This is a genomic window from Leptospira licerasiae serovar Varillal str. VAR 010, from assembly GCF_000244755.1.
In the GTDB taxonomy this organism is placed as follows: domain Bacteria; phylum Spirochaetota; class Leptospiria; order Leptospirales; family Leptospiraceae; genus Leptospira_B; species Leptospira_B licerasiae.
Map to the genome: position 1 here is coordinate 434,150 of NZ_AHOO02000011.1, position 57,671 is coordinate 491,820.

Annotated in this window: 50 protein-coding genes and 2 tRNA genes (2 of these 52 running past the window's edge); 26 read left to right on the forward strand and 26 right to left on the reverse strand. The window is 41.3% G+C overall.

The genetic code is table 11. The annotated features are described in order from the left end of the window. Nucleotides 1-706, reverse strand: the 5' portion of a protein-coding gene (locus tag LEP1GSC185_RS14545) for an LptF/LptG family permease (protein ID WP_008595049.1). The gene continues 1,064 nt to the left of window position 1, outside the view; 706 of the gene's 1,770 nt are visible here — the first part of the coding sequence; it begins with the start codon at nucleotides 704-706; its stop codon lies beyond the left edge, outside the window. Continuing rightward, on the reverse strand, nucleotides 703-2,052 hold the full coding sequence (miaB, locus tag LEP1GSC185_RS14550; protein ID WP_008596963.1) for a tRNA (N6-isopentenyl adenosine(37)-C2)-methylthiotransferase MiaB: 1,350 nt from the start codon (nucleotides 2,050-2,052) through the stop codon (nucleotides 703-705). The genes LEP1GSC185_RS14545 and miaB overlap by 4 nt, the downstream gene beginning before the upstream one ends. Nucleotides 2,053-2,165: 113 nt before the next feature. Here miaB and LEP1GSC185_RS14555 point away from each other — a divergent pair, with 113 nt between their 5' ends. Together LEP1GSC185_RS14555 and LEP1GSC185_RS14560 are read left to right on the forward strand one after the other, a co-directional pair. Further along, on the forward strand, nucleotides 2,166-2,810 hold the full coding sequence (locus tag LEP1GSC185_RS14555; RefSeq protein WP_008594915.1) for a J domain-containing protein: 645 nt from the start codon (nucleotides 2,166-2,168) through the stop codon (nucleotides 2,808-2,810). Next, on the forward strand, nucleotides 2,782-3,423 hold the full coding sequence (locus LEP1GSC185_RS14560; protein ID WP_008595750.1) for a hypothetical protein: 642 nt from the start codon (nucleotides 2,782-2,784) through the stop codon (nucleotides 3,421-3,423). The genes LEP1GSC185_RS14555 and LEP1GSC185_RS14560 overlap by 29 nt, the downstream gene beginning before the upstream one ends. A gap of 162 nt (nucleotides 3,424-3,585) precedes the next feature. Here the strand turns inward: LEP1GSC185_RS14560 and LEP1GSC185_RS14565 are convergent, their stop codons facing one another. The 5 genes from LEP1GSC185_RS14565 to ribH form a co-directional block, all read right to left on the reverse strand. Then, nucleotides 3,586-4,224 carry a hypothetical protein gene (locus tag LEP1GSC185_RS14565; RefSeq protein WP_008594632.1) on the reverse strand — a complete coding sequence of 213 codons (639 nt, stop codon included), beginning with the start codon at nucleotides 4,222-4,224 and terminating at the stop codon, nucleotides 3,586-3,588. A 69-nt stretch (nucleotides 4,225-4,293) separates the two neighbouring features. After that, a complete protein-coding gene (locus LEP1GSC185_RS14570) occupies nucleotides 4,294-5,589 on the reverse strand; it encodes a HEAT repeat domain-containing protein (protein WP_029607990.1) in 1,296 nt (431 codons plus the stop codon). Between the two features lie 41 nt (nucleotides 5,590-5,630). Continuing rightward, complete coding sequence (locus tag LEP1GSC185_RS14575) at nucleotides 5,631-7,703, reverse strand: tetratricopeptide repeat protein (protein WP_010515892.1); 2,073 nt, start codon at nucleotides 7,701-7,703, stop codon at nucleotides 5,631-5,633. Beyond that, nucleotides 7,651-8,115, reverse strand: a complete 465-nt coding sequence (nusB, locus tag LEP1GSC185_RS14580) for a transcription antitermination factor NusB (protein ID WP_008596907.1) — start codon at nucleotides 8,113-8,115, stop codon at nucleotides 7,651-7,653. Before nusB ends, LEP1GSC185_RS14575 begins: the two co-directional genes overlap by 53 nt. A 2-nt stretch (nucleotides 8,116-8,117) precedes the next feature. Next, nucleotides 8,118-8,579 carry a 6,7-dimethyl-8-ribityllumazine synthase gene (gene ribH, locus LEP1GSC185_RS14585; RefSeq protein WP_008593527.1) on the reverse strand — a complete coding sequence of 154 codons (462 nt, stop codon included), beginning with the start codon at nucleotides 8,577-8,579 and terminating at the stop codon, nucleotides 8,118-8,120. Nucleotides 8,580-8,626: 47 nt separating this feature from the next. Here ribH and LEP1GSC185_RS14590 point away from each other — a divergent pair, with 47 nt between their 5' ends. Together LEP1GSC185_RS14590 and LEP1GSC185_RS14595 are read left to right on the forward strand one after the other, a co-directional pair. Then, a complete protein-coding gene (locus LEP1GSC185_RS14590; RefSeq protein ID WP_008595748.1) occupies nucleotides 8,627-9,430 on the forward strand; it encodes a tetratricopeptide repeat protein in 804 nt (267 codons plus the stop codon). 104 nt (nucleotides 9,431-9,534) lie between these two features. Then, entirely contained in the window at nucleotides 9,535-9,921 is a 387-nt protein-coding gene (locus tag LEP1GSC185_RS14595) for a GxxExxY protein (RefSeq protein ID WP_008594749.1), read from the forward strand. Between the two features lie 78 nt (nucleotides 9,922-9,999). Here the strand turns inward: LEP1GSC185_RS14595 and LEP1GSC185_RS19950 are convergent, their stop codons facing one another. Continuing rightward, nucleotides 10,000-10,170: a hypothetical protein gene (locus tag LEP1GSC185_RS19950; protein WP_155832439.1), complete on the reverse strand. Its 171-nt coding sequence runs from the start codon at nucleotides 10,168-10,170 to the stop codon at nucleotides 10,000-10,002. 73 nt (nucleotides 10,171-10,243) lie between these two features. Between LEP1GSC185_RS19950 and LEP1GSC185_RS14600 the strand changes: the two genes are divergently transcribed. Together LEP1GSC185_RS14600 and LEP1GSC185_RS14605 are read left to right on the forward strand one after the other, a co-directional pair. Continuing rightward, on the forward strand, nucleotides 10,244-10,822 hold the full coding sequence (locus LEP1GSC185_RS14600) for a hypothetical protein (RefSeq protein ID WP_008595083.1): 579 nt from the start codon (nucleotides 10,244-10,246) through the stop codon (nucleotides 10,820-10,822). Next, nucleotides 10,816-12,150 (forward strand): peptidoglycan recognition protein family protein, encoded by a 1,335-nt coding sequence (locus LEP1GSC185_RS14605; RefSeq protein WP_008594146.1) that lies wholly within the window; start codon nucleotides 10,816-10,818, stop codon nucleotides 12,148-12,150. The genes LEP1GSC185_RS14600 and LEP1GSC185_RS14605 overlap by 7 nt, the downstream gene beginning before the upstream one ends. Here the strand turns inward: LEP1GSC185_RS14605 and LEP1GSC185_RS14610 are convergent. Continuing rightward, entirely contained in the window at nucleotides 12,131-13,351 is a 1,221-nt protein-coding gene (locus LEP1GSC185_RS14610) for a helix-turn-helix domain-containing protein (RefSeq protein WP_008594028.1), read from the reverse strand. The two genes, LEP1GSC185_RS14605 and LEP1GSC185_RS14610, sit on opposite strands and share 20 nt — an antisense overlap. A gap of 324 nt (nucleotides 13,352-13,675) precedes the next feature. On the opposite strand from LEP1GSC185_RS14610, the gene LEP1GSC185_RS14615 reads away from it, so the two are divergent. Then, nucleotides 13,676-15,979, forward strand: coding sequence for a hypothetical protein (locus LEP1GSC185_RS14615; protein WP_008594346.1), 2,304 nt, complete (start codon nucleotides 13,676-13,678; stop codon nucleotides 15,977-15,979). Between the two features lie 106 nt (nucleotides 15,980-16,085). On the opposite strand, the gene LEP1GSC185_RS14620 is transcribed toward LEP1GSC185_RS14615, so the two are convergent. The 3 genes from LEP1GSC185_RS14620 to lon form a co-directional block, all read right to left on the reverse strand. Then, a complete protein-coding gene (locus LEP1GSC185_RS14620) occupies nucleotides 16,086-16,553 on the reverse strand; it encodes a Dps family protein (RefSeq protein ID WP_008595738.1) in 468 nt (155 codons plus the stop codon). 180 nt (nucleotides 16,554-16,733) lie between these two features. After that, nucleotides 16,734-17,849 (reverse strand): DegT/DnrJ/EryC1/StrS aminotransferase family protein, encoded by a 1,116-nt coding sequence (locus LEP1GSC185_RS14625; protein ID WP_008593761.1) that lies wholly within the window; start codon nucleotides 17,847-17,849, stop codon nucleotides 16,734-16,736. 96 nt (nucleotides 17,850-17,945) lie between these two features. Continuing rightward, entirely contained in the window at nucleotides 17,946-20,387 is a 2,442-nt protein-coding gene (lon, locus tag LEP1GSC185_RS14630) for an endopeptidase La (RefSeq protein WP_050806129.1), read from the reverse strand. Between the two features lie 275 nt (nucleotides 20,388-20,662). On the opposite strand from lon, the gene LEP1GSC185_RS14635 reads away from it, so the two are divergent. Together LEP1GSC185_RS14635 and LEP1GSC185_RS14640 are read left to right on the forward strand one after the other, a co-directional pair. Beyond that, on the forward strand, nucleotides 20,663-22,096 hold the full coding sequence (locus LEP1GSC185_RS14635; protein WP_008595133.1) for a pectin acetylesterase-family hydrolase: 1,434 nt from the start codon (nucleotides 20,663-20,665) through the stop codon (nucleotides 22,094-22,096). Nucleotides 22,097-22,160: 64 nt separating this feature from the next. After that, nucleotides 22,161-23,678 carry a pectin acetylesterase-family hydrolase gene (locus tag LEP1GSC185_RS14640; RefSeq protein WP_008593722.1) on the forward strand — a complete coding sequence of 506 codons (1,518 nt, stop codon included), beginning with the start codon at nucleotides 22,161-22,163 and terminating at the stop codon, nucleotides 23,676-23,678. Nucleotides 23,679-23,681: 3 nt separating this feature from the next. On the opposite strand, the gene LEP1GSC185_RS14645 is transcribed toward LEP1GSC185_RS14640, so the two are convergent. Continuing rightward, complete coding sequence (locus LEP1GSC185_RS14645) at nucleotides 23,682-24,239, reverse strand: O-acetyl-ADP-ribose deacetylase (RefSeq protein WP_008595396.1); 558 nt, start codon at nucleotides 24,237-24,239, stop codon at nucleotides 23,682-23,684. Nucleotides 24,240-24,594: 355 nt separating this feature from the next. Between LEP1GSC185_RS14645 and tmpT the strand changes: the two genes are divergently transcribed. Beyond that, nucleotides 24,595-25,224, forward strand: a complete 630-nt coding sequence (gene tmpT, locus LEP1GSC185_RS14650; protein ID WP_008594365.1) for a thiopurine S-methyltransferase — start codon at nucleotides 24,595-24,597, stop codon at nucleotides 25,222-25,224. A gap of 99 nt (nucleotides 25,225-25,323) precedes the next feature. Here tmpT and LEP1GSC185_RS14655 read toward each other — a convergent pair whose 3' ends face one another. Further along, a complete protein-coding gene (locus LEP1GSC185_RS14655; protein WP_008595184.1) occupies nucleotides 25,324-26,823 on the reverse strand; it encodes a hypothetical protein in 1,500 nt (499 codons plus the stop codon). A gap of 331 nt (nucleotides 26,824-27,154) precedes the next feature. Here LEP1GSC185_RS14655 and LEP1GSC185_RS14660 point away from each other — a divergent pair, with 331 nt between their 5' ends. After that, a complete protein-coding gene (locus LEP1GSC185_RS14660; protein ID WP_008594600.1) occupies nucleotides 27,155-28,867 on the forward strand; it encodes a methyl-accepting chemotaxis protein in 1,713 nt (570 codons plus the stop codon). Here LEP1GSC185_RS14660 and LEP1GSC185_RS14665 read toward each other — a convergent pair. Continuing rightward, entirely contained in the window at nucleotides 28,864-29,601 is a 738-nt protein-coding gene (locus LEP1GSC185_RS14665) for a hypothetical protein (protein WP_008594077.1), read from the reverse strand. The genes LEP1GSC185_RS14660 and LEP1GSC185_RS14665 overlap by 4 nt on opposite strands. Nucleotides 29,602-29,667: 66 nt before the next feature. Next, nucleotides 29,668-30,702, reverse strand: a complete 1,035-nt coding sequence (locus LEP1GSC185_RS14670; RefSeq protein WP_008593519.1) for a zinc-binding dehydrogenase — start codon at nucleotides 30,700-30,702, stop codon at nucleotides 29,668-29,670. 278 nt (nucleotides 30,703-30,980) lie between these two features. Here LEP1GSC185_RS14670 and LEP1GSC185_RS14675 point away from each other — a divergent pair, with 278 nt between their 5' ends. The 3 genes from LEP1GSC185_RS14675 (at nucleotide 30,981) to LEP1GSC185_RS14685 (ending at nucleotide 32,766) form a co-directional block, all read left to right on the forward strand. Further along, nucleotides 30,981-31,559 (forward strand): PaaI family thioesterase, encoded by a 579-nt coding sequence (locus LEP1GSC185_RS14675; protein WP_008594296.1) that lies wholly within the window; start codon nucleotides 30,981-30,983, stop codon nucleotides 31,557-31,559. A 76-nt stretch (nucleotides 31,560-31,635) separates the two neighbouring features. Beyond that, nucleotides 31,636-32,067, forward strand: coding sequence for an MAPEG family protein (locus tag LEP1GSC185_RS14680; RefSeq protein WP_008595670.1), 432 nt, complete (start codon nucleotides 31,636-31,638; stop codon nucleotides 32,065-32,067). Nucleotides 32,068-32,148: 81 nt separating this feature from the next. Next, a complete protein-coding gene (locus LEP1GSC185_RS14685) occupies nucleotides 32,149-32,766 on the forward strand; it encodes a glutathione S-transferase family protein (protein WP_008594238.1) in 618 nt (205 codons plus the stop codon). Between the two features lie 57 nt (nucleotides 32,767-32,823). Here LEP1GSC185_RS14685 and LEP1GSC185_RS14690 read toward each other — a convergent pair whose 3' ends face one another. The 7 genes from LEP1GSC185_RS14690 to LEP1GSC185_RS14720 all read right to left on the reverse strand — a co-directional run bounded on the left by LEP1GSC185_RS14690 (nucleotide 32,824) and on the right by LEP1GSC185_RS14720 (nucleotide 41,596). Continuing rightward, the gene (locus LEP1GSC185_RS14690; RefSeq protein WP_008593799.1) at nucleotides 32,824-34,761 is read right to left on the reverse strand and encodes a sensor histidine kinase; all 1,938 of its coding nucleotides are present in this window, start codon (nucleotides 34,759-34,761) and stop codon (nucleotides 32,824-32,826) included. A gap of 69 nt (nucleotides 34,762-34,830) precedes the next feature. After that, nucleotides 34,831-36,942 (reverse strand): sensor histidine kinase, encoded by a 2,112-nt coding sequence (locus LEP1GSC185_RS20265; protein ID WP_008594604.1) that lies wholly within the window; start codon nucleotides 36,940-36,942, stop codon nucleotides 34,831-34,833. Between the two features lie 53 nt (nucleotides 36,943-36,995). Next, nucleotides 36,996-37,724 carry a histidine phosphatase family protein gene (locus LEP1GSC185_RS14700; protein ID WP_008595410.1) on the reverse strand — a complete coding sequence of 243 codons (729 nt, stop codon included), beginning with the start codon at nucleotides 37,722-37,724 and terminating at the stop codon, nucleotides 36,996-36,998. A 2-nt stretch (nucleotides 37,725-37,726) separates the two neighbouring features. Continuing rightward, nucleotides 37,727-38,122 (reverse strand): DUF6285 domain-containing protein, encoded by a 396-nt coding sequence (locus LEP1GSC185_RS14705; protein WP_008594451.1) that lies wholly within the window; start codon nucleotides 38,120-38,122, stop codon nucleotides 37,727-37,729. Between the two features lie 10 nt (nucleotides 38,123-38,132). After that, nucleotides 38,133-39,176 carry a phosphotransferase family protein gene (locus tag LEP1GSC185_RS14710; protein ID WP_008594928.1) on the reverse strand — a complete coding sequence of 348 codons (1,044 nt, stop codon included), beginning with the start codon at nucleotides 39,174-39,176 and terminating at the stop codon, nucleotides 38,133-38,135. A gap of 2 nt (nucleotides 39,177-39,178) precedes the next feature. Continuing rightward, entirely contained in the window at nucleotides 39,179-40,354 is a 1,176-nt protein-coding gene (locus LEP1GSC185_RS14715) for an acyl-CoA dehydrogenase family protein (protein WP_008593628.1), read from the reverse strand. A 21-nt stretch (nucleotides 40,355-40,375) separates the two neighbouring features. Next, entirely contained in the window at nucleotides 40,376-41,596 is a 1,221-nt protein-coding gene (locus tag LEP1GSC185_RS14720; protein WP_008595237.1) for an SMP-30/gluconolactonase/LRE family protein, read from the reverse strand. Nucleotides 41,597-41,628: 32 nt separating this feature from the next. On the opposite strand from LEP1GSC185_RS14720, the gene LEP1GSC185_RS14725 reads away from it, so the two are divergent. The 4 genes from LEP1GSC185_RS14725 to LEP1GSC185_RS14740 all read left to right on the forward strand — a co-directional run bounded on the left by LEP1GSC185_RS14725 (nucleotide 41,629) and on the right by LEP1GSC185_RS14740 (nucleotide 45,321). Further along, nucleotides 41,629-42,261 (forward strand): Crp/Fnr family transcriptional regulator, encoded by a 633-nt coding sequence (locus LEP1GSC185_RS14725; RefSeq protein ID WP_008593875.1) that lies wholly within the window; start codon nucleotides 41,629-41,631, stop codon nucleotides 42,259-42,261. A 3-nt stretch (nucleotides 42,262-42,264) separates the two neighbouring features. Continuing rightward, complete coding sequence (locus tag LEP1GSC185_RS14730; RefSeq protein WP_008597020.1) at nucleotides 42,265-43,470, forward strand: acyltransferase family protein; 1,206 nt, start codon at nucleotides 42,265-42,267, stop codon at nucleotides 43,468-43,470. 119 nt (nucleotides 43,471-43,589) lie between these two features. Next, nucleotides 43,590-44,576, forward strand: coding sequence for a hypothetical protein (locus LEP1GSC185_RS14735; protein ID WP_008593472.1), 987 nt, complete (start codon nucleotides 43,590-43,592; stop codon nucleotides 44,574-44,576). A 64-nt stretch (nucleotides 44,577-44,640) separates the two neighbouring features. Beyond that, complete coding sequence (locus LEP1GSC185_RS14740; protein ID WP_008596895.1) at nucleotides 44,641-45,321, forward strand: response regulator; 681 nt, start codon at nucleotides 44,641-44,643, stop codon at nucleotides 45,319-45,321. On the opposite strand, the gene LEP1GSC185_RS14745 is transcribed toward LEP1GSC185_RS14740, so the two are convergent. Next, nucleotides 45,318-47,570 carry a sensor histidine kinase gene (locus LEP1GSC185_RS14745; RefSeq protein ID WP_232298505.1) on the reverse strand — a complete coding sequence of 751 codons (2,253 nt, stop codon included), beginning with the start codon at nucleotides 47,568-47,570 and terminating at the stop codon, nucleotides 45,318-45,320. The genes LEP1GSC185_RS14740 and LEP1GSC185_RS14745 overlap by 4 nt on opposite strands. 182 nt (nucleotides 47,571-47,752) lie before the next feature. Here LEP1GSC185_RS14745 and LEP1GSC185_RS14750 point away from each other — a divergent pair. Together LEP1GSC185_RS14750 and LEP1GSC185_RS14755 are read left to right on the forward strand one after the other, a co-directional pair. After that, a tRNA-Ile gene (locus LEP1GSC185_RS14750) sits at nucleotides 47,753-47,826 on the forward strand. An 80-nt stretch (nucleotides 47,827-47,906) separates the two neighbouring features. After that, nucleotides 47,907-47,979 (forward strand) — tRNA-Ala (locus LEP1GSC185_RS14755). Nucleotides 47,980-47,986: 7 nt separating this feature from the next. On the opposite strand, the gene LEP1GSC185_RS14760 is transcribed toward LEP1GSC185_RS14755, so the two are convergent. Then, a complete protein-coding gene (locus LEP1GSC185_RS14760; protein WP_008597028.1) occupies nucleotides 47,987-49,612 on the reverse strand; it encodes a hypothetical protein in 1,626 nt (541 codons plus the stop codon). A gap of 93 nt (nucleotides 49,613-49,705) precedes the next feature. Here LEP1GSC185_RS14760 and LEP1GSC185_RS14765 point away from each other — a divergent pair, with 93 nt between their 5' ends. Next, entirely contained in the window at nucleotides 49,706-50,962 is a 1,257-nt protein-coding gene (locus LEP1GSC185_RS14765) for a PQQ-dependent sugar dehydrogenase (RefSeq protein ID WP_010515899.1), read from the forward strand. Continuing rightward, nucleotides 50,962-51,573: an FMN-binding negative transcriptional regulator gene (locus LEP1GSC185_RS14770; protein WP_008594544.1), complete on the forward strand. Its 612-nt coding sequence runs from the start codon at nucleotides 50,962-50,964 to the stop codon at nucleotides 51,571-51,573. Before LEP1GSC185_RS14765 ends, LEP1GSC185_RS14770 begins: the two co-directional genes overlap by 1 nt. On the opposite strand, the gene LEP1GSC185_RS14775 is transcribed toward LEP1GSC185_RS14770, so the two are convergent. Then, on the reverse strand, nucleotides 51,570-53,210 hold the full coding sequence (locus LEP1GSC185_RS14775) for a hypothetical protein (RefSeq protein ID WP_008593781.1): 1,641 nt from the start codon (nucleotides 53,208-53,210) through the stop codon (nucleotides 51,570-51,572). The genes LEP1GSC185_RS14770 and LEP1GSC185_RS14775 overlap by 4 nt on opposite strands. 64 nt (nucleotides 53,211-53,274) lie before the next feature. On the opposite strand from LEP1GSC185_RS14775, the gene LEP1GSC185_RS14780 reads away from it, so the two are divergent. The 4 genes from LEP1GSC185_RS14780 to LEP1GSC185_RS14795 all read left to right on the forward strand — a co-directional run. Further along, on the forward strand, nucleotides 53,275-55,542 hold the full coding sequence (locus tag LEP1GSC185_RS14780; RefSeq protein WP_008595843.1) for an NAD(P)-binding domain-containing protein: 2,268 nt from the start codon (nucleotides 53,275-53,277) through the stop codon (nucleotides 55,540-55,542). 55 nt (nucleotides 55,543-55,597) lie between these two features. Continuing rightward, nucleotides 55,598-56,095, forward strand: coding sequence for a TfoX/Sxy family protein (locus LEP1GSC185_RS14785; RefSeq protein ID WP_008594367.1), 498 nt, complete (start codon nucleotides 55,598-55,600; stop codon nucleotides 56,093-56,095). A 95-nt stretch (nucleotides 56,096-56,190) separates the two neighbouring features. Beyond that, nucleotides 56,191-56,550 (forward strand): hypothetical protein, encoded by a 360-nt coding sequence (locus LEP1GSC185_RS14790; protein WP_010515901.1) that lies wholly within the window; start codon nucleotides 56,191-56,193, stop codon nucleotides 56,548-56,550. 13 nt (nucleotides 56,551-56,563) lie between these two features. Further along, nucleotides 56,564-57,671, forward strand: the 5' portion of a protein-coding gene (locus LEP1GSC185_RS14795) for a TolC family protein (RefSeq protein ID WP_415857744.1). The gene runs 212 nt beyond the window's last position; 1,108 of the gene's 1,320 nt are visible here — the first part of the coding sequence; its start codon is at nucleotides 56,564-56,566; the stop codon falls past the right edge of the window.

Below are 57,671 nucleotides of genomic sequence, written 5' to 3' on the forward strand. Positions count from 1 at the left end.
CGATAGCTTTCTCGGAGCCTGCATTTTGCACTTGGTCTCCTGCAAACTGTCCTGGAGTTAGTGCAAGAAGAGGATTATAAGCCAAAACCCATTTATTGAACTCGGTCATTTTTCGAGTATTGATTGGAGAAAGATAGAAGCAAAAATATGCAACGACGGCAGCCAAGAATACACCGAAGCCGACAAAAACTACATAAATCCTGGAAAATCCTATACCTGCGGAACGTATCGCGGTGATCTCCGAATCACCGGAGAGCCTTCCCGCTGCCATCACGCCACTCATCAAACAAGCGAGAGGTGCAGTCGTGGGAAGAATATTTCCCAACAAATAGCCGAAATAGTCTAGAAGGCGGAAAGGATCCACACCCTTCCCGACAAAAAGACCAATCATACTCTTGAGTGCGATGGCCATATAGATACTAGTAAAAAATAAAAGTGCTACTAAAAAGGAAGGGATAATTTCCGAGAGAATATAGCGGTCCAAGATGGGTATCCATCGCCAAAACTTCTCTCGATCTGTATGAACAAAAAATCCGGGAGGAAGGTCAGAAACGTTATGCACCCTTACAGAACGTAGGTCTTTTCCTTCGGCCACTTTTCCTGCGGCTTCCGTTCCAAAACCTGTGGTATCAGTCCGATGCACTGCTTCGGACTTTTTTTTCTTAGGAGAGGAATCGCCTCCCGAAGTACGGGAGTTCTTCTTCACTCTATCACCTCTCCTTTAAGAGTGGCGCTGGTAGCAAAATTGATCTTTACAGATACGGTTTTTCCGATCAGAGAATCAACATTAACATTCTCGGGCAATTTAAAAACGGTCATTCTTCCGCAAGGAGTACGGCCGCAAGCTTCCTTAGAGGACTTTTTAGAGGCGCCCTCTACCAAGATCGGAAAAGTTTTACCGATCCTTGCTTTATTCTGCTCTGCAGAAATAGAAGTTTGAAGATCCACCAATTTGGTAAGACGCTCTCCCTTAACCTCTTCAGGCACATCGTCCGGATATCTTTTTTGAGCGATTGTACCTTCTCTCTCGGAATACTTGAACATAAATGCCATGTCGAAGCCAACTTTTCGGACCATGTCCAAAGTATCTTCGAATTGTTCATCAGTTTCACCGGGAAAACCTACAATAATATCTGTTGTAAGTCCGACATTCGGAACGATTGTTTTGATTTGATCTACTACTTCCAAAAATTCTTCTTTGGAATAGGTTCTTTTCATATTCTCCAATACATCCGTATTTCCGGACTGCAATGGAAGATGAATATTAGGACAGAATCTCGGATTTTCCGCCATAAGTTCCAAAAGGTGCATTGGAAAATCTTTGGGATGAGGAGAAGTGAAACGAATTCTTTCTATATCAGTTTCTTCTAATAGAAGTCGAACAAGTCCTGCAAAATCAAAACCTTCTGACTTATATGAGTTCACATTTTGCCCAAGCAGAGTAAGTTGTTTTACCCCTTGTGCCACAAGATCCCGAGTTTCCCTTACGATAGAATGAGGATCTCTACTTCTTTCTCTTCCTCTTGTGTAAGGTACCACGCAGAATGTACAAAAATTATTGCATCCCCTCATGATAGTGACGAAAGCCTGGATGCCGTTTACAACTCTTGGCTCTATCTCATCATAAGTTTCGATCTTAGAAAGACGCGTCAAAGACACAGGTTGTTTATCAGAACGAATTGTTTGTATCAACTCAGGAAGAGTTCTGTAATTGTCGGGACCGACAACCAGATCCAAAGGAAGCTCCTGATGAAAAAGATCGTCTCCCAGATTTTGTGCCATACAACCTAGGACACCGATCACCAAGTCAGGATTTCTTTTTTTGAGATACCCAAGACTTTGGAGCCTTCCGTAAATTTTTGCATGAGCATTTTCACGGATCGCACAGGTATTTAAGAAGATAACGTCGGAAAGTTCCGGATCGGAAACTGTCTCGAACTGAGCGCCTTGCATCAAACTGGACACGATACCCGAATCATATTCGTTCATCTGGCAGCCATAGGTCTCTATATAAACCTTACCGGCCTTTTTTTCTACTTCAAGCACGCTCATAGGTCCAGTTTTAGAGAAGGAAAGACCCTGTCAACCCGCTCGAAACCTTAAAAAAAAGTTTCCTTTCCTGTCGGGATAGGATCATAATCAGAATTCTCTTAAAGACAACTAAGATGAATCGATTCGGAACAGGACTTAGTCGTAAAACTGATTATTATGGATTATTGGGCCTTTCCAGGGACGCCTCTCTCCAAGCTGTGGAAGAAGCTTTTCGTAGATATGTACAAAATTTAGGAGAACATTCATGGGTGCCTTGGAAGGACTCGGAACTGCGAGATGGCGCCGAGGCTTACTATCATCTATCAGATCCCCTCAGACGAAAACGTTATGATTCTTCTTTGGATTATGAATTAGTGCTTCCAGATCCGGAAGGAGTGCCGGAAGAGTTCGAACAATATTTCGAAGTCCAAAAGATTTCCACACCTAAGGAATATGAGAGACTATACAAACAATTCCTAATGTTAAAATACGAAAGAGAGGATAAACTTTGGACCTTCAGAGCGACAGTATATTTTATATTGGCCTGTTTTTCCGTCTTGGTGCTTTCTTCTCTTGTTTTTGTAGTACTCCAAAAAAACGACTGGCTCTCTACAAGCGCAGACCTTTTCTATCGTAGATGGGGACTCTTATTTTCCTGCACGTTTATGGGAACGGCATATACTCTGTTCCGAGTATTCTATCTGGAAAGAGTGATCGCACAAAGAGATAAAAAAAGAGAAATAGAGCAGAATGAAGAAGTCTCGGACATCGGATCCTAAAGCCTTAACAGAAGACGAAATACAATATTATTACACACTTCTTCAAGAAGAAGTCACGGAATACAACTGTGGAAGTTTATGCGCTCCTTCCAACGGCGGAATCCCAGTTTGCTGCCAAGCAGACAATGCGCTCCCAGCATTATACAAAGCTGAATATGAAATGTTATCCAAAAGAACGGACTTATGGAAAGCATATGTCCCGATGACAAGAGAAGAAAAAAAAGAATTCGCTGTTTACGATCATAGGAAAATTACATTTTGTGAATGCAAGGGAGTGGCTCATTGCGAAAGAGAAAATCGCTCCATCAGTTGCAGGACTTTTCCATTAGAACCTTATTTAGATACAAGAGGAGTCTTAGTCGGACTTGTTTTCATGCAAGAATTCCAAACAAAATGTCCTTTAACTTCTAGAGCGAAAGACGTCCGACAAGAATTCGTAGATAACCATTTCTTATTTTGGGAAAAACTTCTGCTTAGAGTTGAATCGGAATACGAAGTTTATACAGAATCTAGCAAAGCTTACCGCAGAAAGAGGAAGCGCACTGGTGTTGAATTTCCTATTCTATATCCAAGCCACCTAAAAGGTAAAGAATACTTGAAGCAGTATATCTGATTGCGATGTTAGAATTCCAACAAGGATTAGAGTTAAGAAATTTTGTTGTAAGTTTTAAGGAAGTATGATAATGGGGGAAGACGCTCTCCCACGAGCCACTCCCCCCACCCAATGCAGGGCGGGGGCGCCCTTTAACCCCACGTTGGAGTTCCAACATACTACTCAATACTCAAACAAGAACCTAAAAGTGTAAAGTTCCAAACCTAAGACCTGAACTTCCAACGAATTCGGGCCTTTTTGAAAACAGGATTCAGAAAATGCTGCTAAAACCTTTTTAGTTTCTTCTTCATAAGAATTCCTATGCTTCAATTTTGTAGGGGAAGAAGAAGATTTAGAATTTTCGAATTTGTGTTTTGTAATCTGATTTTTACCGTCTCTTCCGCCTCCTTCTTCCACAGGGAAGAAATAGTAGGTGTACGGAAATTCTACCTTATCCTTTCCTTCACATTCTCCAAGACGTATGCCTATCTCCCCCAAAGTATCCACAGGACGATAGATCGTATTGGGACGAATATCCACCAAAAACACACGTTTGCCTTTCGGGTCCCAACCCAGGTTCGGTTCCAATAGGCTTTCTTTAGATTTAGATATAGTCGTATTATTATTAGGATCTTCTAATATATTTTTTAAAATTTCGCCTTTAACTTCCCAAACACGAACATCATACGCGACTCTCTCTCCGTTCGATCGTTCTGCTCTTCCTTCTTTTTTATCCCAGGAACTTTCCGGCAAATATTTACGTTCTAAAGTGGTTTTGCAGGAAACAGCAAACAATATTAAAAATAAAAGGATAACTTTCATTTCTACGATCCTCCACGACTCTCCGCCTCTGCGTGAGAATTCCCCGCGCCTCTTATAACTCAGTGTCTTCTATTTGGAGACCTTAATAGATATAATCTCTCTGACCGCTTTTTCCATTTCGGATTTCACTTCCGGAGTCTTTTCGATCACGTATGCATCGAATAATGCAGGTAAACATTCAGGATCGCCGATGATCCGAACGGTGTCGATTGCTTGTAAACGAAGAGGAAGATATTCCTTTTTATTATTAGAAGCGAATGAAATTAAGGCCGGAACGGAAGTTTTATCTTTCAATTCTCCCAATGCCTTTAAGAGAGAAAGTTTGACCTCGTTCACTTTTTCTTTTTCGAAGATACGCTTAAGTTCGTTTGTTCCAGGATTGAATCCTAATTTCCCCATTACTTCTGCAGCGCGAGAACGAAGACCAGGGTCCTTATCGCCATCCAGAACAGTAAGCAATCCTTGACCGCCACCGTGAGCGCCGAGTTCCAATAATAAATCGATCAATCTTGCTTTGAGACCAGGAACAGTCTCTTTTACCAATTGTTCCGAAACTGATTTAGCTCCTTGTTTATCATTCAGATAGAACAATGCCTCTGTGCAGATTTTTCTGAGATCCGGATTCGGCTCCGTGATCCCTTTATAAAAAAGAGAAATGTACTGCCTACTTTTTCTATTCTTCAGGATCTCCAGGCCGTGCAAACGAACATCTTCGTCCGGATCTGCAGCCGCCATACGCGGGATATTTCCCCGGTTATCTGGTATATTATTTTTATTTAATACTGTAAAAAATCTCCTACGTAGAGCAGGAATATCATCCGTAGCAAACTTATTGATCAGATTCTGAACTCTTTCGTCCTTGATCCAGATAGCAGACTCTAAAAAATATTCTCTGTAAACAGGATTATTCGAAACTGCAAGATCCAAAACATGAGGCATGGCCCGGTCATCCTTGATCCCTTGCACATATCTATAAGAAGATTGTCTCACTTCAAAATCGGTGTGAGTGAGTCCGGCGATTACGGCATAGATCAGTCTTTTTTCTTTTTTTCGATCCGCAAGTTCTAAGATCCTAGTTTGGATCTCTGTGTTTCGAGTGTTCTTAAAAACAGTATCAAGCTCGTTTGCCCAGCTTGGAGCGAGAGAATCTAGATCTTCTAACTCGGAAAAGAGAGCCAAGGAAGCAAAAATGCTATCCTCTCTCGCGTCCGGTTCTGAAATAATTTTAGGAAGTTCTTTTACCAGATCCAAACGATTCTTGGATTTGATCTCGGAGATAGCTCGTGCCTGGGATCTTCCTTTAGAAAGAACGGATTCCTTAAAAGGATCCTTTTGTTCTTCGGCGAAAATATTTCCGCCGAATATGAAAGTGAAGAATAGAACCAGACAAAAGAATGGAATTCTTTTCAGAAAAGACCGTCCCTCTTGGAGGAATCCTCCAATGCAGCCGTCGCGGCACGCTTATTATCGTAAGCTTCCGTATTGGACGGATCTAAGTCTATTGCATTTTGGAAGGAGCGAACTGCCTTTTTATATTCTCCGTTCTTGTAAAATGCAACTCCCAGATAATTATAAGCGGTAGATGCAGTCTTAGGCTTTACTTCCGATCTTACGATCGCTGTCAATTCTTCGATCGCCTTTTCTCGATCCAAAACGGAATTGGAATCCAATAGGATTTTAGAAAGGACCAAACGTCCTTCGTAATCTTCCGGATCCATATGCGCGGAACGATATGCTTCGTCTTTGGCTCTGTTCTTCAGATCAGGATCTTTCGACTTATTGTATAGGAGTGCGAGCTTCTTATGAGCTTGCTTGATCTCATTTGAATTTCTGGATCTATTTAAGACCTGCAGTAAGATCTTTTCTGCACTCGAAGATTCTCCGGTGCCCATATAAGCTTCCGCGAGTTTCAAGGCCACTTTATAGTAATCTTCTTTTTGTTTAAAGAGCGCGGAATATTCTTCGATCGCTTCTCTATAAAATTTGTTTTCTAGATAATAATCGCCCAATGCTTCTTTAGGTTTGATATCGTCCGGATCCAGATAAGATGCTTTGCGGAAATTTTCGATCGCCTGTGTGCCGTTGCCTGTGTGTTTGTATACGAGACCTAAATTATAATATGCTTTTGCATTTTTAGGATTTAGATCCAGAACTCGGTTTAGATATGTGATCGCTTCTCCATATCTTTCCATTTGGTCCAGGACCACGCCTAAGTTCAATAATGCAGTCTCAGTGAAACTATCACCTGGAGTGGAATCTACGATCCTTCTGTAAGTTTCTTCCGCAGCGAGAAGGTCTCCTTTATTATAATAAGTTTCCGCGAGTTGGAATAATAGATCCAAATTGTTCGGATTATATTTCAGACCTTTTTGGAGCGCATTGATAGATTGCTCTCCTTGGTTCAACTGTTCGAAACCTTCTGCAATAGAACGGAATAACTCAGGATCGTTAGAACCTGCCTGGTTGGCGAGTTCCAGATATTTTACGGACTCTTCCAACTTGCCGTTCTTCTTCAAAACGATGGAAAGATTATACAATGCCTTTGCATCGTTAGGAGTTAGGGTTGCCGCTTCTCTAAAATAATGTTCCGCGGAAACATAATCTCCGCGATTATAGGAAATATTTCCCAGATAAGAATTAGAAAGTGCCGCGAGTTTTCCACCTCTCGCCCTCATCACCACAAGCTTGAAATGTTCTTCCGCCTGAGGGATCTCTCCTTTTTTAAAATAACTTAATGCAAGGTTATATGTTAGATAAGGATCGTCAGGAGAAGAGGAAAGTCCTTGTTTATACGCATCTATCGCTGCATCAGGATCGTTGATCTCATTGAAAAGATTTCCCGCCATAAGTGCGATCCTGGGATCATTAGGCGCAATCTCTCTTGCTTTAAGAGCGGTACTTCTTGCGGCGGAGTTCTGCCCGCTATGAGCATAAGCTAAAGTTAAATTATAATATGCGTATACGTTATTCCCATCCAGAGTGATCGCCTTCTGCAATGAATCTATTGCCTGAGGAAATCTTCCGTCCTCGTCGTAGATCACTCCGAGAACAGTCAAAGCCAAAGATTTCTCCTGGCTTGTGGCAGGACCGGTTAAAAATTCGGTACAATAATCGAATGACTGCTTTCTATAATTCTGTTTATATAAAGTTACACATTTAGTTAAAAGTGGATTGTTCGTTCCGTCGGGTAGATAGGGTCTTTGTAATTCTTGTGCGAGACTTCCCTTTGGCATAAGAGGGGATTTGCCGTCCGCAACTCCATTCGTACCGAAACCGGGCCTTCCTTCTCTAAAAAAAGAATACCAAATCGCAAGACCGATCAAAAGGAGGAGAGAAGCAGCTAACGCTCCCCAAGCAAATGCAGTCGGATTATAATGACGCTTAGGACGAAACTCTTCCGGTTCGTCCCCATAATAGTAGGAAGGTTTAGGTTCTTCCGTCTCCAGGAAGATTCGGTTCTTGCGGATCGGGTTTTCCATGTCGGTTCGTCTCGTACTGAAGGATGGAATCCAAGATCCCGTTAATAAAAGGGACCGAATTCTCGCTTTCAAATTCCTTAGTCAACTCGACCGCCTCGTCGATGGTGACCCTTGGCGGAATTTCCTTGGAATGCAATAACCCATAAATGGACAAACGCAGAATACATTTGTTCACCGGGGAAATTCTGGCAAAATCCCAATTTCTCGAGTACTTCTTGATGAGAGTATCGATTGTTTCCGCGTTTTTCACAACACCATTTATGATAGAAACGGCAAAATCCCTTTCTTCCGTTTCTATCTTTTTGTCGTACCAACGAAATTTTAGGACCTCCGATAAGGCGGAATCCACCAATTCCAATTGGTACAATGCCATTAATGCGATTTCGCGGGACTTCCGTCTGGAAGAAGACATGATTAGAGAAGCTTAAGAAGATTCGTCATTTCCACCGCAGTCAGAGCAGCCTCGTAACCTTTATTACCTGCCTTGGTACCGGCTCTTTCAATGGCTTGCTCGATCGTATCCGTGGTCAAAACTCCGAAAATTACAGGCACAGAGTGTTGCACTCCGATGGAACCTACTTTTGCGGATTCTCCGGCAACAAAATCGAAATGAGCGGTAGCTCCTCGGATCACTGCGCCTAAACAAATGATGGAATCGTATTTTTTACTTTGAGCGGCTTTGGAAACCACGATCGGAAGTTCGTAAGCTCCCGGGATCCTTACCACAGTGATATCATTCTCTTCGACTCCTGTCATGCGGAGTCCTTCGAGTGAACCTTTTAAAAGGCTCTCGACTATGAATTCGTTAAAACGGGAGACAACAATACAATGTTTTTGTCCCTTTCCGTCCAGCTTGGCTTTCAATTCTTGAGGCATCTGTTTCCTGGTTGCTTCTTATATCGAGAAAACACAAGTTACCCTGAGTGGCAACCGGAAAAGAAGCTTCTAAATCCAAATTCTGCATATTCCTGGTCCTAATAGGACTCCAGTTTTTTACCCTCTCTTCCTGTGAGACCATCCGATCTTTCTGGAAGCCCAAAGACGCGTTTATAAAAAGTCTAGATCTACCGGATTGGGTTCTAGAATCCTCCATCAAGCTGCGAATATTCAACGATTCTCCTAATGTAATCAACCCCGAAGACGCAATGCCGGAAGATGATATCGCTTCTTACGGAAATCAACTCAGAGTATTACTCGCAGTTTCGCCTGCAGCCATGAGAGACATATATGAGATGGCGGGATGTTTGGACGGAAGCGATCTTATAAAAGTCCGCGGTAACAAAATGACGGACAGCGGAGAAGACATCTGGTTCGGAATGTGCAAAAGTGGAGCCCAAGACGCAATCGTGTTCCGAGTATTAGAGATGGGAAACAACCAGCTCTATTATTTGTACGAAGAGGAACTCGTCAAAACCTGGGACGAATCCAAGAAGAATGCAAAAACGAATCCAGACAAATCCATGAGGCTCGCTACAAAGATCATTGAACATGAACCTGCTCATCCGGGCGCTAGAAGATTATTGGGAAGTTTGTATTTAAAAAGCGGTTATTGTCCTGGAGCGGTTCGCAATTACAGGATCTATTTGCGGATACTTCCCCACTCCGCCGAAAAATCTAAAATAGATTCTCTACTCAAAAAGAGCTGCGGAGAAACTTTGGTCCCTAAAAAACCGGAACCAAAAGAATTTTCCGACGAACTTCCTACGTTAGAGGAATCCGGTTCTTAGAGACGCAGAGAGTTTAGCACGCAGAGACGCGAAGACGCAGAGTTTTTTATAAAAGTACAAGCAGAGTTTCATATTAAGGACCTGTAAATTGGAGAGGTCCCCAAATGAATCAATTAGATCAAATTACCGGAGAAATCATAGACTCTGCTTTCAAAATTCATAAGACGATTGGTCCAGGTTTATTAGAATCAGTGTATGAGATGATTCTATTCCAAGAACTTACAAATCGTAAACTCCAAGTCACAAATCAAAAATACATCTCTTTCGAATATGAAGGTATAGTCTTTAAAAATGCATTTAAAGTAGATTTATTAGTAGAAAGTAGCGTCGTTATAGAAGTTAAATCCGTAGAAAAGACATTGCCTGTTCATTCCAAACAAGTTCTGACTTATCTTAAATTAATGAATTTGCCTGTTGGATTATTATTAAACTTCGGAACTGCTTTGATGAAAGATGGGATTTCTCGAATCGTAAACCATTACGAACCCTAAAGCAAACCTCTAAAAATATATCTCAGCGGCTCGGCGCCTCTGCGTGGGAAAACTTGGCGTCTCCTATTCCTCAGCGCCTCAATCCTTAACACGCAACACCAGAGTGATCTTGCCGTCTGCTTTTTCCACAACTTCGAAACCTTCTTCCCTTAGAGTTTTTTTGATCCGATAAAAGCCAAGGTTCACGACTTTAGGCGGGTCTGATTTGCGGGAAGTAGAAGAGAAACGATTTGCAGAGGCATCCATCACTATTTAGTTTCGGCTCCAAGAAGGTTCGTCTTGACCTTGACAGAAAGAAAACCTTTTCCTAAATGAGAAAGAGATGAGGCGATTTCTTGCTCTCGTATTGTTTTTAATCCTAGTATCCCTGGGGATCTGCGCCTTCTATTTTCAGGAATGGTTCGATTCTCCCGGATTCCGTTGGGTCATTTCTAAGTTTTCCTTTTGGGTATTTCTGTCCGTTCTGATACTTTCCGCCTTGGCAATGCTTAGGATTTTCAGAAGGGCCAAAAAGGCGATCCATTCCCAAAGACAAGCCATCGAAAAACATTTAAGCGGAATTTTAGAAGAACTGGTCCAGGACTCCCAAGCATTAAGCGAATTCTTAAAGATAGACCTTCCTCAAATGGAAGAGCGTATCAAAGTCTCCAAGGACAAACTTCCTAAAGAGATCTATTCCTCTTACACCTCAAATTGGACCAAGATCAGAACGGATGCAGAGGCTTCACTTAGAGATCTGGAAACTCTTCCCTTAGAACCGGACTTTGGAGAAGAAAAGAATCGCGCAGTCTTGGAATATAAAGATCTCCTAAACAAACACACTAAAGCCAAATCCATCTTAGAAAGGGTCAGATCAGATCTTTCTCTATTAAAAGAAAAACTAACGGAGAAAGGATGTTGAGAACTGTCCTTCTATTACTCGCTGCCTATTTTATATCCAGTTGTTCTTCTCTCCCGGAAACAAACTTTTCCGTTGCGGAGTTAGCTTCCCCCATCCATCCGCTTTCTCAATTATTACCCAAGGATAAAAGTGTAACTTCTTTATCTATTCTTCGTAAAAAAACGAAGGTCAGCGGAATACTACTCCATCATACTAAGGGACTTTCCAGCGAAGAATATATTACAAAAAGCGCAAATTCCGGATGGTTAGTACATTATATCATAGATAAAAAGGGCAAGATCTACGGGGTAGAAGATCCGGGATCTGCTCTCATCAAGGCCGCGCCAAAAACGGATGCAAGTATGATCCATATCTCTTGGGAAGGAGATAAGGAAGATATACTCAAACGTCCTCTTCAGAAAAAATCCTTACTCTATACTATCGCAAAAACTTCTCAAGAATTCGGGATCCCGGTTACAAATTTTGATGTTGGTTCGCGTTCCGGAATATTCACGCATAGCCAGGCTAAGAAAAAATTCGGCAGCTTCTTAAACGGAAGCGATTGCGGAAATGAGAATGTACTAAAAGCGCTTCTCGAAGAATTAAAAGGTTCCTACTTCTCAGAACTGGAATGGAAAGACAGATACGGAGAATGGGTTCTTCGAAAAGAAAAGCCGTTCGTAGGACAAAACGGAGAAGTCAAAGAACCTAGCTACGATAAAGGCCGTGGAGTTACTCCAACTCCAAAGGCAGAGTTGGAAAGCATCGAAAAAACGGCGGACGGACTTCTTCCGGAAGAAAAAAGACTGAAATACAATTATAGAGGGGCAATCACCGCCGATTGTGTAGTCTTACATTTCACGGCGATCAACGACTATGATGGAACCTTAAGAGTATTAGAAAAACGAAATTTAGCCGCCACATTCCTTGCAGATAAAGACGGAAAAATTTACCAATTACTGGATTCCCCTCTTCATATGGCCGCTGCCGCCACAGGCACAAACCGAAATTGTTTCCAAATAGAGATAGTAGGCAAGGACACTGAGATGTTGCTTGCAAATCCTGCACAGACCTCTGCGGTTTCTAAACTTGTACATGAACTCTGCCAAAAATACCAAATTCCTTTGAACAACCAAAGGATAGAATCCCTGAAAGGAGTATTCTCCCACACTCAGGCCAAGAAAAAATGGGGAGGCTCTATCTTTCTGGACGCTCAGGACTTCGATCCGGGCGAACCATATATGAAAAAAGTAATAGAGACCTTAGGTGGGACTTACTATTCTGAAAAAGATTGGTATGATCGGAACGGAGAAGAATGGATCCTTCTTTTTACCGATTTTCAGCCTTGATCGGGCGATTTTTTACTGAAATTCGATCTCCATCCCTCAATTCCACCATACCGCCCAATCCTTTTCTCAAAGGAGGAACCCCTGCGCGAGCGCTATGTAATTTTTGCTTTTCAGGAATATCCGATTTCTTCTGACGAAGCTGTGTAGGCGTTTTGCCCGTTACTTTACGAAATGCATCGTTAAAGGAAGATTTTGAATTAAATCCTACAAAATAGCAGATGGAAAGAATATCCTGGTCCGGTTTTTCTTCAAGAAGGTTGACTGCTTCTTCTATCCTGAAACCGTTTATATAGTTATGGAACCCGGTTTGCAGATGTTCATTTAGGAATTCAGTCAACTGGTACGGTTTGATCCCCAAGTCTTCCGACAATGAATGAAGTGTCAGCTCCGGATCTCGATATAGCTTATCTTCTCTCATCAATTCTTGGATCCTAAGCTCTAATAGATTCAGATCTAGACCGATAAGAAGTGATTTTTCATACTTCTTCTTTCTTACTTCTCTAGTCAAAGGAGCAAAGAAGTCCGGATATCGAGCAGGGGCCAAGAATAGAAGGGTGACGATCCCTGTAACAAGAAGCCCACCTACCCTAAACATAATGTCCAGGCCGAACATGAATCCGAATACGAGCGAGTACATTGCAAATACCGTAATGGTCGCCAGAATAAAAATGAATCTGATCTGGGACTTTAGTTCAGGAATAGAGATCACTGTTAATAACATTCTATACCTAAATCCGAAGTAAGCGGTGGTAAGCGCGGTAGTTAGGAAAAAACCCCAAGAAAGATAATGTTTATATCTAATATTTCTAAAGTCTCCCAGGTCGGAGATGATAGAATCCCAAGGCCTTCCGAAAAAAAATATCTCTCCTAACAGAAAAAGCCCAGGCACAAGAAAGTGAAGTCGAATGTCCCTATATAATGTCTGGTTCGGGTATATCAAAGAATGTGTATATAGCAAAGATAAGGGCCCGATAGCCGAAAAAGAAGTGAGTAATAAGAAGATCGCATGAGGATAGGTCCTGTCAATCTCCAAGACAACATTCGCAACTGTAAATAGTATGATCCCCAACGAAAGAAACAGAAGTGCTCCAATCCTGTCTTCTCTGCGTTTTATAGGCGGTATTAACTTTTGGACCACCAATAAAAAGGAAAGTACACTTCCGAAGTAGAATATAGGAGTTACCACTTCGGGATTTAACATAGGCGGTATATTAAGAAAATACCTAGGCTTGTCAAGTGTTCTCATTCGAAACAAACGATAGAACGATTTGAGATCCAATAAAATAAGTGGAAAATTTTTATTTCGAACACTTGCATTTATCTTAATTTTTCCAAACCAAATCCGATCCTCTCTTATATCTTACTTATTTTATAATTTTAGTTTTTTAAACAACTGTTCGAATAATGAAATTCGAACGTTCGAATTCCGTGGCTCGGACGACCCAATTTTTATTATGGAGTATTCTTCTCCGCCAGAACTGATCCGGGATCTTTGTATGCCGGACTAGGGAGCGGAAAAATGGAAATGCAAAGAATACGTGCCGCAAAACGTTATTTGCGGTACGCCTTGTTAGGGATGGCTGTGTTAGCTGCGGGTTGCCCCGTAGGAATTTTTACGGAATTCCCCAACCAGGAAGAAGTATGTAAATTCGATCCGATCCGAGAAGGAATTCGCGCAGTGTCCGCATCTTCTTTCCCGGAGCCGGTACTACAATCAGTGTTGGTAAATGGAAATCTTGTATGGCAAGATGTAACGGATGGGCCGGCGTACCCAACTCCGACTCTTAGCCCGGGCCAAACCATCACTCTAAGAGGAACGGGTTTCGGAGCCGGGCCTGAGATCGACTTTTCTAAAATTATGATCGGTAATACCAGAATTTTAGAAACCGATCTGAGAATGTTCGAGCAAAGACTTGATATCACCAAACAGGTGAACTTCGAAGTGAACGAATCTTTGGACAATTGGAGCAAGTATATTCTTGCTTGGACGGATAATCAGATCCAATTCAAGGTTCCGGAACACACAACTTCAGGTCCTTTGATCGTTCAGATCCAAAAAAGGGTCGGTTATAACGATTCTTTACTTCGTCCGGGACAACCGCATAACGTGATTGATGCCCAAACTAGAAGAGTTACCGACGAAGACTTCAAACATAAATGCGACGTTGTTTCTATCTTAAGCGATGCCAAGGGGACTGTTCCTTTACAAGTAAACGTAAACAATCCTGGATTCTCTTCCATTATCGCTCTGGGTGAAAAGATCTTTTGGTCTTACGACTTCAATATCGGTGTAGCTCACGCGATCCGAAATCTGGATTGGAAGAAAATTTTCGCATACCAAGCAAAAGATCCTGTCACCGGATATACTGCGGATCCACTCCTTTTGTTCGGAGCATATCAGACAGTCGCGGGCCAAGTTCCTTCTGCAGCGATTGATAACGTTTACTTTGATCGTTATCCTCAACCTACTCCGATTCCCGGTTACCTAGGCGGAGATCAATTGTTCAAAGGAAATACCAAGAACAGCGGCTGGGCAGGCTATAGATATGCGGAAGCTTCTCATCCATACACTGGCAAAGGAGAATGGATCGGATTCAACTGCGCTTCTTGCCACGGATATAAGATCACTTATGAAGCTTCTCCCGGAAATACCGTAACTAAAGTTATTCCTGGACTTCCGAATCCTAAATGGTCCATGAAATGGTCTCTATTAGGAGATTTTAAAGGAATTAAGGAGAATGAACCGGGACCAAGTTTCGATTCTTCTTCCAAAGACGTGGATAAAACTATGTTGATCTACGTTATGCCTCAAGGAGCCGGAGAACATGCCTTGATCCGTATTAAAGGGGAAGGTAGCGAAACCGATAACGATTACGAGTTCTCTCCGATCGCTATTCCAAACGTTACCAACTTTATGGGGGTCAGAAGGTCTCTTTCTCATACCGAATCTTACGTAGGATTTGAAGGTTCTTATATACATTCGGAAGAGCCGGACGGCGCTACAGGCGCAATGTATGCGAAAGAACTACAAGCTCTTACTGCATACATGACTAAGCTGGACCAAAACGATAAGGCCCTCAGACAAGTGGGAATGTATCGTTGGTTGAAATCCAAAGGGAAACTGATCGCTCAGGTAGGAAACGATTCTGGAGAAGGTGCTTTCGTCCAAGCCGGATGGGAAAACCAACCCGGTATTACTGCCGCAGTTGCCAGAGGAAAGGCCACTTTCCAAAGAGATTGTGGATCCTGTCACAACGATAAGGTGGGATTGAACTCCAACGAGAAGATGTTCAAGCTGAACGAAGTAGGAAGATTTTTTGCGCCTACTATCTATCAAAAACAACAACAATCCATTCGCGCGACTTTCTTAAGAGATATGTATTGGGTGCAACATAGAGGTTTGTTAAGCGACGGTCACGTTCGTAACCTGGAAGACCTGGTCAATCCTGCTCGATGCACGGAAGGATCAGCTCTGTACAACCAATATTACACTCTACACGCGCCAGTTGTGCCTGCTTTAGGCGGACCGGATCATCCGGATCCATATCCTCCTCAAAACAGAAAGTCGGACGTGTTTAGAGCATTCAAATCTCCTAATAATGATGCCGGAACGAAAAGAAATAGATTCATCGAAAGACATAAATATTTCGTAACTGTTCCTTGGGATCCGGATTGGTATTATTGGGATTACCAGAAGATGAGAAGAGAATACGGTGTTCAGGAATTGGGAACTTCCCAACCTATCGGAATGCCTGCAGCTCCTCACCCATGGTGTTCTGCCTCGGCTGCCGAGGTGGATGATCTAGTGGAGTATATCCTCACTCTCTAACTCTCTACAACCCGGGGAGAGAGATCGAATACCGGATCGATCTCTCCGGGTTCTTATTTCGGGGAATTCTCCCCGAAATATTTGATTTTCAGAATATTCTAAAATTCTACTCCAACATACTCCTAAGCATCCAAGCGGTTTTTTCGTGGATTTCCAATCTTTGGGTAAGAAGGTCCGTAGTCACCTCGTCCCCGCCAGAATCCGCAGAAGGAAGGATCGCTCTTGCGGTTCTTATCACAGCTTCATGTCCTTCCACAAGATTTTTAAGCATTTCTTCCGCTTTAGGAACTCCATCTTCTTCCTTTAAAGAAGTTAAAGAGGAAAATGCCTTATAAGTCCCGGGCGCCGGATAACCTAGAGAACGGATCCTTTCCGCCACCAGATCCAAAGCATTCCAGAGTTCCGTATATTGGGTCATGAACATCAAGTGTAATGTATTAAATAAGGGACCGGTTACGTTCCAATGATAGTTGTGAGTTTTTAAATATAAAAAATACGTATCTGCTAAAAGTTTTTGTAGGCCTTGGTTAATGGCCTCTCTATCCTTCTCCGGGATTCCAATATTCGGTTTCATACCTATCTCCTTTCAAGCTTGATTAATTTAGAATCATTCTAAATTTAAATCTTAGACAGTGGCAATCTAATTTCTTTCGGAATAATTATGATTTTTTCCGGATTTTGGCGAGTAGGAAAACAAAAAAGCCGCTGTTTCCCAGCGGCCTTTTTTACATTTTTTTGATAATCAAAAAGGATCTTACTTTTTGTATTCTTTAATCGCAGCAAAAACTTCTTCCAGTTCGGAATCGGTCATGTAAGGAAATAAAGGAAAATTTAATACTGAATCACAGATCCTTCCGGTTCTATGCTCTTTTCCGAATTTGCCCACGATGTACGGTTTTGCACCAGGTTGATCACTCATCGCTCCGGGATAAATAACCCCGAAACCTATACCTTTTGTCTTCAGAACTTCTTGGATCTTAGGTCTTTCTGCAGGATCAAAAAGAGTAACGTTACAATATCCGTTTTCTTGAAAGTCTTTCGGAGGATGGATCACATTCACTCCCAGACCAGGAAGGACTTGGTAATATTTTTCAGCAGCCTTTCTGCGTGACACAATTCTCGCATCTAAGTAAGGAATATTCAAATTTAAGAATGCAGCTTGCAGAGTATCCATTCTGGAATTCCAGCCCACATCTCCGTAACCGTAATGTGAAGTTCTTCCGTGGTTTCCGAGCATTCTTACTTTGTTTGCAAGCTCTTCGTCGTTTGTAAAAACGGCTCCGCCGTCTCCCGCTCCGCCCAAAACTTTTGCCGGGTAGAAGGAAGTAGTAGTGATCAATGCGTCTTGGTAAACAGGTTTTCCCTTATACAAAACTCCGAAGGACTGCGCTCCGTCTTCCAATAAGAAAACTCCCTTTTCCTTACAAAGTTTACGATAATCTTCTAACTTAGCGCTTCCCCAACCGTAAAGATGAACTATGATCGCGGCTTTCGGTTTTACTTCTTCGAGCGCTTTTTTGAATTCTTCGAAATCCATTTGTAGATCGTCAGGATTCGTATCTACTGTAGCAGGATCAGCGCCGACGTTTACTACAGATTCGAATGTTGCCCAAAAGGTGGAATCAGGAACCAATACCTTATCTCCCTTTCCTACTCCCAAGGCTCTGAGCGCCAATTGAAGTGCGTCCGTTCCGTTCGCACATGCGATCGAATATTTGGTCCCGGCAGCGGTTGCCAGATTTTTTTCTAATAATGCGACTTCTTCTCCTCCGATAAAGGAGGCGTTCTTGCTGAGAGTTTTTACTTTATCTTCCCAAGCTTCTAGTAATCCCGGCTCGAATCTTTTAATATCTATGAAAGGTACGCCCATTATGGTCTCCTCCGAACAGGGTCGGAAACGGGTCCTAAAAAGCAAATTATTTTGATCCGCTTAAGGACCCGTCATAAAAGGGTATATACCGAAGATTTACTTCTTCTTACGAGGCGCTGCCTTCTTTTTTGGAGAAGGTTTTGCCTTCTTAGCAACTGCGACCTGTTCTGTTTTAGTTTTCAAAATCCCTTCGATTGTTTTCGGTTCGAATAGGATTTTAGCAACCTCTTCGAATCTAGTAACAGGGAAGAATTCCATTCCTTTCTTTACATAGTCAGGTATTTCGTCTAACTGAGGTTTATTGTCCGAAGGAAAAATGATCTTACGGACTCCGACTCTTTTTGCAGCCACAATTTTTTCTCTTAAGCCGCCGATTGCCAAAACCTCTCCGGTCAAAGTCAATTCTCCAGTCATACCGAATCCAAGTTTGATTCTTTTATCCAGAACCAAGGAAAGAATGCTGGTCGCCATAGTAATCCCTGCGCTCGGCCCGTCTTTTGGAGTGGCTCCGTCCGGAACATGAAGATGGATCGTTTTTTCCGTGAACAATTCCTCACTACCTAAGAAATTCTTAATATAGCTGAGAGCAATACTGGAAGATTCTTCCATCGACTTTCCGATCATTCCCGTAAGAAGGATCCCACCTTTTCCTTTTACGAATACTGCCTCGATGAGTAATGTCGCACCACCGACGGAAGTCCAGGCAAGTCCCAAAGCGGTTCCCGGAACGGTCGGCTTAGTCATCCTATCATCCGTGTATTTAGGGACTCCTAAAAGTTTTTCAACATCCTTAGGCTCAATATTTTTCGGATAGGATTCTCCCTTCACTATTTGAAGAGCTAGTTTTCTTGCCAATTTATCGGATTGTTTTTCTAGACCTCTTACTCCTGATTCTCTCGAATAATGATCGATCAGAGTAACGACCGCCTTTTTATCTATCTGGATTCCGTACGGCTCGATCCCGTTTTTCTCCAGCACCTTCTTCCACAAATGTCTATTAAAGATCTGGACCTTCTCGTCCGTGATATAACCGGAAAGATTGATCACCTCCATTCGATCCAATAGTATCCGGCTAATGGAGTCTAACGTATTTGCCGTTGCGATAAAGAATACGGAGGAAAGATCGAAAGGAAGATCCAAATAATGATCTCTAAAGGTTTTATTTTGTTCCGGATCCAAAACCTCCAAAAGTGCTGCGGCAGGATCTCCTTGCATTCCAAGACCAAGCTTATCTATCTCATCCAAAAGAATCACTGAGTCTTTTTCTTTAGTAATTCTTAATGCAGTGATGATCTTACCGGGCATCGCACCTATATAAGTCCTACGATGTCCTTTTATCTCCGCCTCATCTCTCATTCCGCCGACGGAAAATCTAAAAAACTTTCTGCCCATGGCTTCCGCGATCGATTTTGCGATCGAAGTTTTTCCGACACCGGGAGGCCCTACCAAAAGAAGAATGGAACCCTTTTCAGTCGGCTTCAACTTTTTCACCGCCAAAAATTCAAGGATCCTCTCCTTTACATCATCCAGTTTATAATGATCTCTATCCAAAGTTTTTCTGGCTTTTTCTAGATCGATCTCTCTGGCAGGCGCAGCCTCCCAAGGAAGGCTCTCCATAATGTCTAAATAATTTCGAACAACGTTATAATCCGCGGTATTCTGATCCGTATAGAAGAACTTATCCATCTCACGTTCTACTTCTTCTATTACTTCCGGATCCGCAGGAATTGCTTTTAGTCTTTCCAAGAATTTTTCATACTTCTTCTCGTATTTGCCTTCTTTCTGGCCCAGTTCCGCTTGTATGGCTTTTAACTGTTCTCTTAGAAAAAACTGCCTTTGTTGTTTATCAATTTTATCCTGAATATTCTCCTGGATCTCTCTTTGGAGGCTGACTAGATCGATTTCTTTTTTTAGATAAAGTAAAACTTTTTCGATCCGATCCTTCAAGTTTACAGATTCTATTACGGATTGATAATCTTCTTTTTCTATATTCAAAATACTGCATACGAAATCCGCCATCTTACCGGGCTCGTTAACATTCAGCATTGTCAGCTTCATCTCTTCCGTAAAAAGAGGATTGTTCTGCGCGAGTTCCCTTGTCATAATAAGCAAGGTTCTCATCATTGCCTTAATCGTATTTTTAGAAGCTCCGGGTTCTTCTTCCGGGTAAGTCACCTTAGCGATCAATAAAGGTTCTACGGAAGAGAACGATTCTACCTTAAATCTACGGACAGTATTGATCAGAATATTTACGGCGCCGTCAGGAAGATTCACCTTCTTCAGGATCTTTGCTACGACGCCAAAATCGTAAATATTCTCTTCCGTTTTCTTTTCATTCTCTTCGTCTTTGAGAAGAACAAGTCCGATGAAAGAGTTCCCTTTTAAGACCTCGTCCACAGCCTTTGCAAATTTTCCACCCGGGACAATAAGAGGAGTAATGATCCCGGGAAATACCGGTCTGGTTTTGATTGGTACCAAGAATAATTCGGGGGGAAGAATGGAATCTACCGGTATGATACTTCCTTCTACTTCGCCCATATTATCGAAAAGATCCACGTTTCACCTTCGGTTTAAAAAATAATCGGACTGATTCCAGTTTCTGGGTTTGCTCCTATTACTCAAATCTTTCTTTTTCTTTAATAAGGAAAAGGGCTTGAATCTTTAGAGATCTGCGTCAGTCTAAATATGAAATATATAAGAGCTTGTCCTAAAGGCCAGGCTCTTGAAGTCCGCAACTTGGCATTGACTGATCGTCTAAGTTTTGGCGCGGACTATAAACATTTTGACTGTTTTCTAGAACGGGGATGAAACGAATGCAGGCTAAAAACCTATCTCTTCTCTTTTTAATTCCGATACTCTTTTTTATCGGATGTAAAAAAGACGAACCGGACAATACAAAAGCTCTCACAGGAGCTGTTTTAGCGGAAGTTCTTTATAATCCTTACGAAAGGATCACCCCGCCTGCCAACGATACAATAATAATCCCGAACACAAATGCCAGCTACCAAGCCGGTAGACAATATTTCCCTAAATGTTTCGGAAATTCTGGCAACACCAACTTTTATTTTTTCAGAAAATCCGTTTCTGCAAATAACAAAAAATTACTCATCAACTTTATGGGTGGAGGAGCTTGTTGGAGTAGTAAAAATTGTTTCGGAAAGAGCACCACTACATTTTTCAATTTTTTGAATGATGTGCCGGACCTTTTCGTCAAAATAGCTTTCCAAGGGATCTTAGATGCGGGAAATTCCTCTAATCCATTAAAAGATTATGATGTTCTTTTTATTCCTTATTGTACTGGAGACCTTCACATAGGCTCAAACGATGTTACGACCTACGATGATCCTTATGTTGCATCGGACCCTTCTGCCTATAGCCATAGGGGTCATGATAATGTTCTTTCCGTCTTGAAATATATCCAATCGAATTATACCCAAGTGACCGACGTGGTAGTCGCAGGACAAAGCGCCGGAGGTTACGGAGCAATATTAAATTATCCTCATATTCGCCAAGTATTCTCAGATAGCACAAAATTCCCGAGCTTCAACAAGATGAGTTTAGTGGCGGATGCTTCCAACGGAGCAGTGATTAATGGGTTCTTCTCTAATATTGTAAGTACTCAATGGGGAAGCGGACCGAATATTCCGGATTGGGTAGTTGGTTCTAATTATTTAACGACTGGGACTCCTTCTATCGAGGATTATATCAGTAAGATCACTACCGAATATCCGAACGATGTAGTAGGACAATACACTGCCGCATTTGATTCTACCCAGAGATGGTTTTTTAACGTAATGGGGATCATAGATTCTGGCTCTCCTTCTTATTCGGATTCCAGTTCTTATTTCGGACCTGGAGACGCTCGAGATGTGCCGGACCTTCCGAAAGACGGCTCCAATACCCCTTCCAATTGTAACTGGGCAATCAACGCAAATACTGCGATGAATGGTACAACTGGATCTAAATATTATTTTTATAGAGCCCCAGGAGATATTCATACGATCACTACAAGCGATACAATGTACGGGCTTGTAAGTAATGGAGTAAATTTTAATACTTGGCTAAAATCAATCGTATCCAATGTAGGAACCCCTACGGATGTGGATTGTTCTCTGGGTTCCGGCTCTCATCCTTGCACCGACAAAAATTTCGGAGCTAATTCTTTGAACGATACCCTAGGCAGGGCAACCTCCCAAGATTCATTTGATGCAGGTAAAGATCTATATGAGACCTGCTTCGGTCCTTGACATTCTATAATCCAGGATTAATATGTAGTCGGTATCGCCTGTCCTAAGGCGGTGCCAGGCTTTTATGAAAATCCGATATCTTGTAATTCTAGCTCTATTCTCTCAAATATTCTGCACTAAAGATAAAGACAATACTCAAGAACTACTTAGCACAGCGTTCGTTCTAGATTTGGTCACAAGCCCATTTACTAGGATCACTCCTGAGCCTGGAACATTTACCACTCAGGTGGATCATGGCGCAACACCTTATACTTATACGGCGATATTCGATCCGAAATGTAGCGGAACGGAAGGGAATGTGAACTTCTATTTTTTTAGAAAAACAGTCGCAGCAAATAATAAAAAACTTCTGATCAACTTTATGGGCGGAGGAGCCTGTTGGGACAATGCTAATTGTTTCGGAAGTAATACAGTTACATATTTCAATCAACTGAACACAGTCCCGGATTTTGCATTAGACCTTTTATTCAAAGGAGTAATAGACCAATCCGTAGCCGCAAATCCGTTTAAAGATTATGATATTATATTTGTACCTTATTGTAGTGGAGACCTTCACATAGGAAGTAAGGACAAAACGTATGCAAGCGGAGTAATCAAACACCACGGATACGATAATGTGATCTCCGTTCTGAAATTCGTCCAAAATTCTTATCCTCAACTGGATCGGGTCTTTGTAACGGGCCAAAGTGCGGGAGGATACGGAGCTATATTAAATTATCCGATTATTCGAGAAACTGTTACCACAATCGATTCAGGCGCTCAAGTAAGAATGTTGTCAGATGCTTCCAATGCAGTAGTGCCTACAGGAGCTTATACGATCGGACCGGCCTTTTTTCCGTTACTCGAAAGTTCTTGGGGAGTAGAAACGAATGGAATCGGAAGTGGGACCGGCTTCTCCGCTTCCAATCTTCCCATTTGGGTGAATGGGATAACTACAAATTATACTACGACGGGTTCGCCTTCTATTAACGACTTTTTCAAAAAGGTAGCTACCGAATATCCGGGCGATGTTCTCGGACAATACACTGCCCTATTTGACGGGAACCAAAGATTTTTTTATCACACAATGGGCCAGATCAACAAGATCAATAATTCAACTTTGACTTATTCGACTGCAACGACTCCGGATCCATACCAAGCAGGAAAATTTTACTCTATCATTTACGGGGATAGCGACGGTAGTTCCGTGCCGGATGGAAATTCTTCCAGCTCTAACGACTATACTACTTGCGATTGGTCCAAACAGGCAGTTTCTAAGATGAAAGATGCGGCCTCTAAGACAAATTACAGATATTATATCGGTCCGGGAGATATACATACCATCACTACTTATAACGATATGTATTCTTTAAAAAGCGGAGGCGTAAAATTTTCCACCTGGTTGAATACTTTAGCAAATGGTGCAAGTCCACCCGCAAATGTTCAATGTAACGATTCTTCCGGTTCTTGTGTGAATTCGAACCTGTTCGACAGCACGATCAACGGAAATTTAGGAAAGGCGACATCCGACGAGTCCTACGCATTAAACCCGAAACAAGATATGTATACAACCTGCGGAGATGCAGCAGGAATAGGACTTTAAATATTAGAAAAAAGAAATTCCTTCTTTGTAACTTGCCCCGGATTGATTTAGGATTTTTTCATATAGGTCCTTTGTTTCCTGATCGAAACAAACAAAGATCAGCTTTCTGGGGAATTGGTCCTTATGATCCAAGATCGTCCTGACAGCTATAGGGGCCGCCGATTCTTTCGGATATGCATAAACCCCGGTACTGATACTTGGGAGAGCTACGGACTCGAATGCGCGATCCGAGGACAATTGCAGAATGTTTCTATAACAGGTTTCTAATAAAGAAGCTTCTTGATAATCTCCTCCTTTCCAGACCGGACCCACTGCGTGGATCACATATTTAGCAGGAAGTTGACCACCCGTGGTGAGAATACATTGTCCGGTAGGAAGACCATTCGGATATTTTTTGATCTTCAATATCCTAGATTCTTCCATAATCTTTGGTCCGCCCACTCTATGGATGGCGCCATCCACCCCGCCTCCCCCCGATAAGGAAGAATTGGCAGCGTTTACCACCGCATCCGTTTGAATGGACGTAATATCGCCTTTCCAAACAAAAATTTCCATCATCATTTAAAGAGACCAAAAAAGATTCTCTTGCAAGAATAATTTACATTTTATTTTTATAATTCGTTTAATAATTCCAAGAATCATACCTCTTGTTTACCCAGAATTCAGACAGGATTTAGGCTGTTTGAGCTAAGTTTAGAATAAAATAATGGGTATTTTATAACCGCGTCTCTGAGTCCGCACCGGGCCCTTTATCCTGAATTGCATTGTTTGTCTCCGAACTAGCACTCGTGGACATGAATTCAAGTGCATATCCGAATCTCTGCCAAACCGCCGAAAGTGTTGCCAAACATTATGAAACGAATAGTATGGGTGGAACTCATACAAAATGACAGAGTTCGAATTAGAGGGATCACAAATGGAAAAAGACTTTTGGCTAAGCAGATGGAAAGAAAACAATATCGCATTCCACGAAAGTGAGGCAAACCCGCTTCTTCTTAAATATTTCAAAGAACTTTCTATACCGAAGGACAGCCGTATCTTTATTCCGTTATGCGGAAAGACCTTGGATATAGCCTGGTTTCTTTCAAATGGATATAGAGTTGCCGGTGCAGAACTCGTAGAGATGGCAATCCAACAGTTATTCCAAGAATTAGGAGTGGAGCCTAAAATTTCCAAATTAGGCGAACTCATCCTATACAGTGCAAACGGGATAGATATCTTCGTCGGAGATATATTCGATCTTTCTAAAGATGTTTTGGGTCCGGTGGATGCGGTTTATGATCGGGCAGCCTTAGTCGCCCTTCCCCAAGAAACCAGAATTCGGTATTCAGCACATTTAGCCGAAATTACGAATAAAGCTCCTCAACTTCTAATTACTTTCGAATACGACCAATCCAAACTTGCAGGTCCTCCTTTTTCCATTTCAACGGAAGAAGTGAACTTACATTATAAAAAAATGTTTACTATAAAGAATCTCTTAAACCAAGAAATGGCAGGTGGACTAAAAGGGCATTCTGCAAAAGAGAATGTTTGGAGATTATCATAAGGTAATAGGATCGACGCTCGCTTGTTGAAAATGCGAGCATCGACTATATGTTATCGTTACCGAGTTGTTTTTCGCATAGATTATACGATTGTAAGAATATTAAATTCCCTTTAATAATAGATCTATTGTCTTAGAAAGCACAGCTCGAATATCGTCCTTAGCATCTTCGTCAGGAAGGACCTTATGATTCCAGATCTTCAGACCGAATCGGATGAAGAAATTATCTAAAAATTCGGTCTCGATATGGGTCTTCATAGTTGTTTTAGCTGAATCCCTATCCCATCTCAAAACGATGCTGGTTCCCTTTCCATTATTCGCCTTTACTAAAGTTTCGGTGAACTCATAGATAATGGACTGAAGATTTCCCGGGATGAATATATTGATCGCCCAAGAAGGAGCGAAGTATCCGAAAGCTCCGCTTACATCGAATTCTTCTATCTTAGTTATTTTCAAATTGAGAATTCCTGAGGTCGCGGTGTTGGAGAACCTACCTAACAATTGAACGTCGTTGTTTTCCAGCATCAAACCGTAAAGGTTCGCTTCTAAACTCGCTTTCACTACGAAAGGAAACTCGGAGAGAGAACTAAGTGTAAAAGCTTCCTGAGGATAAAAATTCCCCTTCGTATCGTAAGGGATTACCTTTCCGTTCAACGTGAAAAACTTAAAACGGATCTCTCTAGTTTTGGATTCGATGGCGAATTCCGCCAAAGATCTTCCGGAAACATTCGTAATTCTTAACTTAATAAAACCTAAATATTTGATATCATCCAGATAATCGCCTAGATCCGGATAATCTCTCATCAAAGTTTGCTCAATGTTCCCTTCAAATGTAAATGCGGTTACTCCGGGAAGTTTTCCATCTTGTTGGACCTTCAACAAAGAATCTAAACCGAAATAGTAGCCCATGAATTTTGCAAGAGCAGGAAACGATTCCGTAAAATCGTTGATTGCTTTTCTTGCTTCCGGGTCCTTAATTTTTTTGAAGGAAGTAGTTTCAGGTGCGTTGATAGATTTTAGATTATTCGCATCTAGAAAATGTAATCCAGAATCCATCGCACTCAATCCATGTTTATGAGTGAACGGACCTAGATGGGTAAGAACATCCAAATTTCCCGAATAGGAATTCCCGCCGTAAGTCGGATTAGGGTTATGTTTTAATGCAAATTCAGCCGTAAAATCGCCGAAATTAGGAATAGGAACCTCTTTCATCCGTACGGTTTCCAGGCTTACTTTGTATCCGTCGTTTGCGAATCTTCCGCGATAGGTAACGTAATGTTGGCCGTTATCATCCTTGGTCATGTATTCGGAATTAAACAAATTTTTTAATTCAAATCTTTCCAAGGAACGGTCCAGGTATTTATGAAAACCTTCCGCTCTTCCGTCATACTTGTTTTTAATGATCGCAGTTTTCAAAAATTGAAAAAACTGCCTGGAAATATTTCTTCCATCCGGACCGATCGAATCCGGGATTTGTTTTAAAGAAAACGCTGCGGATAAGGACAGTGCAGATCCGCTGATCGCAAACATTAAGATCAGCGAACGGAGTAGCAGTTTCCCGGATTTTTTTTCTCTTTCTATTCTTTCTTTTAGAAGGCTCATTACCGCCTCTCCCTTTTTATAACATTCGTATTATATAAAGCCAGGGGGCTTGATCTCCGACATTAGTCACTGATCCGAACCTGTCAAGTCTATAGCAAACGCTACAATGATCTAAGCCGGAGTAATTCAGATAACTAACAATTGTTTCACTATAGTAAATTCTATTTCGTATACTAAAGAAAGATTTTGTTTGTCTACGAAGAAGGAACTATCCCCTAGGAAATAAATTCTTCCGCCTAATCATCATTCTTCTCATTTAGTGAGCGTAAAGATACTAATTTGCTCGATTTAAATTGCGTTCTATGTTACACTCCCCGCCCGGAGTGTTTTCATGAAATGGTATTTACGACTAAGCTTAAAATTAAAACTAGCGATCCTGTTCTCTTCCGTACTAATTCCTTTTTTAATCATACTGGCTCTTTCTCTCATCAACTCTGCTTCTAGAATTAAGGATATAGAAAGTATCCGAAACGATAGGCTAATTCCTTTAAAACAATTAAAAACAATCTCGGATCATTATGCAATTTCGATCGTGGATTGTGTTCACAAGACAAGAAGTGGCGCCTTCACTTACGAAGAAGGTATCGAAAACTTAGACAAGGCGATGAAAGATATTAAGTCGGAATGGAATACTTACCTCCAAACATACCTGGTTCAGGAAGAAATCGTCCTTATCGAAAAATTAAAACCTCTATTTGAAGAAGCGGATAAGAGTGTAGCAGAAGCAAGAGCGCTCATGGTCTCAAAAGACAAAGAAGGTTTAGGAAACTTTGCGGATAATGAGATGTATACAAAAATAGATCCAGTAGCGGGGAATATAGAAAAGCTGATATCAGTACAGCTACTTATCTCGGAAAAGATCTACCAAAGGGCTGAGACTGAATATGCGTTTAGCCTTGCACTTTTTCTTTTTATTTCCGCGATCACACTCGCCTATATTCTGTATGCCTCCATTAAATTTTCCATCCGACTTGTGCAAGGTCTGAATCGGGTCAGGGTATCCATTCGGGATGCGGATTTTAGTAATCCGATAGAAGTAGAGGAAGACGGTTTAAATCTGGACGAACTCTACCTTCTCTCCTTAGTGTTCCGAAATTTTCAGACAAAAGTAAAGGAGATGCTTTCTTCCATCCTGACTTTTTCGGAATCTATATTAGCCTCTGCTGAACAACTTTCTAGATCCAGCGAGTATCTCTCGGAGAATGCACAAAGTGAATCCGCTTCCGTGGAACAGATCTCAGCGTCGATAGAAGAGATCAGCGCAGGAATGGAACAGGTAACTACTAACGCGGAAGGCCAATACAAACTTATTCTATCCTTTTCCGGAGAAATGAAAGAACTGGATAGTTTGATCACAAAAGTTGGGGATTCAGTTTCGGATTCATTGGGAAAAATTTCCGATATGTATTCCAAAACGGAAGCAGGTAAAAAAACGATGGGAAGCCTGTCGGAGAGTATGATAAAAATTGAATCAAGTTCCGGCGAGATGAGATCCATCACAGCAATCATTCAGGAAATTTCCGAAAAAGTAAACCTTCTCGCATTAAACGCAGCGATAGAGGCAGCCAGAGCAGGAGAACACGGAAAAGGATTTGCAGTAGTCGCAACAGAGATCACAAGACTGGCAGAACAAACGGATCAAAGTACTAAAACGATAGAAAGTCTAATTCGTACGAGTAATCAGGAAATCGAATCCGGTAAAAACTTTGTGGATAGTTGTGTGAAAGTTTATGCGGAAATTTTGGAAGGTCTTTCCTTTATCAAAATTTCTTCGGACAATATAGTTTCCACAATGAAAGTACAACAAGAGAAAAAAGCGACAATCATCACTGCGGTTAACGAAGTAGACTCTAAATCGGAAGAGATCAGGACTTCAGTTAAAGAACAAAAGGTAGCAATCTCGGAAACCGCAAATGCAGTCTCCAATATTTCAGTTACCGTCCAAAATAGCGCTGCGAACTCGGAAGAGATCGCAGGAAGTGCTACCGGGCTTTTAAATATCGCAAAAAGTTTAAGGGATACTATGAGTTTCTTAAAAGCTTAAGAATTATTTTCTGCGTTTTCGGCGGTCTTCTTGTCCGTGCGAATCAAATAATAAGTCGGATATTGCAGAAAAATATCCGAGGTAAGCATGAAGAAGAAGATCACTATCAGCAAAATCTGACCAAATATGGATACCATCATTTCTTCCGAATTTGAAATGAGAGAAACCAAAAGATCCGGAACAAACATGATCACAAATGGAGTCCAGGCCGCGACTATATAGTCGGACCGTTTTATACAGTTCGGTAATTCTTTCAGGCCGTGGATCAAGCTCAACTTTGCAAAAAGTACGGGAAGGATCAAATGTAGGACCAGTCCCAATACGAATGCGAATATTAAATAGAATCGAACGAATTCCGCAGGCAAAGGAGTACTTGGTTCGGTACTTTGTTTTTTTAAGAACTCTTGCAGTTGTGTTCCTAAAAAAGGTTCTATCAGTCGAGCAACGATCAAAAAGAAAAAGATCATAAACAAAACTAAGGTAAGTAAGAATATAAAGTATTTGGAAAATACTATCGGTCTTTCCGGATCCATTCCGGACCGGATCACGAATCCGTTCACCACATAAGTTCCAAGTAATCCTAAAATGATTAGGACTCCGCCCAACGCGACTACGCCACCCGCCTGCATCGTTGGAATTGCACTAAATACTAATAAAAATAAAACGGAACGGACGAGTACTATGAATCGGATCTGTCCTCTGGAAAGTACGTATTGTAAGTATTCTTTAAACATCAGATATCTATCCGTTAGGATTTAAGAAGCGGATACGATAGCAAGCAAAGTTCGTTTTCGGAATAATTAAGGTGCGATCACAAATCGGATCGGATTTCCTTTTCGGTCTTCCAGATCCTGTAGGCTTTGGTTGATATCCTCTAATTTTCTCACATCTGTAATCGATCTGCTAAGATTCAATTTTCCCTGTACATAAAGATCTATCAGTTCCGGGATGGCACGTCTATCGGAACCGTAAGAGCCCGCAACAGTGATCTGCTTTTCAATAATGGAGAACGGGATGGAAAACTTTAAAGGCTCCCTCCCGATCCCTACGAGTACCATTCTTCCTCCAGGATTCATTGCACGAAGGGACTCTTCTATATTCGTCATTCTTCCCGAAAAGTCCGCAAGAAGGTCTATTCCGCCTTTGCATATTTCTTTTAAGGTTTTACCCGGATTTTTTATTTCTCTCAGATTTACGACTTCATCCGCACCGTAAGCAACAGCGTTTTCCAAGGCGCCCTTGTCCACATCCAAAGCAATCACTTTACCTTTTGTCAACGCTCTTGCAATTGCCACTCCGTGAATTCCTAATCCACCGCATCCGAAGACAGCGACATTATCCCCGTCTTGGATCTTTCCTCTGAACTTGATCGCATTATAAGGAGTTGAAACTGCGTCGGCTAAAATTGCACCCTGTTCGAAAGGAACTGACTCGGGTAAAGGATATAAATAACGTTCTTCTACTATATTATATTCTGCGAAACTACCTTCTCTATCGAACCCGAACACTCCTATGTCTTTGCAAAGATTTTCTCTTCCTGCTAGACAATGAGCGCAGACACCGCAACTTGTGCCTGCAGCGATCACTACTCTATCCCCTTTTTTGATACGAGTGACTTTTTCCCCTACTTCTTCCGCTATACCTGATGCCTCATGCCCCGGGATCTGAGGGTAATGTTTACACTTTAAGGTTCCATGTAATACTAAATGTAGATCCGAACCGCAAATACCGCAAGCTTTGATCCTGACTTTTACTTGCTCCGGTCCGAGATGTGGGATCGGAACCTCTTTGATGGTCAAATTTCTTTTTCCGGATTCTAATACTGCGGCTTTCATCTTTCACCCCTCGACGTAAATGAGATTATAAATGGGCGAGAATCGGTCAAGGGATTTGAAGAAGCATTTGGACCTTCTTCTTTTTTAAGAACCTATACCCGAAGGCCCAAACTTTTGGAAGCTATACATCAAATACTTATCCATAACTTTAATCTTGAAACGGACTATCAGTTCGGAAGCAAAACAAATACACTGTTCGTTAGGGACCGACCTTGAATTTCGTCCTTGTTCAGGATCTTTAGGATTTTTCCATGGTACTATAAAAGATAATACAACAGATGACTGCGGAAGACATTTATAGACATATTAAGGCCAGCCAAAATGGACAAGATTGGCATCATAAGAATTGTTTCGGTTGCGGACCGGAAAATAAAAGAGGCTTACACGCTAGCTTTCCTTTTCACGAACCAAGCGGAGAAGTCCGTTTCACTTGGACTATAGAAAAAGATTTTGAAGGAGCGCCGGGTTATGCTCATGGAGGAGCGCTTGCTACTCTATTGGACGAAGCACAAGGCGTTCTTTGTTTTCACTTAGGACATTTTGTAATGACCGACCAATTGTATATGCGTTATTATAAGGCATGTCCGTTGGGAGAAGAATTAGAAGTTCGCTGCTGGGTCACCATGGTCAGGCGCAGAAGGCTTTATACAAAAGGAACAGTACATCTGAAAAAAACAGGAGAACTTCTTCTTTCCTCCAAGGCTCGTTGGTACGATATGCCGGACCGTGTTTTTTCAAGAATGTTCCAAGGTACCGCATTTCCGGTGGATATCATTCTGAAAGTTCTAGAAGAGAATCAAAAACGAGGAAAAGAAATCAGGAAACGTCTCAAAAAAGAGAAACTGAGATCGGAGTAAGTTTATTTTTTGCTCGCATTAATCCGATTCAAGTCCGATCCTATGCTCCGTCAATCTTTGCACTTAGGAGTGTAAAATGGAATCTTCTTGGCAGGTCTTCGCAATCGTTTCAGTTCTTCTTTTTTTAAAATTACTTTCCACTTCCATCGTCCAGGGTTTGGTCCGGCTCAAGACCAAAACTTTCCGGTGGAAAGAAGACGCCGAATTTTTTACGAATTCGTTTCCGGCTACGGATGATCACACGATAGTCGCGACTGCAAACGGAGTATTTCGGAACGATTTGGAGAATATTCCGATTTTCTTATTCTTACTGATCGGATATATCCACACTTACAGTTGGCATGAGGGAACCATCATCTACTCCGGGATTTTTATAATATCCAGGATACTACATTCGATTTTTTATTTCCTGCATAAACAACCTTGGAGAAATATCGCGTACGATTTGGGGATCTTGAGTATGTTACTTCTGTCAGGACACATCATACATTCCGTTTTTTTTGCCTGACAGAGTAAGTTCCTCGGAAAAATAAAAAGGATTTGTTCCAAAAGAATTCCGTCGAGAGTCTAAAGCTCAAAGGAGAATCATTTGATCGAATTATATACCGCAGGGACGCCTAACGGGAAAAAAGCTTCCATCATGTTGGAAGAATTAGGGATCCCTTATACAGTACATCCAATCGACTTTAGTAAATTAGAACAAAAAGAAGAATGGTATCTCAAAATTAATCCGAACGGCAGGATCCCCGCCATTATAGATAAAGATAATGGTGACTTTCCGGTTTTCGAATCGGGAGCCATTCTGATCTATCTCGCGGAAAAATACGGAAAATTTCTTCCTAAAGATCCGAAAGAAAGATCGATCGCAATCCAGTGGCTCATGTTCCAGATGGGTGGAATTGGCCCTATGCAAGGACAGGCAAATCATTTCGTTAAGTTTGCTCCGGAAAAAATTCCGTATGCAATGAACCGTTACGTGGATGAAACAAAACGTTTATATTCCGTTTTAGAAAGACGTTTGAAGGAATCGGAATATCTTGCGGGAAACGAATTGAGTATCGCGGATATTGCCACCTGGCCTTGGGTAAAAGCTAGATCTTATATAGATCTATCCTTAGATGATTATCCTAAGCTTAAAGCATGGGAAGAAAAATTGGGAGCAAGACCTGCATTCATAAGAGGAAGCGAAGTTCCTAAAAAATCGTAAAGCCACAAAGCCGCTCCCTTTAAAAAGAGCGGCTTTTTAACATTCAAGAGTATTTGTCTAATGAAACGTCGATTGGTTCGGATTAGGATCGGCATAAGTCGGAATTTTTTCTGCCAAAGGAAGATGAACTCTAAATGTGGTCCTTCCCGGAACGGAATCGAAATCTATTTTTCCATGATGCCTTTCCACAATCTTTCTGCAAATATCTAGACCTAAACCGCTTCCTTCTCCTTTTTCCTTTGTAGTGAAGAACGGTTCAAAAATCCGATCTTGTATCTCTTTTGGGACCCCTGGACCGTTGTCTGTCACGGAAACGATCAGGTAATTGTCTTTGATATGAGATTCAAGATCCAATCTACCCTGGTAAGAAATCGCCTGAAACGCGTTATTGATCAGATTGGCCCAAACCTGGGTCAATTGATCCGCTTGTCCCTTTACCAGGGAATTATCTGCAAAATTCCTACGTATCTCCACTCCTTGCTTTACTTTATTATAATATATTGTGAGAACCAGATCCATTTGTTCTCGAATATCGATAAGACTGATTCCTGTGTGATCTTGATATACATAGGTTTTTAAAGCTCGAATTACTCTTGCCGCTTTAGACGCGGCCTCGCGAACCACATTACTATATCTTAAAATTCCCGAGAGATTATAAGCATTTGCAACTAATGTAGGGAATTTTTCTTTATGAATGTTTTGAACTAAGTCCGGAATATCATCTACTTTTATACCTAATTCTGCAAGGTTTTCCGATAAAAACTCGGAAGATGGAAATCCAAGATTTTGTAATGTTTCCCGAATGATCTTCCGATTTTTTCTTTCCTCGGAAGAGTCATAAAAGTCGGGAAAAATACTTCCCTTTGTGAAAATTTTCTTCCAAGTTTCTCTTTCATGAGTATCTAATTCAGCAAATTCACAGAGTAATTTTTCCCAATCTTGGCGAAAGACACTTTGTATTCCTTCATTAGAAGAGATGATCGCTCCTAAAGGTGTATTAACCTCGTGAGCAATACCGGCGATCAATTGTCCAAGCACAGCCATCTTTTCGGATTGTACTAACTGCGCTTGGGTTGACTTCAGCTCTTCCAATGTTAGGAGTAGATCTCTATTCGTATTTTCTAAATAAGTGTTTGTTGCTTTTAGCTCTTCCGTTCTAAGAACTACTTTTTGTTCTAGGTCTTCGTTTAACTTCCGGATCTCTTCTTCCGCTCTTTTTCTTTCCGAAATATCTCTTACAATCGCTTGTAACAAAGCCTTGCCGTTTAGAGTGACTGAAGTTAACGTCACCTCTGCATCAAAATTGGTCCTGTCTTTTCTACAATGTAACCAATCAAACGTCTGGGGCTTACCTGAAAGAGCTGCTTGGATTTTTTGGAAAGCTTTTTGTGACGAAGAAACTCCATCCGGCTGGATCTCAGGGGAAAAATCCACAGGCGAAGCTCCTATTATATCTTCTCTTTTACAAGCAAACATCTCCTCCGTTTTAGGATTACATTCCAGAAAGACACGATCGTCCATTAGAAAGATCGCCTCACCAGCGGATTCGAATAATGTCTTAAATTTTACTTCGTGTTCTTCTAACGCTTCTTGAGCGACACGAATATCCGAGAGAGTTACCGCAAGTCTTTCTTCCGTTTTCTTTCTTTCCGTCAAATCTTCGAAGATCAAAGATGTACCGAAAACTCCTGATTCGTCAAAAAGTGGATTCACTCGGATGCGAACCTGTAACAAAAGACTGCTTATCGTAGTATTATAAGGCCCTTCGTAATCGGATGCTTCTCCCTTGAGACCTTTGCCGATCAATGAAGAAACTATAGTGTCTTTCAGGTCGGAATAAGAGAACCCGATGATCTTTTCTCTTGCCGCTCTTAAGAAACGGAGAGAAGAATCATTTGCTTCTATAATTTTACCCTGCCTATCGAATATCATCAGTCCGATAGGGGATTGCTCGAATAGATCGCGATATACGTTTTCGCTCTTAGGTCCGTTCATAAGGATCTGGAAAAAAATTCGAAAGCTCGCACAACTCTGTACGGGCAATTTTTGGGATCAACCTAATAATTAGGATATTGCAGGGAGGGTAACGTAGAATGTAGTACCTTCTTCCGAACTGACGAATCGAATGGTGCCTCCGTGTTCTTCTGCCACATTTTTGCAAATATCTAGGCCAAGCCCGGTCCCCTCTCCAGGTGATTTGGTGGTGAAGAATGGATCAAAAATCCGGTCCTTGATCTCTGTGGGTATTCCGCTTCCGGTGTCTTGAACGGAAATTTCCCAAAAGTCGCCTTTTCGTTCCGCATCTACGAATATTCTGCCGGAGTAATTCATTGCGTGTAAGGCATTTGTGATCAAATTGGTCCAGATCAGATATAACCTTTCCGGATCTCCCAGCACTCTTGCGAATTCCGGAATATTGACATCCACAAGCACCTTGTTTTTTATTTTAGAATAGTATAATGTGATAATATTCTCTATCTGTTCTTTAGGAGAAACCGATTCGGAGTGAGGTTTCCAATCTCCTTCTCCGGAAGCATAACTTTTTAACGCTTGGATCACTCTTGATGCCTTGATAGAAGCATCTAAGATCAATTGGCTGGATCTGGAAATACCGGAAAGTGCGGATGCATTGCTTACGATCATCCACCCTCTCTCTCCTTTTGGGATCTTATCCGCCAATTCGGAAACTTGATCGGGAGAAATTCCCAGATCAGTCAAAGCATCCGCCATCACGAGAGAATTTTCTATGCCGGATTCTTTTAAAATAATTTCCGATCTTTTTCTTTTGGATCTTTCTTCCTTGGAATCGAAGTCCGAATTGACTGAACTTCCCATCTTGAAAAGTATCCCCCAGAATTCTCTTTCTTCCTTATTAAAACTGGAATAATCTTTTAAGAGCTTTTCCCAAGGTTCGCTTAGAATGGAAAGAATTCCTTCGGTGGAAGAACGAATCGCACCTAACGGAGTATTCAACTCATGCGCTATCCCCGCCATCAACCTTCCTAAAACGGCCATCTTTTCGGATCGAACCAGATTTTCTTGTGTCTTTCTGAGTTCGTCCATGGCTGCTCTAAGTTTATCGTTGGCAGTCACCAAATACGTATTAGTTGATATTAATTCTTCCGTTCTTTCCGCAACTGTGATCTCTAATTTTTTATTCGCGTTTCGGATCACTAGTTCCGCAGTTGCCAAGTCGGACACTAGTAAACTTTGTCTCAAACTTGCTATCACCACCATTACGCCGGAACAGAACCAGATCACTAATCGAATGATCTCGGGCAAACCCGGTAAAGTTAAAGAAAGAACGATAGCTGCCGAACAAACGACGACTTCTAATAAGGGGAGAATTCTTAAGAGTCCGCTCTCTGTTCCCGATTCTTTTTCAATTTCTCCGGAAGAACTTGGAGCCCAGGTCAAAGTCCCATATCCTAAAAGCAGAATACTGGCCGAAAAGCCTGCGTTTGTTAATGTCCCGTCTTCCGGAACGCTGATCAAAAATATGGAATTCCATTGCAACCAACTGATCCCCATCCCCGCTAGCCCGATTACCAAACATAAAAAAGAAAAGTCCGCCTTTAAACGTAAGGAAGGTTTCATCAAGGCGCCTATGCAGGCGGCAGAAAGCGTGAATACCGGATAAACGGATAAGGTCAATAATTGGAACCAAGGTCTATCTTCTTTTTTAGAAAGATATAATACTAGGGTAACCGCAAGAACTGCGATCGCAAGTCCTAATGCGTCCATTACGGCCACCTTCATCCGATTAGTTGGAACTCTATCTTTTAAGAACCGAGCAAATCCTATGGCAAAGAATGGCCCTAACCATGGATAGAATAAGTCGCTTGGCGCAGGAAAACTATAGAACTTGGAGAGAGCTTGGATATCCCAAACTACCTGGCCCAAAAGATAGGAAAGAAGTCCTAAAAAAAACCAGAATCTGAATCTTTTGGTCTCTCCTTTTGAAGATCTGTAACCGAACCAAGCAGTGATCGTAGCGATCGCGATAGACGAGGTCCAATGTATATTATCGTAAATGCGTAATAATTCCGTTTCATCCGTGAAATATATAAGAAGAAACAGTAGGAGAACGAATGCAGACCCTAAGTATATGGAGAGAAATCCTAAATTTCTATCCTTTGAGGAACGAATTTCTAGTACAGTACCCAAGGAATTCATGCGGATCAGCGGGGCAGAATCCTACACCTTCAAAGGCCGAAGTCCACACTTTTTTAGTATAATGTCCTTGAACTCTTATCCGGAATATGAGGAAGGAAGTTTAAACTCACCGGTATATATCTTCCTCTTACCCAACGAAACATACTTACAGAACTGTTCCAGATCCAAGGCATCCAAGTAAAAACATCTTCATCTTGTCTAAGCATCTTCTTCAAAGTTAAAGAAATAGGAGTTCCGGAAGTAAAAATAAAAAGTTTTTCCGCATCGCCAGGTTGGAAATAAGTATCGCAGGCTAAGTCCACCCTGGATTGAAAATGAGCGAAAGTTTCGATCCCTTCCGGAGTAAAGTCCCCTTTTCTCCAGAAAGACAAGATTTCCTCGGTCAATTTAAAAAATAAGGCTGCGGATCGAACTCCGCCTTTCAATCGCACTTTAGAAAATTGTAATAATGATCTTTGAAAGTCAGGTCTAACTGCAGAAAGATATTCCGCATATTTTTTCCACAATTCGGGGGGAAATTCATTCCAGTTAGGATCGAAAGAATGAAAATTGGATGTGGTCTTAAGATCGGAATGTACGGAACTTACTCCTTTCATAAAAAATTCGGCGGTCTCTTTATGCCTTCTCATTGTCCCTGAGATGATCTTATCCGGAAAATCTCCATTAGAAGCCATATACTTTCCAAGGGCAAATGCCTGTTCTTTTCCCCTGTCGGTCAATAGATCGTAATCCTCTCCTGTGGAGTTCGCCTGTCCGTGGCGAATCAAATATATAGCGGACATATTTAGGATTCCGTAGTGAATCTAGGATTTACGATCTCTACTTTTTCGATAACGGATTCTTTTATATGTTTCCAGTATTCCGTATCTTCCAAAGATTTTTTTTCCTTTCGGATAATATCTCTTAACTCTTCATTCCAAGCAGAAGTCAGATTCTTCTTTTCATTCCAAGTTTTAGGAAAATCCGTTTTTTTGCCGAGTAAGGAGGATAGTCTAGAAAGCTCCTTATCCAAGGATTCTTCTCCGGAACGTATTTCTCTGGAGATCACTCCGAGCATATTCCAACTTACTAATGTTTTATACGCTAAAAGATCCTTGTCCTTAAATTCAGGCAAAACTTCCTTCATTAGAAAATCCTGGATCGCTTCCAATAATTCCGTCGCGCTTGGTTTATCCTGCATTATGATTCCCTTATTTTATGGACTCTTCTATGAGTCTCATGGCCTCGTATTCCATCTCGCAGGCCCTTCTTCCTATGGACGCGAGCTCGATTCCTTTATCCTTTCCGGAAAGATGACGTTCTGCTTGGCCAATACAACCGATCGCCCAACGAAGGTTTCCCATCACTTCCCAATATCTAATCTTGATCGGATCCAATTTTACGCCGGAAGCCTTTTCGTAGATCTCATAGAACTCGGAACGATCCGCAAAGCCACCCGCTTCTTTATTTAGTTTTCCGAATCTCCAATCTCTCATACATAACCAAGTTAGATCTTCATGACGATCTCCCCAATGCGCAAATTCCCAGTCCACAATCCCTTGCAAACCTTCTGAATTTACCATAAAGTTTCCCGTTCTAAAATCTCCATGAATTAGAACTTCGGCATCACTTTCGGGAGCATTCTTCTCCAACCAATTCAAAATGATTTCCATTGCCGGGTATGCTCCGTCCATGGACTCCAATTGGGTGCGTAAGGCCTGGACGGAACCTTGGGCTACCGTTTTGCCGCTTATATGTTGTCCTAGATTCAAAACTTCTTTTAGTTTCTCATCCTTACATTTTTCAGGAGTCACCGAATGGATACGTGCAAGATTTTCCGCAAGTTCTTGCATAATTTGTTTACGGACCTTATTCAAACTCGGATCCTTCACTACGAATCTTCCTGTAGCTTTACCTTGGATCCTTTTCATAAAATAAAATGGATTACCGGTTACAGAGTTATCAGATTCCAACCAAAACGGTTCAGGAGTTTTGACTCCTGCTTCAAAGGCCATTCTACAAACTTTGAACTCGTCGATCCGGGACAGAGAAGCAAGCAAAGAAGCGCCTTTATCGGTTCGATATACGGTCTGGTATTGTCCGGACTCGGGACCGCCGTTCACCTTTATGTCCGCGGAAAAATTTTCCTGGCAGGCTCCTCCCGAAAGAGAAACCATATTAGCGATTTCTACTGTTCCTTGGAGCCTTTTTCCTAAATATGATTCCAGTCTTTCCTTCAATTCGGAATCTTTCACGATCAGAAGCTCTCCTTTCCGGATATTAAATTCCTGCCGATCACCATCTTATGGGTTTCGGTAGGGCCGTCTGCGATCCTTGCGGCTCTTGCATCTCTATAAAATAATTCTAATTTAAGATAACGACTAAAACCGTGAGATCCGCAGATCTGAATGGCCCTGTCTATACATTTGTTCAACGTTTCACTCACCTGCCATTTAGCTAACGAAACTGCCTGTCTTGCATCCCCGTTTTTGCGAAGAATGTCGGCCGCCTTTAATGTAAGTAAAAAGCCCGATTCTATTTCCAAAGAGGATTCCGCAAACATCCATTGGATCCCTTGGTGATCTGCGAGTTTTCCGCCGAACAATTCTCTTTTGATCGCATATTCTCTTGCGATCTCCATAGACCTTCTGGCAAGTCCGATCCATCTCATACAATGTGTGAGTCTTGCTGGTCCCAATCTCTCTTGGGAAAGGCGGAAACCTTCTCCGATTTTTCCCAATACTTGGGACTCATGCACTTTTACGTTTTCGAATTTTAACTCGCAATGTCCGCCCGGACCATGCGAACCTAAAACCCCGATCTCCTGTACCATCGTATATCCGGGAGCATCTGTCGGAACTAAGAACATAGAAGTGCGTCTGAAACTATCGTTTACCTTGGACATCACGATCAAAAAGGAAGCGCCGTTGGCCCCGGTGCAGTACCATTTATGACCGTTCAGAATATAATGATCACCGTCCTTCTCCGCGTTAGTCGAAAGGGAGGTAGGATCGGAACCTGCGCCTGGAGGAGGTTCGGTCATTGCGAACCCGGAACGAATCTTTCCTTCTACAAGAGGATGGTAATACTTTTTCTTTTGCTCTTCGTTCGCAGCTAAGTGAAGAAGGTGCATATTGCCCTCGTCCGGGGCGTCACAATTGCAAAGATAAGGAGCGATCGGAGAACGTCCCAACTCGCTGAATACAAGCGCTGTGCCTACTAAATCCAGACCCAAACCGCCTTCCGACTTGGGAAGATGTGCAGTCCATAAGCCTCTTTTTTTGGCTTCTTCTCTCAATTTTTGAACGATTGGCTCAGGCATTCTACCATGATCGTAATCGTAATGATCTTCTGCAGGGATGGCAACCTCATCCACGAATGCTTTTGCCTTTGCCCTGATCTCGTCTAATTCCTTTGGTATGGATAAATCCATGATATATTCAATTTTCCTTATTTATTCTTTTATTAATTCGGAAGGGAGCTTAAACTTCCCTATCCTGTCGTTATGAAGACTTCCCAGATAGATATACTCCCCTTTTCTTTTTACGGAGGTTATCTCTTTTAAGTGTTTTCCCTTAGGCTCTTGGAAACTCGCCTCTACTATCCCGTTTTCGTCCAGGATCACGGCAAAAGCGTACGGTTGAGGTTTAGGCCAAAGAAATTTTGGGAGTTTGGCCACGATAGATTTTGCCCAAGGACGAGGGTGGAGGATCTTATCCACCATATTATTACGAACGGTGAATAACGCTAAATAGAGGTGACCCCTTCTGTCCGAAGAAATATTGTCCGGAAAACCGGGAAGGTTCTCCACCCAGATCTCGCTTGTTCCCGCCTTAGGTCCTTTGATCCAATATCTATGGATCCTATATTTATAAGTTTCGTTTAATACTAGAAAATCCTCGTTTTTAGAAAGTGCCACACCATTCGGGAAAAAAAGATCTTTCATGAGAGTTGTCGTCTTTTTTGTACGAGGATCATATTTCAATAAACGACCGTGAGGAACAGACTCCATTAGATCATACAAATATTCCGCCGAGCCGTATTTATCGCTCGCATCCGAAAAATAGACAGTCCCGTCCTTAGCTACATCCAGATCGTCCGTGAATTTGAAAGGAACTCCTTCGGATTCGGTGCTCAACACTTCTACCTTTCCATCTTTGCCGATCTGAAGAAGACCTTTGATCGCGTCCGCAACTATGATGGAACCGTCCCCTAATAATTTCATTCCAAGAGGACGCCCTCCCGTGAATGCGTGCGCTTTCATTTCTCCGTCTTTGGAAATGAGATACACTTTGCCATCTTCACTCGCAGAGTAAATATTACCGTCGTCATCCGGTTCGATATCTTCAGGACCATGTATCTTTCCGAGTGCGATTAGTTCTGCGGATTCCAAAGCTTTGTTCTCTTGGAAGGCGCCGATCAAACCCGTATCCACAGGAGGTTGGTAGGCAATGGGTTGGATAGGAGAAGGTTTGAGTGCAAAACCTATTATAAAAATGATAATGAACGCTGCAGAGAGCAGGAGGATTTTTTTCGTGTTCACGATTCCCTCCTTAGGGAAAACGAATGAGACGCTACTTACGAAGGTCGGGCAGTCAACGTAAAATTCTGAGGTTCCCGCCTTCTTACCAGAATAATTGATTGCGGCTCCCAACCAATCGCCGATATCGTACATGAGGACTAAAAACTTTTCCAGTCCGTTTTAGCATGAAGATCTCCGAAGATATGGTAAACAAACACGGTCTCCGCTTTAAGGAATCCGCTGTTATTTTCGACGAGAACGAACCTGCAGACCAAATGTATCTGATCCTTTCCGGAAAAGTGGGGATCCATAAAAAAGTAAAAGAAGCATTCAAACTTCTAATAGAACTGAAAGAAGGGGATATGTTCGGTGAGATGGCGCTGGTGGATCGTAAGCCCAGAAGTGCAAGAGCCATCGCAAAAACCGACGTCTTATTATTTGCGATCACCGAGAGTGTGTTCTATAACCTAATCCAGACCAACCCTTCTTTCTCTTTAAAGATGGTAAAAATGCTTTCTTCCAGATTGAGAGAGACCAACCAAACCATAGCTAGTCTTTTAAAAGGAGACAGAAAGAATATTGTTACTTCCGCACTCGTCACTTTCGCGCAAACGAGGGGAGAACAGATAGAGGGACAATACAAGGTACATTTGGCCGCGTTTATGAAATGGGCCATCTTAAGAGTCGGATTGGAACACACTGATTTGGTATCCGCGATCAATCTTTTAGTAAAAGACAAATTGATCGAACAACCTAAAAACGATCCCAGCCATATATTGATACGGGATACGTTTTTTAAATACACATTGGACCAGTAATTCTTGGCTGAACAAAGCTCACCGGCCAAACAAAGCAGGCTGGATTATTTAGACAATCTCAGATCCTTTGCGCTACTATTGGGCTTAGCGTTCCATGTGGCGATAGTATATGCCGCAATCATCATATATCCATTAAGAAATAATGATAGATCTATAGCTTTTGACGTATTCGGAGAATGGGTCCATCTTTTCAGAATGCCTATGTTTTTTGTACTTTCCGGATATTTTACGGAGAGGATCTATCTTTCTAAAACATTAAAGGAATTTTTAAGACTTAGAGGGTTAAGGATCATCCTCCCCCTGATACCGGGGATCATATTGTTCGCACCGATGCAATATTATGTGAACGCATTACAGGAAGGTTACCAAGGGAATTATTTCAAGTTTTTATGGGAAGAATTCTTACTTAAGAATCCGGCTCCTTCCCATCTTTGGTTCATACTCTATTTAGCGTTATACACATTTTTATATCTCGGCGTCCGTCCGGTAATCTCCAGGATCGGTGCGTTCATACTACCTTCTTCCAGATACGGAGAAGCAGTGACTAAAAAAAGATCCAGCATAAAATGGGAAACATTACTCATTGCAGGAATTTGGTGCACGATTTGGACTTGCGGGATTAATTACTTTTTCTTAAAGGACGAAAAATACTTCAATATAGAACCGGTCCAGTTCATATATGATTTCAGCTTTTTCCTATTCGGAAGTTTTTTGATCGGAAAAGAAAGTACGATCTTAAAAGGAGAAACTGATCGTTTCGAGATCATCCTACTCGGATTTTTATCTCTTATCTTTTTCGGATTATTTTATTGGATCAGCACAATCGATCCATACTGGTCTTATTTCGGATATACAGGATACTGGAACAGAATACTTCATATTTTTCTAAAGTGTTTGGGCGGATGGATCTGGATCTCGTTTTTCATCCGACTCTTCCAGCTATTTTTCAACAAAGCGGGAAAACTCAGTTTTTATTTAAGAGAGTCCAGTTTACCGGTGTATCTGATCCATCATCCTATTTCTCTCGGAATCGGATTCTTAGTGGTAAACACTCACCTTTCTATTTGGGCCAAATTTTCTATTCATATCTTTTTAGTTTATGCTGTCACTTTCTTGGTGTATCATTTCGTCATCCGAGACTCCAACTTCTGGCTGACTGTGCTCGGGAATAAAGGGATCAGTTTTAAAAGGAATATAAAGGTTAGGTGATCCAAAAAATCCTAACGCCTTCGGCTTCTACTCATAACGAAGCTCAAACCTAGTAATTCTACGAATAGAAATTTATTTACATAGGGTCCATAATTTTCCTCAAAAAAGGCAAGGAAATCATGAACCCTAATCGAAAAGCTTGGATCTATATTCTTTTATTCTACACGATAGGACTGCTAGGTTGTAAAAAAGACAATAGCGGTACCGATCCTTTAATGTATTTAGTCGCACTTAATAGTCTTCCTGTCGCCGATATCGTTTTTGAAAAAGGTTTCCCAGGTTCGGACAATATTCTTACTACAAATAATTTCACAGGAGTTGCAGGGGATTATACGATCACTATCGGAGGAGAGGCAGCAACCGGGATCAGTCTTCCCGGGGACGGAAGTCTAGAATTTATCATGCCTAGCGTCTCGGGGATCACAGAAAATACCACTTTACAGCTTGTGGTCACCAAAAACGGAAATCCGTTCCTTTCAAAAACCGTAAGATATAGACCTATAGTAGACATTACCTTAGGAGCCCCGAACAGTTATAGCAGACTTGTTAGCGCTGCGGATCAAAGTAGCTATCTCGGAATTACGTTAGGAAGTACAGGGGATGTTCTTTTTAATATCTTCGGATATTTCGGGGCCAATCTGAACTTATACTATTATAGCAGCCCGACCGGTTCCAAAACCACAATTGTGGAAAACGGAAAAGTAGGAGCCCAATTCAAAAAGGCAAATCTTGCGAGCGGGACTTACATTATAGAAGTAAAATATTCTAGCGGCGCATTCCCCGCAAGTTATAGAACGAATATCGCAAACGGTCAAATCCAAGCGACTTCGGTTTCCAACCAAATGGACTACGCCAGATGTTATGATACCTTGGCTAGCGGAACCACATACGTAGGGGCTTCGAACGATTGTAACGGCTTAAACGGAGGCACATATACTCGCAGCGGACGATGCACTTACCCGACAGACGGCGGAATTACTACCAGAAGTTATTATACAAGTGGAACTGGGTTTGGCGGATTCGATCCTTGGTATGCAGAAACTACCTGCACCCAACCTGGCTACGGATCTTATAACGAATCTGAAGCTATCTACGAATTCAATTAAAAGGAAGTCCTTCATAATTTTATAATATTTCCGCGGGTTCGGAAAATTTTAAGGATTGCCATTCGTGCTATATTCTTTAAAATCCAAAAAAATGTCCGTCCGAACCCGTCCTAAAATATTCTTAATAGACGATCATCCGATCGTTCGATCCGGATTGGAAGCCGAGATCAAGGCTTCCGGAGATTACGAATATTGTGGTTCTGCCCCTTCGATAAAAGAAGGAACCAAAATGATGAGCTTCGCTCACCCCGATCTCCTGATCTGCGATGTTTCTCTCCAAGATGAGAATGGGATCAAGGAATTGGATTCCATCCGCAAAAAATTCCCGGACATGAAGATCGTATTTTTGACGATGCATAGGGATTGGTCTTATTTACAAGAAGCTATTTCCGCAGGTGCGGACGGTTATATTCTAAAAAGCGACTCTATGGAATCCATCATGGCTTCCATTAAAAAAGTATTAAATAGAGGGAAGGTATTCCCCGGAGAGATCGCAAACTTCAGCTATGATGAAAAACATATTAGAGAAGTAGCCGAGATCGTTAAAAAGCTTACAAAAAGGGAAAGTGAGATACTGAACTTTTTATCCAAAGGCAAATTAAACCGAGAGATCGCAGAAGATTTAAAACTGAGCGTGAGAACGGTGGAGGCTCATAGAGCGTCCATCTTCAAAAAGTTAGAAGTCGATAATATGGTGGAATTAACCAGAATTTTAGTCCAACTCAAGTCCTTAAATTCCTATTAAGAACGAAGAAGTATCGTAAATCTTGTCCCCTTCCCCTCTTCCGTAGAAACAAGTATTTCTCCTCCATGAGCGGATACAATTTTACGAATAATAGAAAGTCCGAGTCCTGTTCCGTAAGGTTTTTTACTTCCGAATCCCGAATCGAAAATGTATTTTTCCATGTCCTTACTGAATCCTTCTCCATTGTCCTCAAAGATCAAATAGACGACGTTCTCCTCTTTTTCGATCCGAATCGAAAAGATCCCTTTCTCGTCTGTGGCTTCTGCTGCGTTTTTTGCGAGATTAAAGATCAACCTGCGAATACGAAGTGGGTCGAGACGAATACTTCCCTTTGCGTTTATCTTAAAAACCAACTTCATTTTGGTAGATTGGAAAAAGGTCTCCAAATCCTCGAAAATTTCCTTAAAGTAGGTTTTTATATCAGTGTTCTGTAGATCCAAGATAATCCTATTTTTAGAAAAATCTAATATATCTAAGGTAAGATTCGTAAGAGCATTCACCTCCTTCTCTGCTTGAAAAAGAGAACCGGTTTTGGATTTTCCTTTTTGAGACCCGATGTTTTTCAGATTTTGCCGGATCATCGCGATCGGATGTCCTAGATCATGAACGATCTCCGCTGAAAGTTCTCCTATGATTGCAAGTTTCTCCCTATCTTGTCTTGCGATATTGTACACTGAAAATGCAAGTGCATCCGCGATCCCTCTTACCCAATCCATCTGGGAATCATCCGAATATTCTTGAAAAGGAAGATCAAAGATCAATTTATAAAGTTGCTCATCTTGAACGGATACGATCAGTCTATTATTTTGATTCACAGGTCCGGATAAAGAAGAAGGGTCCAAACCTAAAAGATTTTGCACATCATACTTATAAACTTCCACACTTTCGAAAGTTCCTAAGGGTGAGATAGAATACCTTTTCCAAACGGAAGAATTCGGCTCTTCCAAATATACATAGACTGTTTGTTCTTTCCCGTTTTCGTGCAGGATCTTTAAGGCGGTATCTGCCGCCTTATCGTACGAAGAAGATTGCATAATCTCTCTAGTGGAGAACACAAGGGACTTCATCTTTGTTCCTAACGTATCGGAACGTTTGAATGCTTCCGAAAAAATTTTGGAGATCAAAACGGAATATCCAAGTATCAGCGCAACTTCCCCGTATTGGATGAGATAAGTGCTTTTCCAAAATCCGAAAAAGAGCATGATATCATTCACAGTCGTTAGACTAATCACGACATAACCTGCAAATAAGATCACCCCACCTTCTATCCTTCTTTTCAAACCGATTGCAAGTAGAACCAGCCATATGGGCATCGTAACCAAAGGCATATATAATGCGATTGGCAGAAGCGTAAGAGTATAATATGCATTCGGAAAAAATAATACGATAAACACTGCTAAATAATAAGGAATGCAGATATATTGACCGAATTTTCTCCAGAACTCGGTCTTACAGTATCTGTATAGAAACGCGTATAGAGTCGGACCCGAAGCATACACACTAATATATTCCAAACGATTCGGAAGCTCCCAAGAAATTCCCTGTAAAAATTCATAAGCCAGTCTGGAATCTCCGTTTGTTAAAGAACGGATCATGATCAGAAAACAATGAAATGCGAATAGTAAGTGAGCTGATTCGTTCCTTCTAAAAAAATAAAAGAACACATTATAGAAAGACATCGTGGCGGCGATGAGTACCAATGCCCATTCCAAGTCCCGCCGTTTCCGAACATCCTGCAGAACGTTTTCCCATTCTCCTAGCTGAATGGAATTCCAAACTCCACCCCATCTGTTTTGAAAATTGGAAACATGAAATACTAACTCCAAGTTTTCCGAAGAGGAAACCAAGGCAATTTTCAACTCATACTTTGCTTTCGCTTCCTCTTCGGTTTTTCCGATCTCTCCTACACTCGCGATCTTCTTTCCGTTTGCATAAAGCACATAAGAAGTCCCTAAATCAGGAATTTTCAGAGCCAAGGCTTGCTTTCTTTCTCCCAATCTAATTTTAAGCCGATAGGTAGCATAACCATGCCCTGCAGCGTCAGGATCTTTAGAAAAACTTTCCGTCCAAACCGAAGGAACAGTTATGAACTTTTTTTTGGATTTATATTTCGGATCGGAGAAATCACCGGGTGAAATAAATTCTTTCCAATAAAATTCCCATTCGCCATCTAAAGGAATGATCTTACCGTCTTCGAAAGAATGTTTACTTAGATCCAGAGCTCCATTCTTTGCAAAAGAATGTTCCAAGCCTGATCCGACAAGACCACAGTGAAAATGAAAGGAAGAGATCAGGAGGACAAAGAAGGTAATTTTTCCGGATCTCACGCGGCAAATCTAAGGTGAATCTTGAAATCCGTAAATGCAAAACCTGTCGGTTATTCTAAAAATCCCTTGCCAGAGAATCTCGAATAAAAATCATGTCTCTTACCGGGCCTGTAGCTCAGTTGGTTAGAGCACGCGCTTGATAAGCGCGGGGTCATAAGTTCAAGTCTTATCAGGCCCAGGTACAAACGGTTTAGAAAGAGTGGAGTCGGAATTCCGGCACTTCCAAACCGGTCCTAATTCCACTCATCCCTGATACAAGGGGCGTTAGCTCAGCTGGGAGAGCATCTGATTTGCATTCAGAAGGTCATCGGTTCGATCCCGATACGCTCCAATCTTCTTCATTCCCTTCCCGTAAATTTTTTCCAAGTATCGATCTCGGTTTTTTTCAGTAAGATAAAATCCTTCATGGGTTTTTCGTTCTTCGTAGGGAATACGTAAATTTTCGTTCCGGAACAATCTTCCGTACGACCCCCCGGTCCAAAAGTTTTTACTAAAACTTCTTCATCTAATTCGGTTAATATCGCAAAAGAATAATTCGTATCTAAACTGTACCAGCTAAAAGTATTTTGCCAAGGTCGAATGCTCAGATCCGGTAAATAATAATCCGCAACTAACCCTGCTTTGGAAAAATTTCGGACCGGAGCAGAAGTCCAAAAACCGCCCATTCCTCTTTGCAGATGGCTCTTTCTACCCAAATCATCTAAGCAGGATATCCAATCCGGATAGTATTCAATCTTTAGAGGTTTATTCTTTAATGTGGAAGAAGATAAATAAATCACTGCATAGATACTAACGAAGAAGGTACCGATCTTTAAGGTTTCCCCTCTGACTAGAATACACCAAATCCCGAACAAACTCGGAATCAAAATCCCAACATAACGAAATGGGATTTTTTCAGGCAGAATATCTTCCGAAAGATATGCGATAAAAATTAAGAAGATTGGTAAAACAACGCCGGAAAATATATATAATAAATTCAAATTTTGGAACTGCACATCTCCTTTTCTGAATTTTCTTAATCTAAAGAATACAGCGGCACATAAAAGAAGAAGGCCCCAAATTATCCATGAAAAAGAACTGAAAAGAATAAACAGACTTTTCCAAAAAGAAGCTCCGAAGATCATTTTATAATTTTCAAATATACTTTTTTCAAAGTAGCGATACGGGAAGAATACGAAATGATTTTTTACGAGCAGCGAATAAACTTTAACTCCTGCGAATAATCCCAAAACGATAGGGATCCATTTTATGCTGTATGAAAAGATAGATTTAGGCTCATTGAACATCCTTCTTAGGTGAGTAAACGATTCGTATAAAATAACCGGGACCAAAAAAGAAGGTAAAAACAACGGATCCGAAAGAGCCGCTATAAAAATTAAAAGGAACTCCGATGCATAATTGGTTATATTCTTTTTAGGAGCGAGAAACAAAGCCCAAGATATAGGAAGGACGCACCAAGTTCCTGTATGAAATCCGGGAAGGAATAAAGGTAAAAAACGATTTTGAGCGAGGAAAAGGCCGCCTAAAACAAACCAAATACTTCCCCGATAAAGAAGACTAACCTTTGATTCTTCCGGAAGAAATCTTTTGAATAATATATTCCAGGAAAAAAACAAGAATGTCCATTGCAGAATCGCATATCCTAAATGAACGACCTCTAACAGAGCATTGACTTGAATTGCGAGGAGTCGAAGCAGAATATATAAAAGCAGATCCGGAAATAAATAAAACGAAGGAGTCCAGGTCCAATCTTTCAATCCGGAAAGCACGTTACCTTCTCCGTATCCTTTCATGAGTTCGGAAAATACATTTGCGAAAAATAAAGAATCTGTAGAATAAAATGCCTTGGAAGTTGATTCGGAACCGGAGATAGTCCCAAGACCGATCAGAAAGATGAAAAAAGAAACGAGTACAAAGAGTAGTTTAGTTTCTCTTCGATCCAATATACGTTCGATTAAATTCACTTCAGAAAGACTTCTTGCCTAAATTGGACGGTCAAGCGGATTCCAATCAGAAAAAGACTGGATATAATCTTGCTCGAAGGAAGAATTCGGATCATGAAACTTTCTTTCTATAGATCCTTTCTTATCCCGGCAATTTCACTCATACTGTTCCTAGTCTCTTGCGACGATATACGACGCTTGTTGGTGGCAAATGTGGACGACATGGCAAAATACAAAGCGGAAGGAAAAGAATCCGGCTTGGTTGCGGTCTTCAACCAAAACGACGAAAAAAGAAAGAAGATCAAGATCGGCCTTACTACGATCGGAAAAGGATTCGAACAACCTGTAGATCTGCTTATGATCCCAGGACCGGACATCTTCTTGGTCGCGGAAAAGACCGGAGCCTTAAAATGGCTGGATCCAAAAGACGGAAGTTCCGGTGTATTAATAAAACTTGATGGAATCTCTACAGATTCAGAGCAAGGACTTTTGGGAGTGGTTCTCCATCCTGAATTTCCCGAAAAACCTCTTCTATATTTGAACTATGTAGCAAAGAAGAACGGAGAATTTAGCAGAGTTTCCGAATGGACCATGGATCTCCCTAAGGATCCTAAAAAGGCAAAACTCTCCAAAGAAAGGATACTGATGGAAGTCAAACAACCTTACGGAAATCATAACGCGGGGCAATTGGCATTCGGAAAGGACGGTAAATTATACATCGCTTGGGGAGACGGAGGATGGATGGGAGATCCGAAAGGTAACGGACAAAATCCATCTACATTCTTAGGTTCGGTTCTCAGGATTGACGTGAACTCAAAAGATCCGGGCAAAGAATATTCAGTGCCAAAAGATAATCCTTTCTTAAACGATCCTGCATTCAAACCGGAAACATTCGCGTACGGTTTCCGAAACCCATGGAGATATTCTTTCGACCCTTCCGGAAGATTAATCATCGCAGATGTGGGCCAGGATCTATTTGAAGAAGTTGATATAGTAGAAGCGGGAAAAAATTACGGTTGGAACAAAATGGAAGCGACTCATTGTTTCGAACCTAAAACGGACTGCGATAAAAAAGGACTAACGGATCCTATTTACGAATATGGAAGAGAAGACGGGAGCTCCATCACAGGCGGCTACGTAGTTACTAACGATCGAATTTCAGATCTTCACGGCAAATATGTTTTCGGAGATTTTGTATCCGGAAGGATTTGGGCAATCGATCTCCCTAAAGACGGAAGCCCAGTAAAAGAAGCTTACTCCCTAGGAAAATGGCCGGTATTAATTTCCAGCTTCGGAAAAGATGCAAGAGGATCCGTTTATATAGCGGACTTCGGTGCGGGACAGATCCTAAGAATAGATCCAAATAAATAATGTATACTCCAGAACATTTTAAATTAGAAAACCTTGATATAATTCACGAGGTCATCGGAAAATACCCTTTTGCCGTTTTGATCTCCACAATTGGAGCTGGACTGGAGGCAACTCATGTCCCCTTGCTTCTCTCCAAAGACAGATCTAGCTTAGTCGGTCATATGGCGGCAGACAATCCTCTTCTACAAGAAGACTCTCCGGTCTTATGCGTATTTCACGGTCCTCATGCTTATATTTCTCCCAGTTGGTACGAGTCGGAGCAAACCGTTCCTACTTGGAATTATATTTCAGTGCATGCGAAAGGCACTTTACGCCTTTTAGATAAGGACCTTACGGAAAAGGTGCTTCAGGACTCCATTCTGTATTTCGAATCGGAAAATTCAAACTACGGATACCAAACTCCTAAACCGGAAATAAGAAACTCACTTTTGGGAAAAATAAAAGGATTTGAGATCAATCAGTTGAGTTACGAAGCAAAATTAAAGCTCAGCCAAAACCATCCGTTAGAAAGAAGAAAAAGAGTCATTAACAGCTTAGAACTTTCCAAACAGGACCAAGACCAGGAATTGGCGGAATGGATGAGAAGGATAAACGATATCCATATATCTTAATACCGATTTGTGGAAAATCTCCAAAGATCGATCTTACTTCGGTTCTCTTTTATAAACTCCAAACTTTTTTCAGGATCTGCAAATGTATAAATAGGAACCTTATCGCAATAATAAATCGAAACCGGTTCTCCCAATTTTCTTTTTACGATCTTTTCGTCCACACCGTCTATGATCGCGAAAGTGTAAGGTGGATTTTCTCTTTCGAACCAGTTTAGATTATTCTGCCAATAGAATAACATTAGGTCGTAAAGATAATCGTCAGGCTCTATACCCTTCTTAGAGAAGATCCTCATTGGTCTTACGTACCAGAAACTGGCGATCCCTCTTTTCAAATGATGTTTATCTGCAAGTTCGTCTAAACAAGCAACTTTAGCCGGGTAATGAGTTAGCCCCAAACCTTTAGAATAGGAAGTATAGATCCCTAAAACAATCCCAATAGTGAACAAACAGCCCATTGCAAACTTAGCGATCGGAATATCAGAGATCCTCAAAATAAAAACCGCACTGATCCCTAAAAACCCAAGAAGTATCTCTCCAAAATATCGATCTATTCCCTGGATACCGGCCTTTCCCGTAAGTCCGAAAACGAATCCGTATATTAGAAAAACGAAAGGAACCAAAATACCTAAAATTAAGAAAAGATAGGCTGGTTTAGTTAAATTTGCGCCTTCTTCCTTTCTTTGCAAAAACCTTAATACGCAGAAAAAAGAAAGGATCAAAACAATATAGACCCAATTTTCCTTACATAAATAAGAAAAAGAATGCAAGAAACTTTCCCATTTCCAGGACGCAATCGTATTCGTTATCTTTTCCGGAGCTGCGGTTCCGGGGAAGAATACAAAATTGTTTTTGCGTAAAATTTGAAAAAGGATGCGAGAAAGAACAATCCCCAAAAATACAGGGAAGTAGGTATATGCAACTTTTTGAATTTTATGGATGGACCTTTCTTGGATCCACCAATGATAAAGATGCAATCCTAAAGCGGGAATTAGAAAATATGGAATAAAAAGTAAATCGCTTAAAGAGAACAAGAACACCGCTAGGGCAACCAAAACAAAGTCCCTTTTGGAGTTCGATACTTCCCATCTATAAAAGATCCCCCACGCCCAACACAGAACCGTTAGATTTCCTCCGTGAAATCCGGGTAAAAATACGAATAGATCTTGTTTAAATAAAATTAATATGATCCCTATAAAAAGACCGAAGGCTAATACCAAACTCGCCTTTTCATATGGAATTTTTTCCTTCGAAAACTTCTGCAAAAGGAATAGTATTCCGAACAAAAGAAAGATCCATTGAAATGCAGAATAAGATAAATGGGTAAGCTCCCATCCGCCGTTCTCCATCGATAAAAAAATGGTTCTAAGTGCAAAATACTGAGCTAAATCGGGGAAAAAATATAAGGCAGGAGTCCAACCGAAGCCCTTTAACGATATTAATAAGTTTGCTCCGGGTTTTAGAAAAAGTTCCTGGTAAATTATGGAAAAAAAAAGAGAATCGGAATTATAAAAGAAATCAGCGAGTCTCGGATCGACTGCTACTCTTCCTAAGGAGATACAGAATCCCGCAAAGCCAAGTACCGCAGTGATAAAATAGAAAAATCGGTTTTTTGTTTTGAATCCTTGCAAAAAATCCACTTAAGCAGGAGTTTTCTTTTTAGATCAGAGCGGGCAAGCCGATTTCTAAACATCTGCAACAGTTATGAGCTTATTATCCTTTGTTCCAAAGTATTTCGATTGGTTGAATAATGACGCTCCCCAAGGCGAGTCCGAAAAATATCCGGAAACAAATTCGGAATTCGAGAGTTCTATTCCTGGAATCTATATCTCGGGAGATCTGACAGGCGTTCCTCTTCTAAAATATTCCGTAAAGAGTGGCGTTTCGGTAATCCAGAGTATTTTACGAAAACCAAAAAAGAAAACAAAAGGTAATCTGGATGTTTTGATCATAGGAGCAGGACCGTCAGGGATCGCAGCCGGTATCGAAGCAAAGAAGAATGGGCTAGACTTCCTTATCTTAGAAGCGAACCAACCGTTTCATACGATTACAAGTTATCCAAAAGGTAAACCTATCTTTGCGGAACCTTCCGAACTAAAGGTGGATTCCCCTATCCAGATCAAAGATACGACCAAGGAAGATCTTCTCAAAAGCTTGGAAAAAGTATTAAAAAAGCATAAACTCCCTATTTTGAACGGTGAGAAGGTAGAAATGATCCAACCTTCTAGAGGATCGGAGCAAGGTTTTGAGATCCGAACCGAATCGGGAAAACAATTCCATACCACTTATGTAGTACTAGCGATAGGAAAATCAGGGGACAGTAGACGTTTAGGGATTCCCGGAGAAGAACAAGAAAACGTTTTTCATAGACTGATAGATCCCCAGGACTTTCGGGGACAAAATACGTTAGTCATAGGGGGAGGAGATAGCGCAATAGAAGCGGCCCTCTCCCTAGTCGACGTTTCTTCTTCCGTTACGTTATCATACAGAGAGTCAGAAATTTCCAGACCGAAAGAAGAGAACAAACGTAAATTCGAAAAAGCAATCAAAGAAAATAAGATCAGGTTCGTACCGAATTCTACTCTCCAAAAATTCGGATCCAAACAGGTTCTTATTAAACAAGGATCTAAGACAAGAACCGAAAAAATAGATTCTTCTCTAGTATTGATCGGATCCGAACCCCCTCTTTCTTTTCTCGAAAGAATAGGAATAAAGATCAGAAATTCACTTAACTCTAAAGAAGTCATAGGATTTGTTTCCTTATTCTCTTTCGCATTATTTTTATATTTTGGAAAGGCGTCTTTTTACGCGTCTTTTTGGTATTCTTGGGTAGCATTAGGTTCGGGGATCGTATTTGCACTTTCTTCCGTTCGTTTTTTATTTTCTAAAGGAACATTTTCCTCTTTGAGATGGAGAACATTCAAAAATCTTTATCTACTTTCTGCGGCACTTTACTTCTCTGCGGTGTATTTAAGCGCTAAATACTTGGGATTCTATTTATTCGGGAAGTATCCAAACTTTCACTATACGGTTTTATATTCCGCCACCATATTATTTTTCGGGATCAGAAGGATCCAGGTCCGACCGACACAATACATAAAATTACAAACGATAACTTTAATCCTCATACAGATATTCCCTCTCTTCCTATTGCCGGAGATCATTCTCCCATTCTTAGGAGATAAAGGAATATTAGGTCCTTCTAACGGGTTTTTACTCACCCAGGTTTTCCCGGACGGCGCCTACTGGAAAGCGTACGGATTTATCCTTGCTTGGCCTTTGAACATGGGAGTGTTATACGACGGAGGGATCACTACCTTCTGGCTAATTTATGGATTTCTAATGAGCTTTGGGCTCATTCCTTATCTAGTCTATAAATTCGGAAAAGGTGCTTATTGCGGGTGGATCTGTTCCTGTGGCGGATTGGCGGAAACCCTGGGCGACGAGTACAGGAATAGAATGCCTCACGGAAAATTAGCTTACAAGTTGGAGCATTCAGGCCAATGGATCTTGCTCATCGCTGCAATTCTCACCGTGGCCAAACTCATCGGAAGTTCAGGACAATTTTTCTGGCCCTTGGAATTCGGCGCAGATTCGGTCAAAGTATATTATGATCTAATTGTAGACTTAGGTCTTGGCGGAGTTGTAGGAGTCGGAGCTTATTTTATGTTTTCCGGCAGGATCTGGTGCAGAATGTTTTGCCCGCTTTCGGCACTCATGCATATTTACGCTAAGTTCAGTAAGTTCCGGATCTTCTCCGAGAAGAAAAGATGTATCTCATGTAATATTTGCACTTCCGTTTGCCACCAAGGAATCGACGTAATGAATTATGCGAACAAGGGAAGGCCGATGGACAGCGTCCAGTGCGTCAGATGTTCGGCTTGTGTGGTAAATTGTCCTACTCAGGTTCTTTCTTTCGGAAAATTAGAGAAGAGCGGGCAAGTATTAGATACATTAAAAGCAGTTTTATAAGAGTATCGGATTTTCTTCTTGTCAATTTATTGTACTCGGAGACAATCCCCTGCTTATGAGTTCTTTTCTTACACATGTCCAAGACAGACTAAAAGTTTGCGGCCCCTTATCTTATAAGAATATGTTCGGAGGTTTTGGAGTATATTCCGGATCTCAAATTTTTGCAATGGTCATCAAAGATCGTTTGTATTTTAGAGTAGGACAATCCAACCAAGCAGAGTATGAATCCGCGGGAATGGCTCCATTTACGTACGCGGGCAAAGACGGCAAACTTGTAAGAGTTTCCTATTGGGAAGTTCCGGAAGAAATTTTAGAAGATGACCAAGACCTTATATTCTGGTTCAGAAAATCTTTAGCGGAAGCAAATAAAGCTTCTTCTTTAAAAAAGAAATCTGCTCCCAAAAAGAAGGTCATAAAGTCGAAAGTATCTTCTTCCAAGAAGACAGTTGCAAAGAAAAAAGCGGCCCGCAAAAAATCGGCTAAACGTACCGTTAAGAAAACTGCTACTAAACGTAAAGTTGCGGCAAAAAAGAAGAAGGTCCGTTCTCGTTAGAACTCTTACAAACTGATAAAAATCAAGTCCTCCATACAAGGGTAGTCGCCAGTTTTTTCAATTTACTTTATTGAGCCGACTGCTACTCTGGAAGAATGAAATCGAGATCGTTGAAAGTTCTGGTGGCATGCGCCTTACTTTCTATTCTCGTACCTGCATTCAATTGTGGACCCTTTTGCGAAATCGAAGCAGGCTCCTCGGAATCTTCTCCATGTCATCAGGACCAAAATCGGGATAGTGGTCCCGTATGCGATTGGGATCTTGTTTCCATCAAAAAAGAAATAGAGGACTCCCGCTCTATCCTACCTTTTCCTGTCCAAGTTTTTGAACATTTTAGAATAGGTTTCGAGGATTTAGTTCGGATCTTTTCCATTTCCCGTTCGCAAATCGAATTCCAAAAACTTTCCCACTCGGAAACGCTTACTCATCTTTCCTTCATCCGAATTTTAATTTAGACCTCGCATTATAATTTTCTGTTTTTATAATGTGAGGTCATTGTGCGTTTTTTTGTTATACTCGTATTTTTATCTTTTTTTTTGGATATTGTCCCTGCCAACCCCGGCATCGGAGAATGATACCGGAAAAGAATTGGATTTATATTCCATCATGGCAATCGCGGAGAAAAATTCTCCCTTACTTACCGCGATCCATTCCGATCTAGAAAGCCTTTTTTATAAAAGAAGGCAGGAAGGTAAGACACAAAACCCTTCCGTATATCTCGATTACGGACAAAGAACAGCGGCGGATGAATCCGGAGCCGAATACGCGATCCAAATGGAACAACCCGTTTATTTTCCCGGTAGGAAGGAACTCAAACAACTTTTAGTGGATAATGATTCCAAGATAAAGGAAGTCCAACAGATCGAAGCTTATAATTCAATTCGTCTTAGTTCGATTAAATTCGCCTATCGTTATCTCGTAGCAGCGGATAAAAAGAACCACGTCAAAGAAAGGCTTAAAAGGCTTTCTTTGATCGAAAGTTATATTAAAGCCAGACCATTTTTCACCCCTCAAGCAAAAACGGATTTATTTATCATAGAGACCAAAATTTTAGCTCTGCGAAAACATTTTAACGATCTGGAACTTGGAGCCGCAAAAGATTATGAATCCTTAAACTTATATTTGAGACAAGAATCCGTCCCGAATTTAAAAATTCCTTATTTCCGATCCGGAGTGAAATTTGATCGCAAAGACCTGGAAAAAAAAGCGGTATCCCAAAACCCTTCCATCCTCGCCGCCAGAGGAGAATTGGACAAGGCGCGAACGGAACTTAGACTAGCTAATCTGGAAAAATATCCGGACTATTCCATCACAAGTCAGATCGGAGAGGATAAATCGGGGGTTGCAAACAGATTTTACGATTTCGGACTGAAGTTCCGTATCCCAGTTTGGGACCAATTCCAGAATAAAGTAGCTTCTGCAGAGACAAATATGAAATCGAAGCAAGATAGGCTAATATATCAAGAAAACTTAATACAAACTTCTTTTAGCCAAGCATTTCTGGACTATGAACAAACCAAAGCAAATCTAAAACTTTACGATCTGACCCAGTTGGACCGTATCGATCGAGATCTAA

What these genes read in the sequence shown, in the direction of transcription:
- lon (WP_050806129.1), bottom strand. Translation starts at nt 20,387, where the DNA reads ATGGGCGAAGTAGAAGGAAGTATCATACCGGTAGATTCCATTCTTCCC.
- LEP1GSC185_RS14565 (WP_008594632.1), bottom strand. Translation starts at nt 4,224, where the DNA reads ATGAAAGTTATCCTTTTATTTTTAATATTGTTTGCTGTTTCCTGCAAA.
- nusB (WP_008596907.1), bottom strand. Translation starts at nt 8,115, where the DNA reads ATGTCTTCTTCCAGACGGAAGTCCCGCGAAATCGCATTAATGGCATTG.
- LEP1GSC185_RS14715 (WP_008593628.1), bottom strand. Translation starts at nt 40,354, where the DNA reads ATGGATTTATCCATACCAAAGGAATTAGACGAGATCAGGGCAAAGGCA.
- LEP1GSC185_RS14595 (WP_008594749.1), top strand. Translation starts at nt 9,535, where the DNA reads ATGAATCAATTAGATCAAATTACCGGAGAAATCATAGACTCTGCTTTC.
- LEP1GSC185_RS14770 (WP_008594544.1), top strand. Translation starts at nt 50,962, where the DNA reads ATGTATACTCCAGAACATTTTAAATTAGAAAACCTTGATATAATTCAC.
- LEP1GSC185_RS14645 (WP_008595396.1), bottom strand. Translation starts at nt 24,239, where the DNA reads ATGATGATGGAAATTTTTGTTTGGAAAGGCGATATTACGTCCATTCAA.
- LEP1GSC185_RS14615 (WP_008594346.1), top strand. Translation starts at nt 13,676, where the DNA reads ATGCAAAGAATACGTGCCGCAAAACGTTATTTGCGGTACGCCTTGTTA.
- LEP1GSC185_RS14765 (WP_010515899.1), top strand. Translation starts at nt 49,706, where the DNA reads ATGAAACTTTCTTTCTATAGATCCTTTCTTATCCCGGCAATTTCACTC.
- LEP1GSC185_RS14670 (WP_008593519.1), bottom strand. Translation starts at nt 30,702, where the DNA reads ATGAAAGCCGCAGTATTAGAATCCGGAAAAAGAAATTTGACCATCAAA.
- LEP1GSC185_RS14600 (WP_008595083.1), top strand. Translation starts at nt 10,244, where the DNA reads ATGAGGCGATTTCTTGCTCTCGTATTGTTTTTAATCCTAGTATCCCTG.
- LEP1GSC185_RS14660 (WP_008594600.1), top strand. Translation starts at nt 27,155, where the DNA reads ATGAAATGGTATTTACGACTAAGCTTAAAATTAAAACTAGCGATCCTG.
- LEP1GSC185_RS14605 (WP_008594146.1), top strand. Translation starts at nt 10,816, where the DNA reads ATGTTGAGAACTGTCCTTCTATTACTCGCTGCCTATTTTATATCCAGT.
- miaB (WP_008596963.1), bottom strand. Translation starts at nt 2,052, where the DNA reads ATGAGCGTGCTTGAAGTAGAAAAAAAGGCCGGTAAGGTTTATATAGAG.
- LEP1GSC185_RS14780 (WP_008595843.1), top strand. Translation starts at nt 53,275, where the DNA reads ATGAGCTTATTATCCTTTGTTCCAAAGTATTTCGATTGGTTGAATAAT.
- LEP1GSC185_RS14680 (WP_008595670.1), top strand. Translation starts at nt 31,636, where the DNA reads ATGGAATCTTCTTGGCAGGTCTTCGCAATCGTTTCAGTTCTTCTTTTT.
- LEP1GSC185_RS14720 (WP_008595237.1), bottom strand. Translation starts at nt 41,596, where the DNA reads ATGTACGATATCGGCGATTGGTTGGGAGCCGCAATCAATTATTCTGGT.
- LEP1GSC185_RS14690 (WP_008593799.1), bottom strand. Translation starts at nt 34,761, where the DNA reads ATGAACGGACCTAAGAGCGAAAACGTATATCGCGATCTATTCGAGCAA.
- LEP1GSC185_RS14790 (WP_010515901.1), top strand. Translation starts at nt 56,191, where the DNA reads ATGAAATCGAGATCGTTGAAAGTTCTGGTGGCATGCGCCTTACTTTCT.
- LEP1GSC185_RS14610 (WP_008594028.1), bottom strand. Translation starts at nt 13,351, where the DNA reads ATGTTAAATCCCGAAGTGGTAACTCCTATATTCTACTTCGGAAGTGTA.
- LEP1GSC185_RS20265 (WP_008594604.1), bottom strand. Translation starts at nt 36,942, where the DNA reads ATGAATTCCTTGGGTACTGTACTAGAAATTCGTTCCTCAAAGGATAGA.
- tmpT (WP_008594365.1), top strand. Translation starts at nt 24,595, where the DNA reads ATGGAAAAAGACTTTTGGCTAAGCAGATGGAAAGAAAACAATATCGCA.
- LEP1GSC185_RS14785 (WP_008594367.1), top strand. Translation starts at nt 55,598, where the DNA reads ATGAGTTCTTTTCTTACACATGTCCAAGACAGACTAAAAGTTTGCGGC.
- LEP1GSC185_RS14625 (WP_008593761.1), bottom strand. Translation starts at nt 17,849, where the DNA reads ATGGGCGTACCTTTCATAGATATTAAAAGATTCGAGCCGGGATTACTA.
- LEP1GSC185_RS14560 (WP_008595750.1), top strand. Translation starts at nt 2,782, where the DNA reads ATGAAGAAGTCTCGGACATCGGATCCTAAAGCCTTAACAGAAGACGAA.
- LEP1GSC185_RS14635 (WP_008595133.1), top strand. Translation starts at nt 20,663, where the DNA reads ATGCAGGCTAAAAACCTATCTCTTCTCTTTTTAATTCCGATACTCTTT.
- LEP1GSC185_RS14735 (WP_008593472.1), top strand. Translation starts at nt 43,590, where the DNA reads ATGAACCCTAATCGAAAAGCTTGGATCTATATTCTTTTATTCTACACG.
- LEP1GSC185_RS14675 (WP_008594296.1), top strand. Translation starts at nt 30,981, where the DNA reads ATGACTGCGGAAGACATTTATAGACATATTAAGGCCAGCCAAAATGGA.
- LEP1GSC185_RS14655 (WP_008595184.1), bottom strand. Translation starts at nt 26,823, where the DNA reads ATGAGCCTTCTAAAAGAAAGAATAGAAAGAGAAAAAAAATCCGGGAAA.
- LEP1GSC185_RS14640 (WP_008593722.1), top strand. Translation starts at nt 22,161, where the DNA reads ATGAAAATCCGATATCTTGTAATTCTAGCTCTATTCTCTCAAATATTC.
- LEP1GSC185_RS14665 (WP_008594077.1), bottom strand. Translation starts at nt 29,601, where the DNA reads ATGTTTAAAGAATACTTACAATACGTACTTTCCAGAGGACAGATCCGA.
- ribH (WP_008593527.1), bottom strand. Translation starts at nt 8,579, where the DNA reads ATGCCTCAAGAATTGAAAGCCAAGCTGGACGGAAAGGGACAAAAACAT.
- LEP1GSC185_RS14575 (WP_010515892.1), bottom strand. Translation starts at nt 7,703, where the DNA reads ATGGAAAACCCGATCCGCAAGAACCGAATCTTCCTGGAGACGGAAGAA.
- LEP1GSC185_RS14700 (WP_008595410.1), bottom strand. Translation starts at nt 37,724, where the DNA reads ATGTCCGCTATATATTTGATTCGCCACGGACAGGCGAACTCCACAGGA.
- LEP1GSC185_RS14555 (WP_008594915.1), top strand. Translation starts at nt 2,166, where the DNA reads ATGAATCGATTCGGAACAGGACTTAGTCGTAAAACTGATTATTATGGA.
- LEP1GSC185_RS14725 (WP_008593875.1), top strand. Translation starts at nt 41,629, where the DNA reads ATGAAGATCTCCGAAGATATGGTAAACAAACACGGTCTCCGCTTTAAG.
- LEP1GSC185_RS14705 (WP_008594451.1), bottom strand. Translation starts at nt 38,122, where the DNA reads ATGCAGGATAAACCAAGCGCGACGGAATTATTGGAAGCGATCCAGGAT.
- LEP1GSC185_RS14620 (WP_008595738.1), bottom strand. Translation starts at nt 16,553, where the DNA reads ATGAAACCGAATATTGGAATCCCGGAGAAGGATAGAGAGGCCATTAAC.